Source organism: Paracoccus sp. 22332 (assembly GCF_052045125.1).
GTDB classification, from domain to species: Bacteria; Pseudomonadota; Alphaproteobacteria; order Rhodobacterales; family Rhodobacteraceae; genus Paracoccus; species Paracoccus haematequi_A.
Map to the genome: position 1 here is coordinate 218,699 of NZ_JBQEOI010000005.1, position 54,337 is coordinate 273,035.

58 protein-coding genes (1 of these 58 only partly in view) are annotated in these 54,337 nt (G+C 66.5%); 27 read left to right on the plus strand and 31 right to left on the minus strand.

Features of this window, described 5'->3' with window-relative positions; all coding sequences use genetic code 11:
• Positions 1-109: 109 nt before the first annotated feature.
• Entirely contained in the window at positions 110-655 is a 546-nt protein-coding gene (locus ACTJI6_RS08305) for a L,D-transpeptidase family protein (protein ID WP_440799562.1), read from the minus strand.
• Positions 652-1,836: a MalY/PatB family protein gene (locus tag ACTJI6_RS08310; RefSeq protein ID WP_440799565.1), complete on the minus strand. Its 1,185-nt coding sequence runs from the start codon at positions 1,834-1,836 to the stop codon at positions 652-654. The genes ACTJI6_RS08305 and ACTJI6_RS08310 overlap by 4 nt, the downstream gene beginning before the upstream one ends.
• Positions 1,837-1,912: 76 nt before the next feature.
• On the opposite strand from ACTJI6_RS08310, the gene def (ACTJI6_RS08315) reads away from it, so the two are divergent.
• The 4 genes from def (ACTJI6_RS08315) to fmt all read left to right on the plus strand — a co-directional run bounded on the left by def (ACTJI6_RS08315) (position 1,913) and on the right by fmt (position 4,410).
• On the plus strand, positions 1,913-2,437 hold the full coding sequence (def, locus tag ACTJI6_RS08315; RefSeq protein ID WP_440799568.1) for a peptide deformylase: 525 nt from the start codon (positions 1,913-1,915) through the stop codon (positions 2,435-2,437).
• On the plus strand, positions 2,430-2,954 hold the full coding sequence (locus ACTJI6_RS08320) for a peptide deformylase (RefSeq protein ID WP_440799571.1): 525 nt from the start codon (positions 2,430-2,432) through the stop codon (positions 2,952-2,954). Before def (ACTJI6_RS08315) ends, ACTJI6_RS08320 begins: the two co-directional genes overlap by 8 nt.
• Positions 2,951-3,451: a peptide deformylase gene (def, locus tag ACTJI6_RS08325; RefSeq protein ID WP_440799574.1), complete on the plus strand. Its 501-nt coding sequence runs from the start codon at positions 2,951-2,953 to the stop codon at positions 3,449-3,451. The genes ACTJI6_RS08320 and def (ACTJI6_RS08325) overlap by 4 nt, the downstream gene beginning before the upstream one ends.
• Positions 3,452-3,516: 65 nt before the next feature.
• Positions 3,517-4,410 carry a methionyl-tRNA formyltransferase gene (fmt, locus tag ACTJI6_RS08330; RefSeq protein WP_440799577.1) on the plus strand — a complete coding sequence of 298 codons (894 nt, stop codon included), beginning with the start codon at positions 3,517-3,519 and terminating at the stop codon, positions 4,408-4,410.
• Between the two features lie 15 nt (positions 4,411-4,425).
• Here fmt and secA read toward each other — a convergent pair whose 3' ends face one another.
• A complete protein-coding gene (gene secA, locus ACTJI6_RS08335) occupies positions 4,426-7,143 on the minus strand; it encodes a preprotein translocase subunit SecA (RefSeq protein WP_126152857.1) in 2,718 nt (905 codons plus the stop codon).
• A gap of 198 nt (positions 7,144-7,341) precedes the next feature.
• Between secA and ACTJI6_RS08340 the strand changes: the two genes are divergently transcribed.
• The 4 genes from ACTJI6_RS08340 to ACTJI6_RS08355 all read left to right on the plus strand — a co-directional run bounded on the left by ACTJI6_RS08340 (position 7,342) and on the right by ACTJI6_RS08355 (position 10,105).
• Entirely contained in the window at positions 7,342-8,181 is an 840-nt protein-coding gene (locus ACTJI6_RS08340) for a peptidylprolyl isomerase (protein WP_440799581.1), read from the plus strand.
• A complete protein-coding gene (gene argJ / locus ACTJI6_RS08345) occupies positions 8,181-9,434 on the plus strand; it encodes a bifunctional glutamate N-acetyltransferase/amino-acid acetyltransferase ArgJ (RefSeq protein ID WP_440799801.1) in 1,254 nt (417 codons plus the stop codon). Before ACTJI6_RS08340 ends, argJ begins: the two co-directional genes overlap by 1 nt.
• A gap of 22 nt (positions 9,435-9,456) precedes the next feature.
• The gene (locus tag ACTJI6_RS08350) at positions 9,457-9,855 is read left to right on the plus strand and encodes a (deoxy)nucleoside triphosphate pyrophosphohydrolase (protein WP_440799584.1); all 399 of its coding nucleotides are present in this window, start codon (positions 9,457-9,459) and stop codon (positions 9,853-9,855) included.
• A 121-nt stretch (positions 9,856-9,976) separates the two neighbouring features.
• Positions 9,977-10,105: a hypothetical protein gene (locus ACTJI6_RS08355; RefSeq protein ID WP_277600623.1), complete on the plus strand. Its 129-nt coding sequence runs from the start codon at positions 9,977-9,979 to the stop codon at positions 10,103-10,105.
• An 82-nt stretch (positions 10,106-10,187) separates the two neighbouring features.
• Here ACTJI6_RS08355 and infB read toward each other — a convergent pair whose 3' ends face one another.
• From infB to pip, 6 genes are all read right to left on the minus strand, one after another.
• On the minus strand, positions 10,188-12,764 hold the full coding sequence (gene infB, locus ACTJI6_RS08360) for a translation initiation factor IF-2 (protein ID WP_126152860.1): 2,577 nt from the start codon (positions 12,762-12,764) through the stop codon (positions 10,188-10,190).
• 8 nt (positions 12,765-12,772) lie between these two features.
• Positions 12,773-13,393 (minus strand): RNA-binding protein, encoded by a 621-nt coding sequence (locus ACTJI6_RS08365; protein ID WP_126152861.1) that lies wholly within the window; start codon positions 13,391-13,393, stop codon positions 12,773-12,775.
• An 18-nt stretch (positions 13,394-13,411) separates the two neighbouring features.
• The gene (nusA, locus tag ACTJI6_RS08370) at positions 13,412-15,028 is read right to left on the minus strand and encodes a transcription termination factor NusA (RefSeq protein WP_440799589.1); all 1,617 of its coding nucleotides are present in this window, start codon (positions 15,026-15,028) and stop codon (positions 13,412-13,414) included.
• Between the two features lie 3 nt (positions 15,029-15,031).
• Positions 15,032-15,658 carry a ribosome maturation factor RimP gene (rimP, locus tag ACTJI6_RS08375; protein ID WP_440799592.1) on the minus strand — a complete coding sequence of 209 codons (627 nt, stop codon included), beginning with the start codon at positions 15,656-15,658 and terminating at the stop codon, positions 15,032-15,034.
• 129 nt (positions 15,659-15,787) lie between these two features.
• On the minus strand, positions 15,788-16,870 hold the full coding sequence (locus tag ACTJI6_RS08380; protein WP_440799595.1) for a glycosyltransferase 61 family protein: 1,083 nt from the start codon (positions 16,868-16,870) through the stop codon (positions 15,788-15,790).
• A 38-nt stretch (positions 16,871-16,908) separates the two neighbouring features.
• A complete protein-coding gene (pip, locus tag ACTJI6_RS08385; RefSeq protein WP_440799598.1) occupies positions 16,909-17,913 on the minus strand; it encodes a prolyl aminopeptidase in 1,005 nt (334 codons plus the stop codon).
• A gap of 48 nt (positions 17,914-17,961) precedes the next feature.
• On the opposite strand from pip, the gene ubiG reads away from it, so the two are divergent.
• On the plus strand, positions 17,962-18,708 hold the full coding sequence (gene ubiG / locus ACTJI6_RS08390) for a bifunctional 2-polyprenyl-6-hydroxyphenol methylase/3-demethylubiquinol 3-O-methyltransferase UbiG (protein WP_440799601.1): 747 nt from the start codon (positions 17,962-17,964) through the stop codon (positions 18,706-18,708).
• Here ubiG and ACTJI6_RS08395 read toward each other — a convergent pair.
• The 3 genes from ACTJI6_RS08395 to ACTJI6_RS08405 form a co-directional block, all read right to left on the minus strand.
• Positions 18,705-19,196 (minus strand): MarR family winged helix-turn-helix transcriptional regulator, encoded by a 492-nt coding sequence (locus tag ACTJI6_RS08395; RefSeq protein ID WP_440799603.1) that lies wholly within the window; start codon positions 19,194-19,196, stop codon positions 18,705-18,707. The genes ubiG and ACTJI6_RS08395 overlap by 4 nt on opposite strands.
• Positions 19,197-19,314: 118 nt before the next feature.
• Positions 19,315-19,587 carry a glutaredoxin 3 gene (gene grxC, locus ACTJI6_RS08400; protein WP_126153129.1) on the minus strand — a complete coding sequence of 91 codons (273 nt, stop codon included), beginning with the start codon at positions 19,585-19,587 and terminating at the stop codon, positions 19,315-19,317.
• A 30-nt stretch (positions 19,588-19,617) separates the two neighbouring features.
• Positions 19,618-20,355 (minus strand): double zinc ribbon domain-containing protein, encoded by a 738-nt coding sequence (locus tag ACTJI6_RS08405; RefSeq protein WP_440799607.1) that lies wholly within the window; start codon positions 20,353-20,355, stop codon positions 19,618-19,620.
• A gap of 31 nt (positions 20,356-20,386) precedes the next feature.
• Between ACTJI6_RS08405 and ACTJI6_RS08410 the strand changes: the two genes are divergently transcribed.
• Together ACTJI6_RS08410 and hemH are read left to right on the plus strand one after the other, a co-directional pair.
• A complete protein-coding gene (locus ACTJI6_RS08410; protein WP_440799610.1) occupies positions 20,387-21,223 on the plus strand; it encodes an SAM-dependent methyltransferase in 837 nt (278 codons plus the stop codon).
• Complete coding sequence (hemH, locus tag ACTJI6_RS08415; RefSeq protein WP_440799613.1) at positions 21,220-22,248, plus strand: ferrochelatase; 1,029 nt, start codon at positions 21,220-21,222, stop codon at positions 22,246-22,248. The genes ACTJI6_RS08410 and hemH overlap by 4 nt, the downstream gene beginning before the upstream one ends.
• Positions 22,249-22,285: 37 nt before the next feature.
• Here hemH and ACTJI6_RS08420 read toward each other — a convergent pair whose 3' ends face one another.
• Positions 22,286-22,939 carry a L,D-transpeptidase gene (locus ACTJI6_RS08420; protein WP_440799616.1) on the minus strand — a complete coding sequence of 218 codons (654 nt, stop codon included), beginning with the start codon at positions 22,937-22,939 and terminating at the stop codon, positions 22,286-22,288.
• A gap of 220 nt (positions 22,940-23,159) precedes the next feature.
• Here ACTJI6_RS08420 and ACTJI6_RS08425 point away from each other — a divergent pair, with 220 nt between their 5' ends.
• A complete protein-coding gene (locus ACTJI6_RS08425; protein ID WP_440799619.1) occupies positions 23,160-23,672 on the plus strand; it encodes a CAP domain-containing protein in 513 nt (170 codons plus the stop codon).
• A gap of 61 nt (positions 23,673-23,733) precedes the next feature.
• Here ACTJI6_RS08425 and ACTJI6_RS08430 read toward each other — a convergent pair whose 3' ends face one another.
• The 6 genes from ACTJI6_RS08430 to hslO all read right to left on the minus strand — a co-directional run bounded on the left by ACTJI6_RS08430 (position 23,734) and on the right by hslO (position 30,126).
• A complete protein-coding gene (locus ACTJI6_RS08430; RefSeq protein WP_126153134.1) occupies positions 23,734-24,249 on the minus strand; it encodes a L,D-transpeptidase family protein in 516 nt (171 codons plus the stop codon).
• A 61-nt stretch (positions 24,250-24,310) separates the two neighbouring features.
• Positions 24,311-25,549: a class I SAM-dependent RNA methyltransferase gene (locus tag ACTJI6_RS08435; RefSeq protein ID WP_440799622.1), complete on the minus strand. Its 1,239-nt coding sequence runs from the start codon at positions 25,547-25,549 to the stop codon at positions 24,311-24,313.
• Positions 25,546-27,390 (minus strand): ABC transporter ATP-binding protein, encoded by a 1,845-nt coding sequence (locus tag ACTJI6_RS08440; RefSeq protein WP_440799625.1) that lies wholly within the window; start codon positions 27,388-27,390, stop codon positions 25,546-25,548. Before ACTJI6_RS08440 ends, ACTJI6_RS08435 begins: the two co-directional genes overlap by 4 nt.
• A complete protein-coding gene (locus ACTJI6_RS08445; RefSeq protein WP_440799628.1) occupies positions 27,387-28,526 on the minus strand; it encodes a CCA tRNA nucleotidyltransferase in 1,140 nt (379 codons plus the stop codon). The genes ACTJI6_RS08440 and ACTJI6_RS08445 overlap by 4 nt, the downstream gene beginning before the upstream one ends.
• The gene (locus ACTJI6_RS08450; protein ID WP_440799804.1) at positions 28,523-29,065 is read right to left on the minus strand and encodes a CoA pyrophosphatase; all 543 of its coding nucleotides are present in this window, start codon (positions 29,063-29,065) and stop codon (positions 28,523-28,525) included. Before ACTJI6_RS08450 ends, ACTJI6_RS08445 begins: the two co-directional genes overlap by 4 nt.
• 47 nt (positions 29,066-29,112) lie before the next feature.
• On the minus strand, positions 29,113-30,126 hold the full coding sequence (gene hslO, locus ACTJI6_RS08455; RefSeq protein ID WP_440799631.1) for an Hsp33 family molecular chaperone HslO: 1,014 nt from the start codon (positions 30,124-30,126) through the stop codon (positions 29,113-29,115).
• Between the two features lie 143 nt (positions 30,127-30,269).
• Between hslO and ACTJI6_RS08460 the strand changes: the two genes are divergently transcribed.
• Positions 30,270-30,713 (plus strand): NUDIX domain-containing protein, encoded by a 444-nt coding sequence (locus ACTJI6_RS08460; protein WP_440799634.1) that lies wholly within the window; start codon positions 30,270-30,272, stop codon positions 30,711-30,713.
• Between the two features lie 169 nt (positions 30,714-30,882).
• On the opposite strand, the gene ACTJI6_RS08465 is transcribed toward ACTJI6_RS08460, so the two are convergent.
• Entirely contained in the window at positions 30,883-31,017 is a 135-nt protein-coding gene (locus ACTJI6_RS08465) for a hypothetical protein (RefSeq protein WP_440799636.1), read from the minus strand.
• A 297-nt stretch (positions 31,018-31,314) separates the two neighbouring features.
• On the opposite strand from ACTJI6_RS08465, the gene ACTJI6_RS08470 reads away from it, so the two are divergent.
• The 3 genes from ACTJI6_RS08470 (at position 31,315) to ACTJI6_RS08480 (ending at position 34,073) form a co-directional block, all read left to right on the plus strand.
• Positions 31,315-32,421 carry a DcaP family trimeric outer membrane transporter gene (locus ACTJI6_RS08470; RefSeq protein ID WP_440799639.1) on the plus strand — a complete coding sequence of 369 codons (1,107 nt, stop codon included), beginning with the start codon at positions 31,315-31,317 and terminating at the stop codon, positions 32,419-32,421.
• Between the two features lie 140 nt (positions 32,422-32,561).
• Complete coding sequence (locus tag ACTJI6_RS08475) at positions 32,562-33,314, plus strand: SDR family NAD(P)-dependent oxidoreductase (protein WP_440799642.1); 753 nt, start codon at positions 32,562-32,564, stop codon at positions 33,312-33,314.
• Between the two features lie 3 nt (positions 33,315-33,317).
• Complete coding sequence (locus ACTJI6_RS08480) at positions 33,318-34,073, plus strand: SDR family NAD(P)-dependent oxidoreductase (protein WP_440799645.1); 756 nt, start codon at positions 33,318-33,320, stop codon at positions 34,071-34,073.
• Positions 34,074-34,076: 3 nt separating this feature from the next.
• On the opposite strand, the gene ACTJI6_RS08485 is transcribed toward ACTJI6_RS08480, so the two are convergent.
• The 5 genes from ACTJI6_RS08485 to ACTJI6_RS08505 all read right to left on the minus strand — a co-directional run bounded on the left by ACTJI6_RS08485 (position 34,077) and on the right by ACTJI6_RS08505 (position 38,546).
• The gene (locus ACTJI6_RS08485; protein ID WP_440799648.1) at positions 34,077-35,138 is read right to left on the minus strand and encodes an alkene reductase; all 1,062 of its coding nucleotides are present in this window, start codon (positions 35,136-35,138) and stop codon (positions 34,077-34,079) included.
• Positions 35,139-35,146: 8 nt separating this feature from the next.
• Complete coding sequence (locus ACTJI6_RS08490; protein WP_440799651.1) at positions 35,147-35,611, minus strand: nuclear transport factor 2 family protein; 465 nt, start codon at positions 35,609-35,611, stop codon at positions 35,147-35,149.
• Positions 35,612-35,618: 7 nt separating this feature from the next.
• Positions 35,619-36,806, minus strand: a complete 1,188-nt coding sequence (locus tag ACTJI6_RS08495; protein ID WP_440799654.1) for a helix-turn-helix transcriptional regulator — start codon at positions 36,804-36,806, stop codon at positions 35,619-35,621.
• A 100-nt stretch (positions 36,807-36,906) separates the two neighbouring features.
• The gene (locus ACTJI6_RS08500; RefSeq protein ID WP_440799657.1) at positions 36,907-37,344 is read right to left on the minus strand and encodes a nuclear transport factor 2 family protein; all 438 of its coding nucleotides are present in this window, start codon (positions 37,342-37,344) and stop codon (positions 36,907-36,909) included.
• Complete coding sequence (locus tag ACTJI6_RS08505) at positions 37,341-38,546, minus strand: ABC transporter substrate-binding protein (protein ID WP_440799660.1); 1,206 nt, start codon at positions 38,544-38,546, stop codon at positions 37,341-37,343. The genes ACTJI6_RS08500 and ACTJI6_RS08505 overlap by 4 nt, the downstream gene beginning before the upstream one ends.
• A gap of 189 nt (positions 38,547-38,735) precedes the next feature.
• Here ACTJI6_RS08505 and ACTJI6_RS08510 point away from each other — a divergent pair, with 189 nt between their 5' ends.
• The gene (locus tag ACTJI6_RS08510) at positions 38,736-39,800 is read left to right on the plus strand and encodes an NAD(P)H-dependent flavin oxidoreductase (protein WP_440799663.1); all 1,065 of its coding nucleotides are present in this window, start codon (positions 38,736-38,738) and stop codon (positions 39,798-39,800) included.
• 42 nt (positions 39,801-39,842) lie between these two features.
• Here the strand turns inward: ACTJI6_RS08510 and ACTJI6_RS08515 are convergent, their stop codons facing one another.
• Positions 39,843-40,631, minus strand: a complete 789-nt coding sequence (locus tag ACTJI6_RS08515) for an SDR family oxidoreductase (RefSeq protein ID WP_440799666.1) — start codon at positions 40,629-40,631, stop codon at positions 39,843-39,845.
• A 156-nt stretch (positions 40,632-40,787) separates the two neighbouring features.
• On the opposite strand from ACTJI6_RS08515, the gene ACTJI6_RS08520 reads away from it, so the two are divergent.
• The 5 genes from ACTJI6_RS08520 to ACTJI6_RS08540 all read left to right on the plus strand — a co-directional run bounded on the left by ACTJI6_RS08520 (position 40,788) and on the right by ACTJI6_RS08540 (position 45,161).
• Positions 40,788-41,270, plus strand: coding sequence for a MaoC family dehydratase (locus ACTJI6_RS08520; protein WP_440799669.1), 483 nt, complete (start codon positions 40,788-40,790; stop codon positions 41,268-41,270).
• A 153-nt stretch (positions 41,271-41,423) separates the two neighbouring features.
• Positions 41,424-42,302 (plus strand): CoA transferase subunit A, encoded by an 879-nt coding sequence (locus tag ACTJI6_RS08525; RefSeq protein WP_440799672.1) that lies wholly within the window; start codon positions 41,424-41,426, stop codon positions 42,300-42,302.
• Between the two features lie 10 nt (positions 42,303-42,312).
• Complete coding sequence (locus ACTJI6_RS08530; protein ID WP_440799675.1) at positions 42,313-43,116, plus strand: CoA-transferase subunit beta; 804 nt, start codon at positions 42,313-42,315, stop codon at positions 43,114-43,116.
• Positions 43,113-43,868 carry an SDR family NAD(P)-dependent oxidoreductase gene (locus tag ACTJI6_RS08535; RefSeq protein WP_440799678.1) on the plus strand — a complete coding sequence of 252 codons (756 nt, stop codon included), beginning with the start codon at positions 43,113-43,115 and terminating at the stop codon, positions 43,866-43,868. Before ACTJI6_RS08530 ends, ACTJI6_RS08535 begins: the two co-directional genes overlap by 4 nt.
• Positions 43,869-43,958: 90 nt before the next feature.
• Complete coding sequence (locus tag ACTJI6_RS08540) at positions 43,959-45,161, plus strand: acetyl-CoA C-acyltransferase (RefSeq protein WP_440799681.1); 1,203 nt, start codon at positions 43,959-43,961, stop codon at positions 45,159-45,161.
• Positions 45,162-45,231: 70 nt separating this feature from the next.
• Here the strand turns inward: ACTJI6_RS08540 and ACTJI6_RS08545 are convergent, their stop codons facing one another.
• Genes ACTJI6_RS08545 through ACTJI6_RS08565 form a run of 5 tightly spaced genes read right to left on the minus strand, consistent with a single transcriptional unit; the run spans position 45,232 to position 49,297 of the window.
• Entirely contained in the window at positions 45,232-45,690 is a 459-nt protein-coding gene (locus tag ACTJI6_RS08545; protein WP_440799684.1) for a MaoC family dehydratase, read from the minus strand.
• Position 45,691: 1 nt separating this feature from the next.
• A complete protein-coding gene (locus ACTJI6_RS08550) occupies positions 45,692-46,459 on the minus strand; it encodes an enoyl-CoA hydratase family protein (protein WP_440799687.1) in 768 nt (255 codons plus the stop codon).
• 17 nt (positions 46,460-46,476) lie between these two features.
• Complete coding sequence (locus tag ACTJI6_RS08555; protein WP_440799690.1) at positions 46,477-47,004, minus strand: nuclear transport factor 2 family protein; 528 nt, start codon at positions 47,002-47,004, stop codon at positions 46,477-46,479.
• On the minus strand, positions 47,001-48,182 hold the full coding sequence (locus tag ACTJI6_RS08560; RefSeq protein WP_440799693.1) for an acyl-CoA dehydrogenase family protein: 1,182 nt from the start codon (positions 48,180-48,182) through the stop codon (positions 47,001-47,003). Before ACTJI6_RS08560 ends, ACTJI6_RS08555 begins: the two co-directional genes overlap by 4 nt.
• Positions 48,183-48,184: 2 nt before the next feature.
• Entirely contained in the window at positions 48,185-49,297 is a 1,113-nt protein-coding gene (locus ACTJI6_RS08565; protein ID WP_440799696.1) for an acyl-CoA dehydrogenase family protein, read from the minus strand.
• Positions 49,298-49,551: 254 nt separating this feature from the next.
• Between ACTJI6_RS08565 and ACTJI6_RS08570 the strand changes: the two genes are divergently transcribed.
• The 5 genes from ACTJI6_RS08570 to ACTJI6_RS08590 all read left to right on the plus strand — a co-directional run.
• On the plus strand, positions 49,552-50,271 hold the full coding sequence (locus ACTJI6_RS08570) for a TetR/AcrR family transcriptional regulator (protein WP_440799699.1): 720 nt from the start codon (positions 49,552-49,554) through the stop codon (positions 50,269-50,271).
• 99 nt (positions 50,272-50,370) lie between these two features.
• Entirely contained in the window at positions 50,371-50,877 is a 507-nt protein-coding gene (locus ACTJI6_RS08575) for a thioesterase family protein (RefSeq protein WP_440799702.1), read from the plus strand.
• A complete protein-coding gene (locus ACTJI6_RS08580) occupies positions 50,874-52,478 on the plus strand; it encodes a GMC family oxidoreductase (RefSeq protein ID WP_440799705.1) in 1,605 nt (534 codons plus the stop codon). The genes ACTJI6_RS08575 and ACTJI6_RS08580 overlap by 4 nt, the downstream gene beginning before the upstream one ends.
• Before the next feature lie 18 nt (positions 52,479-52,496).
• Positions 52,497-53,441, plus strand: coding sequence for an aldo/keto reductase (locus ACTJI6_RS08585; protein WP_440799708.1), 945 nt, complete (start codon positions 52,497-52,499; stop codon positions 53,439-53,441).
• Between the two features lie 93 nt (positions 53,442-53,534).
• Positions 53,535-54,337, plus strand: the 5' portion of a protein-coding gene (locus tag ACTJI6_RS08590; protein WP_440799711.1) for an enoyl-CoA hydratase. 94 nt of this gene lie beyond the right edge of the window; 803 of the gene's 897 nt are visible here — the first part of the coding sequence; the start codon lies at positions 53,535-53,537; its stop codon lies beyond the right edge, outside the window.

Sequence of the window (54,337 nt, forward strand, 5' to 3'; positions counted from 1 at the left end):
GTTCGGGTTTGCGGCCCCTATATGATCGCGTGGACGCAGGATTGCAACGCGGTGCCGGGGGTTTCACACCCCCGGACCCCCGTGGGATATTTGGGCAAAGGTGAACAGGCTAGGGCAGGATTTCCACCGTCGTGCCGATCCGGGCCGCGGCATAGAGTTCGCGGATCTCGGCATCGGATACCGCGATGCAGCCCACCGTCCAGTCGCCGGGCAGGGTTTCGCCGTCGGTGCGTTCGTTGGGTTGGCCGTGGATGAAGATGTCGCCGCCGGGATCGACCCCGGCTGCCATCGCCCGCGCACGATCCTGCGGGCGCGGGTAATCCAGGCCCAGCGACAGGTGATAGGCGCTGCCGGGGTTCACTCGATTGATGGTGAAGCGGCCTTCGGGCGTGCGGCCATCGCCCTGCCGCACCTTGTCGCCATTGGGCGCAAAGCCAAGCGCGATGCGATAGGTCTTCAGCGGCTGGCCGTCGCGGAAGGCCGTCATGTGGCGGGCGGATTTCCGGATCTCGATGTGATCGACCGGGCCGATCAGCGGCCCCGCCAGCGGCGGAACGGGCGGGACAGGTGCGGGGCGGGGCGCCAGCATCAGCCAGGCCGCCGCCAGCAGAATGAGCAGCGTCAGGGCCGAGAACAGGCGCGCGAGCAGTCTCATTGCAGGTCGGCGAAGGCCTGTTGCAGGCGTTCGATCGCCTGGGCCACCCGAGCGCGGGGGGTGGCGATGTTGAAACGCAGGAAGGATTCGCCGCCGGTGCCGAAGGTCGCGCCGTGGTTGGCGGCGATTCGGGCGGTCTTTTCCACGCGGGCGGTGAATTCGGCAGGCTCCATCCCGGTGTCCGCGAAATCGACCCAGGACAGATAGGTTGCCTGCAAGGGCATCGACCGCAGGCCGGGGATCGCGGCGATGCCATCGTCGAACAGCCGCCGGTTGCCGTCGAGGTAATCGACAAGCGCATCGACCCAGGCCGCGCCTTCGGGCGAATAGGCGGCGGCCACCATGTCCATGCCGAACAGGCCGGGCGAGATGCCGCGCGCCATCAGCGCCCCCCTGAAGCGGTCGCGCAGCGCCGGGTCGGCAATGATGGCGTTGCCGATATGGGCGCCCGCGATGTTGAAGGTCTTGGTGGCGGCGGTCAGCGTCACCAGCCGGTCGGCGATGTCGGGGCAGGCGGTCGCGGTGACGGTGTGGCGGTGGCCGGGCATCACCAGGTCGCAATGGATTTCGTCGGAAACCAGGATCAGGTCGTGGCGGATGCAGAAATCCCCGGCCTCGCGCAGTTCCTGCGCCGTCCAGACACGCCCGCCGGGATTGTGGGGCGAACACAGGATCACCATCCTTTCCCGGCCGGTCAAGCCGGCTTCCCACGCGGGCCAGTCCATGCGGTAGAGCCCGTCCTGCCGGGCCAGCGGCAGTTCGACCAGCTGCCGCCCCGATGCCCGGATCACGCGAGCGAAGGCGTGATAGACCGGCGACATCACGATCACCCCGTCGCCCGGCCGGGTATAGGCGTCCAGCGCCATCGCCACCCCGTTGACCAGCCCCGCGCAGGTCAGGATCCAGTCGGTGTCGACCCGCCAGCCGTGGCGCTGTTCCATCCACCAGCGGATCGCCTCCAGATAGGCGGGATTGGCGCCGGGATAGCCGTAGATCCCATGGGCGGCCACCTGTTCCACCGCACGCTGGACGGCGGCGGGCGGGCGGAAATCCATGTCCGCCACCCACATCGCCAAGCCACCATCGTCCGGCGACACGCCATAGGACGCCTGCATGTCGTCCCATTTGGAACATCCGGTGCCCACGCGGTCGATGATTTCGTCGAAGTCGGGATTGCTCATGCTTCTGCCTGCCGCTGTTTTCCCCTGCATACGCCGCTTGTTGCTTATGGTGAAGCCTTGCCCTAAATCGCAGGGCATGAGCAGCCTGCGCCCCATCCTGATCCATCCCGATCCGCGTCTGAAAAAGGTCTGCGAACCCGTGGCCCGCATCACGCCCGAGATCGAGACGCTGGCCGCCGACATGCTGGCGACGATGTATGACGCACCGGGCGTGGGGCTGGCCGCGCCGCAGGTGGGGGTGCTGTCGCGCGTTTTCGTGATGGACGCGACCCGCGACCCCGAGGCCGAGCGCCGCCCGATGGTGCTGGTCAATCCCGAGATCACCTGGACCTCGGAAGAGCCGAACACTTATGAGGAAGGCTGCCTGTCCATTCCCAACCAATATGCCGACGTGACCCGCCCCAGGCAGGTCGGGCTGCGGTGGCTGGGGCTGGACGGCAAGACCCATGAGCAGGAATTCGACGGGCTGTGGGCGACCTGCGCCCAGCACGAACTGGACCACCTGGACGGCATCCTGTTCATCGACCACCTCTCGGCCATCAAGCGGCAGATGATCACCCGCAGGATGGTCAAGCTGAAGCGGGAAAAGGGCCGTGCCTGACACCGGGCCATCGATCCCCGGACCATTCCTGCCCGTCGCCGAGGGCGATACCGGGGGCGGGCGCGTCCTGCCCATCGTCCTGTATCCCGATCCGGTCCTGCTGAAGCGTTGCGCACCCGCCGGGGATCTGACCCATGCCGAGGCGCGGCAGCTGGTCCGCGACCTGCTGGCGACGATGTATGCCGCTGGCGGGCGGGGGCTGGCCGCGCCGCAACTGGGCGTCCTGCGCCGGATCTTTGTCATGGATGCCGGATGGAAGGACGGCGCGCCGGTCCCCCTGGCGTTGCTGGACCCCGAGATCGTGGCCCGCTCGGACGCGAGGGAGGAGGCGGTGGAACGCTGCCTGTCGATCCCCGACCGGCCGGTGCCCGTCAGCCGCCCCGTCGCGGTCGAGGTCGGCTGGTACGATCTGGACGGCGCGCATCATCGCCGGTTGCTGACCGGGGCCGAGGCGCGCATCGCCCAGCACGAGGCCGACCATCTGGATGGCCGCCTGATCCTGGATGTCCTGGAATGACCGTTCGCGCCTTCCTGCCCTATCACGACCGCCGCCTGCATGTCCCGGCCGAGCGGGTCGAGGCCGTGACCGAGACCGTCCGCATGATCTGGGACGACATGGTGGACACGATGGAGGCGATGCCGGGCGTGGGTCTGGCCGCGCCGCAGATCGGCATCATGCTGCGCCTGGCGGTGGTGGACGCATCCGACAAACGCGGTCAGGCGGTGCGGATGGCGAACCCCGAGATCCTGCATGCCAGCGTCCAGTTCCGCAGCCATGACGAGGCCAGCCCGAACCTGCCCGGCGTCTCGGCCCCTGTCAGCCGCCCGCGCGCGGTGACGGTGCGGTTCCTGAACGACGCCGGAGAGGTCGAAGACCGCGATTTCGTGGGCCTGTGGGCGACCAGCGTTCAGCATCAGATCGATCATCTGGACGGGCGGATGTATGTCGATCACCTGTCGCCCTTGCGCCGCAAGATGCTGGTTGCGAAATCGGGCAAGCTGGCGCGGCGGTGACAAGGCCGGGGGCGCTTCGCCCCCGGACCCCCCGAGGATATTTGGACACAGAAGATGAGGGCAGGATGCGCGTGATCTTCATGGGGACGCCGGATTTTTCGCTGCCGGCATTGCGGGCGATCGCCGCGCGCCATGAACTGGCGGCGGTCTATTCCCAGCCGCCGCGCGCGGCGGGGCGGGGGCAGAGGCCACGCCCTTCGGCGGTTCAGGCGGCGGCGGAAGAATTGGGGATCAAGGTGCGGACGCCGTTGCGGCTGCGGGATGCGGACGAACAGGCGGCCTTTTCGGCCTTGGGCGCGGATGTGGCGGTGGTGGCGGCCTATGGGCTGATCCTGCCGCAGCCGGTGCTGGAGGCGCCCCGGTTCGGCTGCCTGAACATCCACGCCTCGCTGCTGCCGCGATGGCGGGGGGCGGCGCCGATCCACCGGGCGGTGATGGCGGGCGACGCGGAAACCGGCGTCGCCATCATGCAGATGGAGGCCGGGCTGGATACCGGCCCGGTGCTGGCCGAGGCGCGCACGGCGATCGGGGCCGAGGAGACCACCGCCGATCTGCACGACCGGCTGGCGGCGATGGGGGCGGGCCTGATCGTCGATGTGCTGGACCGGCTGCCCCTGCCCGCCGTGCCTCAGCCCGAAAAGGGCGTGACCTATGCCGCCAAGATCGACAAGGCCGAGGCGCGGGTCGACTGGACGCGTCCCGCCGCCGAGGTGGACCGCCTGATCCGGGGATTGTCGCCCTTTCCCGGCGCCTGGTGCGAGATCGGCGGCGAGCGGGTGAAGCTGTTGCGCAGCCGCATGGCTGCGGGGCAGGGGAGGCCGGGGCAGGTGCTGGACGGATTCACCGTCGCCTGCGGCAGCGGCGCGGTCGAGGTGCTGGAAGCGCAACGGTCGGGGAAGAAGCCGATGGCGGCAGGGGAGTTGCTGCACGGCTGGGGGCTTCCCGCGCAGCTTGATTAGGGCCGTCGCGGCGCGTCAGATCGCGCCGTGGCAGTGCTTGAACTTCTTGCCGGAACCGCAGGGGCAAGGGTCGTTGCGCGACGGGTTGCCCCAAGTGGCGGGGTTCTGTTCGTCGAAGCCCTGGACCAGCGGGGCGGGTTTGTCCGCGTCGTCCTGGGACTGCCGCTCGGCACCGTGTTCCATCGTCAGGTGTTCCTGCGCGGCCTGCTGCTGCTGGGCCATCTGGCGCAGCATCTCCTCGCGCTCGGCATCGGTCAGGGGACGGATCTGCGCCAAGCGCTGCGTCACGTCGAAGCGCAGGCTGTCCAGCATCGTCTCGAACAGCTGGAAGGCCTCGGTCTTGTATTCGGACAGGGGATCGCGCTGCGCATAGCCGCGGAAGCCCACGACCGACCGCAGATGTTCCAGCGTCAGCAGGTGGTCGCGCCATTTCTGGTCGATCATCTGCAACAGAACCTGCTTTTCGATGTTGCGCATGTTTTCGGCGCCGAAGGCCGCCGCCTTGTCGGCCTGATAGGTGTCGGTCGCCTGTTCGATGCGTTCGCGGATGGCGTCCTGGTCCACGCCTTCCTCGGCCGCCCAGTCGGCGACGGGCAGATTCATGTTCAGGCGTTCGCGGATCGCGGTCTTCAGCCCGTCCAGATCCCATTGTTCGGGATAGGATTTCGGCGGCATGAATTCGTCCACCAGATCGTCGATCACCTGATGGCGCATGTCGGCGGCGATCTCTCCGACCTCGGTGCTGTCCATGATCTCTCGCCGCTGGCTGAAGATCGCCTTGCGCTGATCGTTCATCACGTCGTCGAATTTCAGCAATTGCTTGCGGATGTCGAAGTTGCGGCCTTCCACCTTGGCCTGGGCGCGTTCCAGCGACTTGTTGACCCAGGGGTGGATGATCGCCTCGCCTTCCTTCATGCCCAGCGTGGACAGCACCTTGTCCAGCCGTTCGGACCCGAAGATCCGCATCAGGTCGTCGTCCAGCGACAGGAAGAACAGCGACCGGCCCGGATCGCCCTGGCGGCCGGACCGGCCGCGCAACTGGTTGTCGATCCGGCGGGATTCGTGGCGTTCGGTGCCCAGCACGAACAGCCCGCCCGAGGCCAGCACCTTTTCCTTGTCGGCGGCGTGTTCGGCCTCGATCCGGGCGCGCAGGTCGTCGGGGTTCGCCTCGGGGTCCGCCTTCAGCGCTTCCATCACCTTCATTTCGACATTGCCGCCCAACTGGATGTCGGTGCCGCGCCCGGCCATGTTGGTGGCGATGGTCACGGCGCCGGGCTTGCCCGCGTCGGCGACGATCTGGGCCTCGGCCTCGTGCTGGCGGGCGTTCAGGACGTTGTGGGGGATGCCCGCCTTCTTCAGCATCTCGGACAGCATTTCCGATTTCTCAATGCTGGTGGTGCCGACCAGGGTCGGCTGTCCCTTGGCATGGGCTTCCTTGATGGCCTCGATCACGGCGGCGTATTTCTCGGCCGCGGTGCGGTAGACGCGGTCATGTTCGTCGACCCGCGCGATGCCGCGATTGGTCGGAACCTCGACCACGCCCAGCTTGTAGATTTCGGCGAATTCCTCGGCTTCGGTGGCGGCCGTGCCGGTCATGCCCGCCAGCTTGCCGTAGAGCCGGAAATAGTTCTGGAAGGTGACGCTGGCCAGGGTCACGTTCTCGGGCTGGATTTCGACGCCTTCCTTGGCCTCGATGGCCTGGTGCAGCCCGTCGGACAGGCGGCGGCCCTTCATCATCCGGCCGGTGAATTCGTCGATCAGCATCACCTCGCCGTCGCGGACCATGTAGTGCTGGTCCTTGTTGAACAGCTTCCAGGCGCGCAGGGCCTGGTTCGCGTGGTGGACGATGGTGGTCGATTCCGGGTCATAGAGCGTCTGCCCCTCGGGCAGGATGCCGTCGGCTTGCAGCCGGCGCTCCAGGAATTCGTTGCCTTCCTCGGTAAAGGTGGCGTTGCGGGTCTTTTCGTCCAGCTTGTAATGTTCTTCCGTCAGCAGCGGGATATACTGGTTCAGCGTCACATACAGTTCGCTGCGGTCCTGGCTGGGGCCGGAAATGATCAGCGGCGTGCGCGCCTCGTCGATCAGGATGCTGTCCACCTCGTCCACGATGGCGAAGTTGTGGCCGCGCTGGACCATTTCCTCGACACTGCCCTTCATGTTGTCGCGCAGATAGTCGAAGCCCAGCTCGTTGTTGGTGGCATAGGTCACGTCGGCGGCATAGGCGGCGCGCTTTTCGGGTTCCGCCTGGAACGGATAGACCACGCCGGTGGTCATGCCCAACTGCCGGAACACCTTGCCCATCCAGTCGGCGTCGCGTTTCGCCAGATAGTCGTTGACCGTGACGATATGGACGCCCTTGCCGGTCAGCGCGTTCAGATAGGCCGGGAAGGTGGCGACCAGGGTCTTGCCCTCGCCGGTCTTCATCTCGGCAATATTGCCTTGGTGCAGGAAGATGCCGCCCATCAGCTGCGTGTCGAAGGCCCGCAGGCCCAGGGCGCGGCGCGCGCCCTCGCGGCAGTTGGCGAAGGCTTCGGGCAGGATGTCGTCCAGGCTTTCGCCCGATGCCACGCGGCCCTGGAACTCGCGGGTCTTGTCGATCAGCTGTTCGTCGCTCAGCGACCGGAACTGATCCTCCAGCGCATTGATCCGGGCCACCAGCCCGCGCGTTCCCTTGACCTTGCGGTCGTTGGGGCTTCCAAAGACCTTCTTCGCCAGATTTCCGATGCCGAGCATGTTACCTTCGCAATCACGTTGTTGGGAAAGGCGCTCGCGGCCGGGCCTACTTGCCGCGACCTGCCGCATTGCCGTATCAGGGGCCTGAACGAAAGCGGCGGCGGCGCCTTCCACGGAGTTGGACCGGGATCTATGCCTCGCCTGCCCCACTGTCAACGCTGGCCCGGATCTGCGGGCGGAACAAGCGAAGGGATCCCCATGCTGAAGACCTCGATTCTGGCCGCGCTTCTGGCCACGGCGCTGCCGATTGCGGCCATGGCGCAGGACAAGGGCGCAGATACGGTCGTGGCCACCGTCGACGGCACGCCCATCACCCTGGGCGAGATGATCGTGATGAAAGAGGCCGCCAGCCAGGATCCGCAGATGGCCGAACTGGGCGACGGCGCGCTGTACGAGATGATGCTGGACCAGCTGATCCAGCAGACCGCCGTGGCCGCCGCGGGCAAGGAAAGCGCGGGCGTTCGCGCCCAGCTGGAAATCCAGCGGCGCAACACCCTGGCCGCCTCTGCCATTGCCGAGGTGGCGAAGGCCCAGCCCACTGATCAGGAAATCCAGGCCGCCTATGACGGGCTGTTCGCCCAGGCCGAGCCGGTGACCGAATATTCCGCCGCCCATATCCTGGTCGATTCCGAGGAAAAGGCGCGCGAGATCAAGGCGGAACTGGATGGCGGCGCCGATTTCGGGACGCTGGCCGAACAACGCTCGACCGGGCCCAGCGGACCGAACAAGGGCGACCTGGGCTGGTTTGCCGCCGACCAGATGGTCAAGCCCTTTGCCGATGCGGTGGCCGGAATGGACAAGGGCCAGATCTCGGATCCCGTGCAGACCGAATTCGGCTGGCATGTCATCAAGCTGAACGACACGCGCCTGCGCGATGTCCCGCCGCTGGACCAGGTGCGCGACCAGATCAGCCAGATGGTGCTGCGCGACAAGGTGCAGGCGGAAATCCAGCGCCTGACCGCCGCCGCCACCGTCGAGAAGACCGAGGGCATCGACCCCGCCTGGCTGTCCAAGACCGACCTGCTGGAGGCCGAGTGATGGGCAAGGCCGGGCTTCCCGTATCGCCGCTGGCGCCCGCGCGCTTTCCCGACCTGCCGGTGATCGCGGGCGTCGAATTCGCCAGCGGTGCGGCGGGCGTGAAATACCAGGGCCGCACCGACGTGACGCTGATCCGCATCGCGCCGGGTTCGACGGTCGCGGGGGCGTTCACCAAGTCGTCAACCCGCGCGGCCTGCGTGCTGGACAACCAGGCCAAGCTGGCGCAGGGCGGCGATGCGCCCGAAGGTGCGGCGATCATCGTCAATTCCGGCAATGCCAACGCCTTTACCGGCGTGCGCGGCCAGGAATCGGTCGATGCGGTGACCGGCGCCGTCGCCCAGGCCACCGGCGTCCCGGCGGCACGGGTGTTTTCCTCCTCGACCGGAGTGATCGGGGAACCGCTGCCCCATGGCCGGATCATCGCCATCATCGGCGATCTGGCGGCTTCGCTGGATGCAGGCGGCATCGCAGATGCGGCGCGCGCGATCATGACCACCGACACCTTCCCCAAGGGCGCCTCGGCGGTAATCGAAGGCGAGGGCGGTCCGATCCGCATCGCCGGGATCGCCAAGGGGTCGGGGATGATCGCGCCGGACATGGCGACGATGCTGGTCTATGTCTTCACCGACGCCGCCATCGCCGCGCCGCAGTTGCAGCAGGCGCTGTCCTCGGGGCTGGACACGACCTTCAACGCGATCACGGTGGACAGCGACACCTCGACATCCGATGCGCTGATCCTGGCCGCGACCGGACGCAGCGACGCGACTCCGATCACCACGCTGGACAGCGGCGTCGGCGCGGCTTTCGTCACGGCCCTGCACGGCGTGATGCGAGAGCTGGCGCAGCTTGTCGTCCGCGACGGCGAGGGCGCGACCAAATTCGTCGAGATCCGGGTGACGGGCGCGGCTTCGGATGCGGACGCCCACAAGGTCGCCATGGCCATCGCCAATTCGCCGCTGGTCAAGACCGCCATCGCCGGCGAGGACGCGAACTGGGGCCGGATCGTCGCCGCCGTCGGCAAGTCCGGGGCGCAGGCCGACCGCGACCGGCTGACCATCCGCTTCGGCGACATGATCCTGGCCCAGGACGGCTGGCGTTCGCCCGACTATGACGAAGCCGCGGCCAGCGCCTATATGAAGAACCAGGATCTGGTGATCGCGGTGGATCTGGGGCTGGGGCAGGGGGCGCGGACCGTCTGGACCTGCGACCTGACCCATGGCTACATCGACATCAACGCCGATTATCGGTCGTGAAAGCCGTGTCGGAGATGCGCAGGTGAAAACCGTCCTTGTCGCCGCCGTCGCGCTGATCGACACCGACGGGCGTGTGCTTCTGGCGCAGCGCCCGGAAGGCAAGTCCATGGCGGGCCTTTGGGAATTCCCCGGCGGCAAGGTCGAGCCGGGCGAAACGCCCGAGGCGGCGCTGATCCGGGAACTGCACGAGGAACTGGGCATCGACACCTGGACCTCTTGCCTGGCGCCGCTGACCTTTGCCAGCCACGGCTATGACGATTTCCACCTGCTGATGCCGGTCTTCGCCTGCCGCCGCTGGTCGGGGATCGTCCGGCCGCAGGAGGGGCAGCAGCTGGCCTGGGTGCGGGCCGGGGATTTGCGCAATTATCCCATGCCGCCCGCCGACATCCCGCTGATCCCGATGTTACAAATGTGGCTTTAAGGCCGCAGTTTCCGCCTCATTTCCATAATCTGCCCCCAAAATGTCGTAGATTGCCGCATCGTTAATTCCTTCTGAACAATTTCGTGACAGCCTGAACTCAGAGGGAACAAGAGGGCTTGACATGATTCGCACGATCTCGATCGGCAGCCATATTCTCGTCCAGGGGCTTTTCGAAGGTCTTGCCCCGAACGGGAACATGGTCGTCCGCATTGGCGCGCGCACCTTCGAGGGAAAACCGGTGACGCGCTGAGACCCGACGCACCACGACGGGCAAAGTGAAAGGGGCGGCCGCGACGGCCGCCCCTTTTTCCATGGGACAAGGCAAGCGCCGCTTACAGCGTGCGCTCGACCTCCTCGCGTTCGAAGATCTCGATGATGTCGCCTTGGCGGATATCGTCGTAATTCTCGAAGGCCATGCCGCATTCCTGGCCCGAGATGACTTCCTTCACCTCGTCCTTGAAGCGCTTCAGCGTCTTCAGCGTGCCTTCGTGGATCACCACGTTGTCGCGCAGCAGGCGCACGCCCGCCGACCGGCGCGCCACGCCCTCGGTCACCAGGCAGCCCGCGACCTTGCCGACGCCGGTGACCTTGAAGACCTCGCGGATCTCGGCATAGCCGATAAAGTTCTCGCGCACCTCGTTCGACAGCAGGCCCGAGGCCGCCGCCTTGATGTCGTCCACCAGGTCGTAGATGATCGAGTAATAGCGGATCTCGACCCCCTTCTGGTTGGCCGAATTGCGGGCCGGGGCGTTGGCGCGGACGTTGAAGCCGATCACCGGGGCCTTGCTGGCCTCGGCCAGGCCGACATCGGATTCGGTGATCGCGCCGACGCCGTAATGCAGCACGCGGACGCGCACCTCGTCGTTGCCGATCTTTTCCAGCGCCTGGACGATGGCCTCCGCCGAGCCCTGCACGTCGGCCTTCACGACCACCGGCAGTTCGGACACGCTTTCATCCGCCTTGGCCTTGGCCATCAGCTGTTCCAGCGTGGTCGCGGCACCAGCGGCGGCGCGTTTGTCCTTGGTCTGCTGGATGCGGTAATCCGCGATCTCGCGCGCCTGGGCCTCGGTCTCGACCACGTTCAGCACGTCGCCGGCGGCAGGGGTGCCGTCCAGGCCCAGAACCTCGACCGGGACCGAGGGGCCGGCGGAATCGACGCGCTCGCCCTTGTCGTTGATAAGCGCCCGGACCTTGCCCCACTGTTCGCCCACGACGAAGATGTCGCCGCGCTTCAGCGTGCCGTTCTGGACCAAGACGGTGGCGACCGGGCCGCGGCCCACGTCAAGCTGCGCCTCGATCACGGCGCCTTGGGCGGCGCGGTCGGGATTGGCGCGCAGTTCCAGGATTTCCGCCTGCAACGCGATGGCTTCCAGCAGTTCGTCCAGGCCCTGGCCGGTCTTGGCCGAGACCTCGACATCCTGCACGTCGCCGGACATCTTCTCGACCACGACCTCTTGGTGCAGCAGCGAGGTGCGCACCCGGTCGGGGTCGGCCGAGGGCTTGTCGATCTTGTTGATCGCCACGATCATCGGCACCTTGGCGGCCTTGGCGTGGTTGATCGCCTCGATGGTCTGCGGCATCACCGCGTCATCGGCGGCAACCACCAGCACCACGATATCGGTGACCTGCGCGCCCCGCGCCCGCATCGAGGTGAAGGCGGCGTGGCCCGGTGTGTCCAGGAAGGTCAGCACCGCCCCGGATTCGGTCGTCACCTGATAGGCGCCGATATGCTGGGTGATCCCGCCCGCCTCGCCCGAGACGACGTTGGCCTTGCGGATCGCGTCCAGAAGCGAGGTCTTGCCGTGGTCGACATGGCCCATGATCGTGACGATCGGCGGGCGCGGCCGCAGATCTTCCTCGCGGTCCTGCACCGTGTCGATCACCTGTTCCACATCGGCATCCGACACGCGGACGGCCTTGTGGCCGAATTCCTCGATCACCAGTTCGGCAGTGTCGGCGTCGATGGCCTGGTTGATGGACACCATCATGCCCATCTTCATCAGCGACTTCACCACGTCCGCGGCGCGTTCCGCCATGCGGTTCGCCAGTTCCGACACCACGATGGTCTCGGGCAACTGCACGTCGCGCACCTGTTTTTCGGTGCGGACATTGCCCATCGCCTTCTGGCGGGCGCGGTCCTGCTTGCGCTTCATCGCGGCCAGCGACCGTTGGCGGCCGCCTTCGCCGTCAAGCGCCTGGTTCAGCGACAGGCGGCCGGTGCGGCGGCTGTCCTCGGCCTTGGCCTTGGCCTTGGCGTCGCTGTCGCCGCCGGTGTCGCGGCGGTCGCGGTCGGTGCGGCGCGGACCCGTGGCCACGCCGGGCTTCTCGGCACGAGAGGCCGCGGCCTCGATCGCGGCGCGATCCGGGGCGGCCGGGCGCGCGCCCGCGGGACGGGCGGCGGCCGAGGCCGCACGGGCCGGGCGTTCGGCGGGTTTCGGTTCGTCCTTGCGCTTGGCCAGCTCCTCGGCCTCGCGGGCCAGGCGTTCTTCTTCCTCCGCCTTGGCCTTGCGGGCCTCCTCGCGTTCGCGTTCCTCGCGCTCTTTCGCCTCGATCTCGGCGCGGCGGCGTTCGCGCTCTTCCTCGCGGGCCTTTTCCTCGGCGGCGCGGGCCAGGGCGTCTTCAGCCTCGCGGGCCTTGGCGGCGGCAAGCGCCTTCAGCCGGCGCTCCATCTCGGCGTCGGAAATGCCTGCGGGGCGTTTCGAGGGATCGCTGGCGACCTTGGCGGTCAGCGGGTTCTTGACCTTGTCGGTCACGGCGGGAGCCGCGCCGGGCTTGGGCACCACGACGCGCTTGCGTTTGGTTTCCACGACGACGCTCTTGGTGCGGCCATGGCTGAAGCTTTGCTTGACCTGGCCCGAACGGCCGCTGCCGCCGAACCCCAGGGTCGATTTTCCGTCTTTGTCGCTCATCTGCGTCTTCATTCCTTCCCGGCCGCCGTATTGCTGCCGTCATGCCCGCGCAGACCCGTCAGTCTGCCGGCTTCCAAGATCACCTTGTCCGTCAGTCCACCCGCCGCAAGCGCGCCGTGTATGACATGATCGCGCCCGAAGGACAAACCCAATTCTGATGCGGTGAGGCAGCCGAACCAGCGTCCGCCCGTGGGCGTCCACAGCTTGCCCTTGCCCCGATCCGACCCGTCGCTGGCTTGCAGCAGCACCTTCGCGCGCCCCTCGGCCAGCCAGCCCTTGACCTTTTCGAACCCCGCCACCGCCCGGCCCGACTTGCGCGTCAGCGAGACCAGTTCGACCAGCCGCCGCGCAACCCCGGCCTCGACCAGATCGGCCAGGTTGTCGGGGGCCTTGACCGGCGCCTTGGCGGCGCGAGAGAACAGGCCCTTGGCCGCCGCCTTGTCGATGGCCGCGCGATCCGCGCTGACCCAAATTCCCCGGCCCGGCAGCTTTTCCGCCAGATCCGGGACGACCGTGCCATCCGGCCCGGCTACGAAACGGATCAGTCCAGCCTTGGGCTGGACCTCCCCGGTGACGATGCAGCGCCTTTCGGGCTGATCATGATCCTTGATGCGACCACCGCGACTCAAGCGGGCAAATCCGGGGCATCACGCCCCGGCCTCCTCGTCGGTGTCGTCGCCGTCGTCCTCGGCTTCGCCGTCCAGTTCCTCGGGATCGACCCAGCCCAGCATGACGCGGGCCGTCATCACCATGGTCTGCGCTTCCTCCAGCGACACGTCGAAGGGTTCCAGCAGGCCCTCGTCCTTGACCCGCTGACCGTTCACCGTGGTCCAGCCGCCGGCCAGTTCCCAGTCGGCGCAGGTGGCGAAATCCTCCAGCGTCTTCACACCGTCCTTGGCCAGCGCCTCCACCATCTGGGGGGTCAGCCCCTCGAATTCAATAAGGCTGTCCTCGGCGCCCAGGGCGCGGGCGTTTTCAAGCGCGGCCTTGTTCTTGGCTTCCAGGACGTCGCGGGCGCGGGCCTGCAATTCCGAGGCGGTGCTGTCGTCCACCCCTTCGATGGACAGCAGCTCGTCCAGATCGACATAGGCCACTTCCTCCAGGTCGGTGAAGCCCTCGGCCACCAGAAGCTGCGCGAAGAATTCGTCCAGATCCAGCGCGTCCATGAACAGCTGGGTGCGGGCGTTGAATTCGGCCTGGCGGCGCTTGGATTCCTCTTCCTCGGTCAGGATGTCGATGTCCAGGCCGGTCAGCTGGCTGGCCAGGCGCACGTTCTGGCCGCGACGGCCAATGGCCAGAGACAACTGTTCGTCGGGCACCACCACCTCGATCTTGCCGGCTTCCTCGTCGAAGACGACCTTGCTGACCTCGGCCGGTTGCAGGGCGTTGACCAGGAAGGTCGCCTGGTCGTCGTTCCAGGGGATGATGTCGATCTTTTCGCCCTGCAATTCGCCCACGACCGCTTGCACGCGGCTGCCGCGCATCCCGACGCAGGCGCCGACCGGGTCGATCGAGTTGTCATAGCTGATCACGGCGATCTTGGCGCGACTGCCCGGATCGCGGGCCACGGCCTTGATCTCGATGATGCCGTCATAGATTTCCGGCACTTCCATCTTGAACAGTTCGGCCATGAACTGCGGGTCGGTGCGCGACAGGAAGATCTGCGGCCCGCGCGATTCGCGGCGCACGTCCTTGACATAGGCGCGGATGCGGTCGTTCGGGCGATAGCTTTCGCGGCCGATCTTTTCGTTGCGCCGCAGGATCGCCTCGCCCCGGCCCACGTCGACGATGATGTTGCCGTATTCCTCGCGCTTGACGATGCCGTTGATGATCGTCCCGGCGCGATCCTTGAATTCCTCGTATTGCCGGTCGCGCTCGGCCTCGCGGACGCGTTGCAGGATCACCTGTTTCGCGGATTGCGCGGCGATGCGGCCCAGTTCAACGGGGGGCACCTGGTCCACGATCTCGTCGCCGACCTTGGGATCGGCCAGATAGGGGCGGGCCTGTTCGACGGTCAGCTGCGCCTGATAGTTTTCGACCGCGTCGTCCTCGACCACGGTGCGGATGCGGGTGAAGGTGGCGTTGCCGGTCTTGCGGTCGATCTTGACGCGGATGTCCATTTCCGCCCCGTACCGGGACTTGGCGGCCCGGGCGAGGCTGTCCTCCATCGCCTCGATGACCAGCTCCGGCTCGATCATCTTCTCGCGCGCGACGGCTTCGGCGGTTTGCAGCAGTTCAAGCTGGTTGGCAGAGGTGATTGCCATCACTCACTCCTTGGCATCGGCGTTCTCGCCGTCGTTGTCTTCGGTTTCGATCTCGTCAAAGGCGCTTTCGTCCAGGTTGTCGATCTGGATGCCCGCTTCCTTCTTCTGGCGCAGCATTTCGCGGATCAACTCGTCGGTCAGGACCAGCTTGGCGTCCGACAGCCAGTCGAATTGCAGCCCGATGGTCTGGATTTCGCCCGCTTCCTCGATGTTCAGCAGAACCTCGTCGCCGCCCTCACCCCTCTCGACGCCCGCCAGAACGCCCTTGAAGCGCTTGCGCCCGTCGATGGGCTGGTTGGTTTCCAGCCGGGCCTCGTATCCCTCGAAGGTCTCGAAATCCTTCATCCGGGTCAACGGGCGGTCGATGCCGGGGCTGCTGACCTCCAGGTGATAGGCGTCCTCCAGCGGATCCTCGACATCCAGGGTGGCGCTGACGGCCACAGAAATGTCGCCGCAATCGTCCACGTTGATGCCGCCTTCGGGGCGGTCGGCCATGATCTGCAAGGTCGCCGTCTTGCCGCCTTGCAGGCGGATGCGCACCAGTTCGAATCCCAGATCCTCGATCACCGGAGCGATGATCTCGGCCAGGCGGCGGTCGATGGCCGTCTTGGCGATCAGATCGTTCGACATGAGATCCCTTCGGATATGAAAAAAGGCCCGACAACGGGCCATACGGAAAGGTCCGGTGGGCAGGGGGTGGAAGCCTGCGCCGCTGTTGAGGGGATATTTAGCCTAGAGCATGGCGATGCGCAAGGCGTTTCAGCCGGCTTTGCGGTTTTCCGTCAAGTGCAACAGCCTGTCTACCATCTGAAGAACCTCGTCCGGGTCAATTGTGAAACCGCCTTCCGCGGGTGTTCCAATCACGGCGCCGCTGTGCATGTCCAGATTGCGTGCCCATTCGTGGGTCGCGACATAGAATCGATCCGGGGGAAGCAAGGTCAGCATCCCGCCCCCGTCGCGCAAGGAATAGATGCAATGGCGGTCCTGGCTGCCTTCGATGGTAATGATCACCGATGCGTCCAGAAGCGACCCGACAAGCTTCTTGCCGTCCCCTTCCGCCGTAACGACCAAGACGCCTGCGTCGGACAGTCGCTGCAGAAGTTGCGGCAGATTGACGATCTCGCGTGGTTTGCCCGAGGGGCCGCGTTGCAGGAACACGACCTTGCCCTTGTTGTCCTGGGGCATGAACCCGCGCCGCAGGCGATCTCGCAAGACGCGATACCGCGCGGCCTTTCGCCGACTGAATCCCAGATCCCGCACCAACGTCAAGGACCGTGTGCGGATGATCTTCCTTTGGATCCATTCCTGCCCGAACAACTGGCTGTAGGGGCTGACATCGGTCCAGGCGGGCAAGGGCAACGAAACCAGGCCAGGATGGTCCCTGAAAGCCTCGAAGGCGGATACGTCATCGCTCAGCCAATGGCCGAAATACATCAATCCTTGGGTCGAGTTGGCCAGAACCGTTTCATTTTCCATCTCTGCCGAGGCCAGGATATCCTGCCAGCCGGTCTTGACGCGGTCTGATAGGAAAAACGACTGACCTTTGCCAAAGATCATGCCACCCAGAACTGTCGCTTCGCCCATGTGATAGGTGGAAAGCGGACCTTCGGTATAGCTGCGCTCGGACAGAACCTGAACCAGTTCCGCAACGGTCCGGCCGAAGGCGCAATGTGTGACGCGCGACAGGTGGTCGGGGTTGAAAAGGGCAGGGCGGCAAGGAATGACCTGCGGTTCGTTTTCCAGAACCTGCTGCGGGTATTCACGAAACCGAACAGGCTTTCCGACAAACCTGCCGAGACGACGCATCTGGAAGGACGACCATACGGATGCGGGGTGAAGCATGGCGGGGGCGGCTCTCTGTTGGCTGTTCGGACAGGACGCTAGCCATTGGCTGATGGAATGTCCATTCGGCCCCGCCCCCTGTCCCTGATCGCGTCCATCACCTGCACCAGTTCCGTCGTGATACGCGGTTCGGACAGGGCATGGCCCGATGCGGGAATCAGGCGCAATTCGCAGTCTTGCCAGCCTTGTGCCAGCCGCCAGGCCGATAGCGGCGGACAGACCATATCATAGCGGCCCTGCACGATCACGGCGGGCAGGTGTTCGATCCGGTGGCGGTCGCGCAGCAGCTGGCCCTCGTCCAAGAAGCAGCGATGGGTGAAATAGTGATTCTCCAGCCGGGCGAAGGCGCGGGCGTAATCGGGGGGCGCGTGGCTGACGGCCGAGGATTGCAGCCCGGCCAGGGCGTTTTCCCACATCAGCCAAGGCTGGGCATAGCGGCCCTGCCGCCCGGCATCGTCGGAAAACAGCCGCTTGTGATAGGCCGCGATCAGGTCGCCGCGCTCGCTTTCGGGGATCGGGTCGCAGAACTGCGCCCACAGGTCCGGGAAGAACCGCCCCGCGCCGCCGCCGTAGAACCAGTCAAGCTCGGCCTGGGTGCCCAGGAACACGCCGCGCAGCACCAGTCCCGTGACCCGGCCGGGATGCGCCTGGGCATAGGCCAGGGCCAGCGTCGCCCCCCAGCTTCCCCCGAACAGCAGCATCGATTCGAGGCCCAGCGTCTGGCGGATCGTCTCGATATCCGCGATCAGGTGCGGGGTGGTGTTGGCATGGACCGAGGCCTGGGGCCGGGACCGCCCGCAGCCACGCTGGTCGAACAGGATCGCGCGGTAATGGGCGGGGTCGAAGAAGCGCCGCATGAAGGGGCTGCATCCCCCGCCGGGCCCGCCATGCAGCACGATAACCGGGCGCCCCTCGGGATTCCCGCTTTCCTCGACATAGGTCTGATGGCCGTCGCCCACATCCAGCATGTGCCGGGCGAAGGGTTCGACGCCCTGGTGAAGGCGGCCGTGCGATGCGGCGATTTGTCCTGCCAATCGGTCCATCGCCTTAATATAAGCGCAGACGAACCCGCCCGCCAGAAGGACCAGACCATGACCAGCCCCGCCACCAGCGTCGACCCCGCCGAGATCGCCAAGTTCGAGGCGATGGCCGCCGAGTGGTGGGATCCCAGGGGCAAGTTCCGGCCGCTGCACCTGATGAACCCGGTGCGGCTGGATTACATCGCCACGCAGATCGCCGCCGAATTCGGCCGCGACCGGCGCGGCCTGCGCCCGTTCGACGGGCTGCGGGTGCTGGATATCGGCTGCGGCGGCGGCCTGGTGGCCGAGCCGATGGCGCGCCTTGGTGCGGACGTGACCGGCGCCGACGCGGCCGAGGGCAACATCGCCGTGGCGCGGACCCATGCCGAAGGGCAGGGGCTTGCCATCGATTATCGCGCCGCCACGGCCGAGTCCCTGGCGGCCGAGGGCCAGCGCTACGATGTCGTCCTGGCGCTGGAGATCGTCGAACATGTGGCCGATCCCGCAGCCTTCGTCGCCACCTGCCGCGATCTGCTGCGGCCGGGCGGCATCGCGATCCTGTCGACCCTGAACCGGACCGTGAAAAGCTTCGGCGCGGCGATCCTGGGGGCGGAGTGGATCCTGCGCTGGCTGCCGCGCGGCACCCATGACTGGAACCGCTTCATCACGCCCGACGAACTGGCGGGCATGGCCGCAGGCGCCGGGCTGACGGTGGCGGATCGGCGGGGGATGGTCTTCAACCCGGTCAGCTTCGCCTGGCGCCTGTCCGACCGCGACCTGTCGGTGAACTATATCCTGACGGCGCGACGCGAAGGCTAGTCGCCGCTGCCCTCCAGCCGGATCCGCAATTCGCGCAGGACCGGCAGGGCGATGCGTACGCGGTCGACGCCGATGTCGCGCACGACCTCGCCGATCAGGGGCATGAAGGCGGCGATGGCCGCGTCGCGCGCTGCCCGGCCCGCCGGGCTGATCGACACGAACTTGCGCCGCGCATCGTCCCAGTCCGGGCGGATATGGACATGGCCCGCCCATTCCAGCCGCGACAGGGTGTTGGTCATCGCCCCCCGCGTCACATGGAAGGCCTGCGCCAGTTGCGCGGGGGTGCGTTCCTCGTTCACATGGGCCAGCAGGTTCAGCACCGAGAAATGCGAGATCTGCATTCCGCGCGGCAGGGCCTTGCTGATCAGGTTGCGCGACAACTGGTCGGCGATCAGCACCTCGGCGAAAAGGCTGGCCGCAAGCCGGTCATGGGTCTGGGGCTTGTCAGAGGCTTGGGGCCTGTCGGGTTCGGACACAAGGGGGCGCATGGTTCCCTGAGGAGCGGGCTGGGTTTTACCGGAAAGGGCGAAACCGTGACCCTGCCTTGCGGCCTGCCCCTTGGTCAAGCCCGACATTGGCCGCACCTTGCGTCACGTCCGCCCATGCCTATGCGCCCGTACCCGCCAGCAGGCCGTCCAGCTTGCCCTGACGCTCAAGATCGAACAGGTCGTCGCAGCCGCCGACATGCCGGTCGCCGATGAAGATCTGCGGCACCGTCCGGCGGCCCCCGGCGCGCTGTGTCATCTGCGCGCGGACCTGCGGATCGGCGCCCACGTCGATCTCGTCGTATTGGGCGTTCTTGTCGCGCAGCAACCCCTTGGCGCGGTGGCAGAAGGGGCAGGTGCGGGTGGTATAGATGGTGATCGGGGCTTGGCTCATGATGCGGTCCTTTTCCTGTCGTCCCCATATCTAGTCATCCTTGACCGCCCTTGCCAGAACCGCGACCGACACCGGCCCCGATCCCGCCGCCAGCAGCGCCTCGGTGGCCGCGGCCATGGTCGCGCCCGAGGCCATCACGTCGTCGATCAGCAGCACCGGCCGCCCCGCCAGGGCCGCCGCATGGCGCGGATTGACCGCAAGCGCGCCGGCGATATTGGCGAAGCGGTCGCCGACGCCCCGATGATCCTGTCCCGGCGTATGCCGCCGCCGGACCAGCAGGCCGGGCAGATGTGCCGCTCCGTGCGTCCGAGCCACCCGGCCCGAGATCAGCGCCGCCTGGTTGTATCGCCGCTTCAGCAGCCGCCGCAGATGCAACGGCACCGGCGCCACGATCGTGCCGGGCCGCACCAGCGGTGCCGCCGCGCGCGCCAGCCAGGCTGCAAGCGCGGGCGCCAGGTCGGGCCGGTCGCCATGCTTCAGCGCCAGCACCAGCTTGCGCCCGGTACCCGAATAGACCATCGCCGCCCGCCCAGCCTGCCAGGGCCGCGCCATCGTCAGGCAGTCGTCGCAGGTCAGCGTCGGGTCGTCCGCGCCCGTCCCGTCATCGGGCAGCGGCACCCCGCAGCGGCCGCAGGCCGCGCCGGTGATGAAGCGCGTGTCGGGAAAGCAATCCGGGCACAGCTGGCCGGGATCGTCACCCCCGCCCGCCACCGGCGCGCCGCAGGACACGCATTGCGGCGGGTAAAGCAGGCGCAACGCGCCTTTCATCGCCCCCTGAAGCACCCTATGTTCCATCCCCATGACCAAGCCCGCGCCAGATCGCCCCGCCCTGACCGACCGTCCCGCGCTGCTGCGCCAGCGCGCCCGCGCGATTCGTCAGGGCTTCGCCGACGTGCTGCACCGGCTTGCCGCCGACGAGATCCAGGATAGGCTCTCCGAGATTAACAGAAGGTTTACGGCTCCGGCCGTGGTGACGGGTTTTCCGCACCTGTGGTCCGAAACCTTCCCCGATGCCCGCATCGTCCCCGACGATCCGGTGCTGGATCTGGAACCCGGCGCGCATGACCTGGTGATCCACGCCCTGTCGCTGCACTGGGCCGAGGATCCGGTGGGCCAGATCGTGCAATCCGCCCGCGCGCTGCGCGAGGACGGGCTGTTCGTCGCCGCCTGCTTTGGCGGCCAGACCCTGCACGAATTGCGTGGCGCCCTGGCCCAGGCCGAGGTCGAACTGACCGGCGGCCTGTCCCCTCGCGTGCTGCCGATGGGGGAAATCCGCGACCTGGGCCAGCTTCTGAACCGCGCCGGGCTGGCCCTGCCGGTGGCCGATGTGGTGACGCAGAAGGCCAGCTATCGCGACCTGATCCACCTGGCCCGCGACCTGCGCGCCATGGGCGAGGGCAATGCGATGGCCGCCCGCCTGCGCCGCCCGACCGGGCGCGCGGTGCTGGCGAGGGCTGCCCAGATCCTGGCCGAACACCATCCCGACCGCGACGATCCGTCCCGGATCACGGCGACCTTCGATCTGGTCTTCCTGACCGGATGGTCGCCGTCCGACAACCAGCAGAAGCCGCTGCGGCCGGGATCGGCCAAGACCCGCCTTGAAGACGCGCTGAACCAAATCAGGACCAAGACATGACGCCAGCCCATGCGCCCGCAAACCATCCCGCGATCCCGCCGAAGAAGACCGGGATCCTGATCGCCAACCTGGGGACGCCGGACGGCTATGACTATTGGTCGATGCGACGTTACCTGAATGAATTCCTGTCGGACAAGCGGGTGATCGACTATCCGGCCTGGAAATGGCAGCCGCTGTTGCAGGGCATCATCCTGACCAAGCGGCCCTTTACGTCCGGCAAGAACTACAAGCTGATCTGGAACGAGGAGCGGAACGAAAGCCCGCTGATGACCATCACCCGGTCGCAGACCGAGGCCCTGCGCGCCCGCGCCGCCGCCGAATGGGGCGATCAGGTGATGGTCGAATTCTGCATGCGCTATGGCAACCCCTCCACCCAGGACGTGCTGGACCGGATGGTCAAGGCGGGCTGCCAGCGGATCGTGTTCCTGCCGCTTTATCCGCAATATGCAGGCGCGACCTCGGCCACGGCGAACGACCAGCTGTTCCGGGCGCTGATGACGCAGAAATGGCAGCCTGCCGTGCGCACCTGCGAACCCTATTTCGACCGCCCCGACTATATCGCGGCCCTGGCCGCATCGGTCCGCCGTGCCCTGGGCGACACCGTGCCCGCCAAGCTGGTCGCCAGCTATCACGGAATGCCGCGCCGTTACCTGCTGGAGGGGGATCCCTATCATTGTCAGTGCCAGAAGACATCCCGCCTACTGCAACAGGCGCTTGGCTGGCCCGACGGGGTGATCGACACCACCTTCCAGTCGGTCTTCGGGACCGAGGAATGGCTGCGCCCCTATACGGTCGAACATGTGGCCGAGCTGGCGAAACGCGGCATCGCCGACATCGCCGTGATCTCGCCCGCCTTCGCCGCCGACTGCATCGAGACCCTGGAGGAGATCAACGGAGAGATCCGCGAAAGCTTCGAACATGCGGGCGGCAAGGGCTTCACCTATATCCCCTGCCTGAACGACGACCCGGCACATATCGAGGTGATGCTGAACGTCATCCGCGACAATATCGGCGGCTGGGTCTGATCCCGAAAGCGAAAGGGGGCTGCCCGGCCCCCCGTCCTCAGATCACCAGAACCTGCGTGCCGACCTTGGTCAGGTCGAACAGTTCCTTGATATGTTCGTTATACAACCCGATGCAGCCGTTCGACGATTTGCGCCCGATCTTGCGCGTGTCATGCGTGCCGTGGATGCGATAATACTGCCAGCTTAGCCACAGCGCATGGGTTCCCAAGGGGTTGTCGGGTCCGGGGGGCACGAAATCGGGCCATTCCGGGTTGCGGGCCTTCATTTCCGGGGTTGGCGCCCAGCTTGGGCCCACGACCTTCTTGATGATCTCGGTCCGGCCGGTGCGGGTCAGGTCCTGGCTGACCGGGATGGACGAGGGATAGACCCGATAGGTGGCCCCGTCCTCGGACCAGAAATGCACCGCGCGCGAGGTCAGGTCGCACAGGATCGCGCCGTTGGTCAGGTTCTGGAAATGCGGCTGCCAGCTTTGGCCAGCGAAGCTGGAGATGTTGTGGCGCTGATCTGCGGTCGGATCATATTGCACCGCGCCCGCGTCGGGCGTGGCGCCGGGGACCAGCGCGCCCTGGATGGGCTGGCCGGTATAGGGGTCGTACTGCTGGGCAAGCGCCGGCATCGCCAGGCCTGCGGCGCCCAGGGCTGCGGCCGAACCCAGGAAGGCCCGGCGGCTGATTGCGGATGATTTGCTCATCGTCACATGTCCTTCGAAGGATGGCCGTTCTTGCTGGACGGCCTTGACCACTCTGCCTTTGGGGGCAGGACGTGCTATACGACCGGGCGGCGATTCCGGCAATTCAAACTGCCGTGCGGGCCAAGATGCCACAGCGCGCCGCTTCACGAATTCGTGGGTTTGATCGGCTGATCGTCCTTCGATAGATCTGCGCGCAAGAAACACGAGGGATGGCGAAAACATGCCGAATTACAAGGTGATCGCGACGCTGTCGCTGATGGCGCTGGCGGCCTGCCAGCCGCGCAGCCTGCCGCCGGTCGCGCCCGACGGGCAGTCGCTGCCCACCGGCCGCCAGATCAGCGCCGCCGAAGAGCAGCAGATTCCGATCCGTGTGTTGCAGCAAATCAACACGCTGCGCGGGAACATCGCCGCGCCCCCGCTGACGCTGAACCCGCAACTGTCGGCGGCCGCCCTGGCCCATTCGCGCGACATGTCGGCGCAGAACCGGGCCTGGCACTGGGGATCGGACGGATCCTCGCCGCTGGATCGGGCGCGCCGGGCCGGATATTTCGGCACCGTCATCGGCGAGAACATCTCGGAATCCTATGAAAACGACATGCAGACGCTGTCCGCCTGGATGGGCACGCGCGACACACGCGACGTGATCATGGATCCCGCCGCCACCAACCTGGGCTTCGCCTGGTATCAGGAACCCTCGGGCAAGCTGTGGTGGACGCTGCTGACCGGAAATTGAGCCGCAAGCAAAAGGGGCCCCGGTTGTCCGGGGCCCTGGTCACAACGGGTGCTGATCAGCGTCAGGGATTGATGACGATGGGAACGCCGGGGCGCAGCATCGCATAGACCTCTTCGATCTCTTCGTCCTTGATGGCGATGCAGCCCGCGGTCCAGTCGCGGTTCTTGGGCGCGAAGCGGTTCCCCTCGGGGCCGCGGCCGTGGATGAAGATGTCGCCGCCCGCGTGACGGCCCAAGGCGGCAGCCAGCGCGGCATCGCGTTCGTTCGGATAGGACACGCCCACCGACAGGTGATAGCGGCTGCGCGGGTTGAAGCGGTCGATGAAATAGACGCCCTCGGGCGTCTTGCCGTCGCCCTCGAATTGTTTGTGGCCGACCGGCACGTTGCCCAAGCCCACGTCATAGGATTTCAGCACGGTCGTGCCGTGCAGAAGATACATCTTGCGCGCGCCCTTGTTCACGACGACCTGGGTCACGGCCGGGCCGTTATAGCCCTTGAACTTGCTTTCCGGTTTGCCGCAGGCCGCCACGAAGGCAAGCAGGGAAAAGGCGACGGCGCGGCGCGTTGGCTTGAACATCACTGCCTCTGACGTTTTTGATTTTTGTGGGTGATTCATATCACAAGCGACTGTGATCTGACTAGGTTCTGACGAATTCCGCGACCGTTTCGACATGTGGCGACCACCGGAACTGATCGACCACGATCAGCCGGGTCAACCTGAAGCCGCCATCGGCAAGAAGCTGCGCATCCCTTGAGAAATTGACCGGATCGCAGGCCACGAAGGCCAGCCGCCCGACCCTGGATCTGGCGATTTCGCGCGCCTGCGCCTCGGCCCCGGCGCGGGGCGGGTCGATCACGATTGCGTCAAAGCGCTCCAGCTCGTCGGCCATCAGCGGGCGACGGGCCAGGTCGCGAATCTCGGTCGTGACGCGGCCCAGGCCGGGGGCGGCGCGCCAGCCCGCGTCCAAGGCGGCCAGGGGGGCCGCCAGCCCCTCGACCGCGTGGACGGTCGCGGCTTCCGCCAGGGGCAGCGCGAATGTCCCGCAGCCCGCGAACAGATCGACGATGCGCGTGGCGCCCGCCGTCATGCCGCGCACCGCCGCCAGCAGCGCGCCCTCTCCGTCCGGGGTCGCTTGCAGGAACGCCCCCGGCGGCGGCACGACCCGCGCGCGGCCCATCGGCAGGGCCGGGGGGCGGCGGGTGATCGACTGGCTGTCCCCGGCCTGATCCTGCCAGGTCAGCCGCGCCAGATCGCCCTGGTCCGCCAAAGCGGCCAGCGTCTGGAACAGCGCCGGATCCAACGGCTTGCCGCCGGTGATGGTCAGGTCCAGCCCGGCGGGGCCGTGGATCACCGTCATCGACAGTTCTGCGCTGCGCGAGGCGCCCGCCACGGTGATCTGCCGCAGCAGGGGCAGGGCTGCGGTGATCTGGGGGCGCATGACGTGGCATTCGGCCAGATCCACGATCACGTCCGAGGCCCGCGCGTGGAACCCCACTAAGGCGCCCTTCTTGGTGCGTTTCCCCGACAGCACCGCGCGGCGTCGCGACAAGGGGGGCGAGACATGCACCGCCTCGATGGGCGCGGGCAGACCGCGCGCGGCCAGTGCGGCCTCGACCACCTGCCGTTTCCAGGCGGTGGTGAAACCGTCAGACGCATGCATCAGTGAACAGCCTCCGCAGGCGCGGTAATGGGCGCAGATGGGCCGCACCCGGTCGGCCGAGGGCGTGACGATGCGCGGCGCGGCGATGCGGCCGTCCTGCGCCTCGCCCTCGATCCGTTCGCCGGGAAGGGTCAGGGGGGCCAAGGCGCGACCTGCGTCGCCGGCCGCCACCCCGTCGCCGCGACGGCCCAGGCGCTCGACCTGCCACAGGCTCATTCGGCCGCTTCCTCGGTGCCCAGGAACCCGCCCGACTGCCGGTTCCAATACCGCGCATACAGCCCGCCGCGCGCCAGCAGTTGATCGTGGCTGCCCTGTTCGACGATCCGGCCCGCATCCATGACGATGATCCGGTCCAGCTCGGCGATGGTGGACAGCCGGTGGGCGATGGCCAGCACCGTCTTGCCCTTCATGGCGCGGACCAGGGCATCCTGAACCTGGGCCTCGACCTCGCTGTCCAGGGCACTGGTGGCTTCGTCCAGAACCAGGATCGGCGCGTCCTTGAGGAACGCGCGGGCCAGCGCGATCCGCTGGCGCTGCCCCCCCGACAGCTTGACCCCGCGCTCGCCCAGATGCGCGTCATAGCCCTTGCGCCCGGCATGATCCTGCAGCGTCAGGATGAAGTCATGCGCCTCGGCGGCCCGCGCCGCCGCCTCAACCTCGGCCTGGCTGGCGCCGGGGCGGCCATACAGGATGTTGTCGCGGGCCGATCGGTTGAACATCGCCGTTTCCTGCGTGACCATGCCGATCTGGCGGCGCAGGCTTTCCTGGGTGACGTGGCGGATGTCCTGCCCGTCGATTCGGATGGCGCCCTTTTCCACGTCGTACAGCCGCAGCAGCAGCGCGACCATGGTGGACTTGCCCGCCCCCGACGCGCCGACGATGCCCACCTTCTCGCCCGGTCGGATATGCAGGTCGATGTCGCGCAAGCCGCCTTCGTCGCGGCCATAGGCGAAACCCACATGGTCGAAATCGATCCGGCCCGCGACGCCCTCCATCGCAATGGCATCGGGGGCGTCGGTCAGGCCATGGGCAGGGGACAGGGTCTTCATGCCGTCCTCGACCTCGCCCACGCTGCCCCAGATGCCCATCAGCGCCATGCTGACCCAGCCGGTCATCTGCGACAGGCGCATGGCGATGGCCCCCGCCGCCGCCACGTCGCCCGGCGTGGCCTGGCCCTGCCGCCACAGCATGATGGACCCGCCCACCAGGATCACCGGCAGCACCCCCGCAATCACCATCAGCGACATGCGGAAGCTGCTGCTGACCACGCCGAAATCCAGCGCCCGTTCGCGGAACCCCGCCATGGCACCCAAGGCGGCGCGATCCTCGTGTTCGGCATGGGCGAACAGCTTGACGGTCTTGATGTTGGTGATCGTGTCGACCACCTGCCCGGTGATCATCGCGCGGGCCGAGGCGCGGGCGCCCGATTTCGCGCGGATGCGCGGCAGGAAGAACTTGATCAGCACCAGATAGGACGCCAGCCACAGGATCAGCGCCACCGCGCCCCAGGCATCGACCGACACCAGGAAGGCCGCCGACCCCAGGATCGAGGCCAGCGCGAAAGCCACCACGTTCACCATTTCCGTGGCGACATCGGTGACGGCGCGGGCGGTCTGCATCTGCTTCTGCGCGAGCCGGCCGGCGAAATCGTTGTCGAAGAAGGCGACCGAATGGCCCATGGTCCAGCGGTGGATCCGCGACAGGACCAGCGGCAGCACGTTCGGCCCGATGATGACGCTGCTGGTCGCGGTGGACAGGCCGAAGATCAGCGGCCGCAGCAGCAGGAAGAAGCCCACGAAGGCCGCGACCAGCAGCCCGTTTTGGCCCCAGAAGGCGCCGGGATCGCCGCTGGCGATGGCGTCCACGACCCAGCCCAGCAGCACGGCCGCGACCACGTCGGCCACACCGCCCAGTGCGGATGCGACGGCGGCCAGCCCAAGCCCGCCCCAGGCGCCCGACAGGCACCAGCGGAAGAAGGCCAGCAGCGTGGCGGGGGGCGGACCCTCGGCGGGGCGGAAGGCGTCGATCAGGCGGCCAAGGCGGTGGTGCAGGGTCATGGCGTCTTTCCGGCCAGCAGGGCGATGTCGATCAGGGCGGAGGGCGGCAGGGCAAAGCCCGATTCGATCCAGGCATCCTCGGCCGCTTTCAGCCCCCGGCCAAGCGCCGGGCCTTGCAGGCGAGGTTGCAGATCGGCGGCGGCGATGGGCAGCGGGCGGGCGGCGGCCTGCGCCTCGGCCCAGCCGGGGCAGGGGCCTGACCGCCCGGTCTGGACCAGCAGCGCGGCGGCCTGGGCAAGGTCGCCCGACAGGCGATAAGCGATGCGGTGGAAGGACCAGTCCTCGGCCAGGGCGGTGGCAAGGATGCGATGGTCGCGGGCCTCGGACCGGGACAGGCGCAGAACCTCGGTCAGGTCGGCCTGGGACAGCGCGACCAGCCGCGCCAGCCAGGGCGCGGGGGATTGCAGGGCGGAAAGCCGGTCCGGCGCGGCATCCGGCAGAACCTTCTTCAGGACGCCGGTATCCGCCATCAGCCGGATTGCGGGCAGCGGATCGGGGGCCATCAGCAGCTTGCGGAATTCCTGGCCGATGCGTTCGCGGGAAATGCCGTCCAACCCGTCGCGCCCGTCCCGGCAGGCGGCGATCGCCGCCGGATCGGCATCGCGGCCATACCAGGCCAGGAAGCGGAAGAAGCGCAGGATCCGCAGGTAATCCTCGGCGATGCGTTGCGCGGGATCGCCGACGAAACGCAGGCGCCGGGCGCGCAGGTCGTCCAAGCCCCCGACAAGGTCGATGACCGTGCCGCCGCGGTCGGCATAAAGCGCGTTCATCGTGAAATCGCGCCGCCGGGCGTCCTGCGCCAGATCGTCGGAAAAGGCCACCACCGCGCGGCGACCGTCGGTTTCCACGTCGCGGCGCAGGGTCGTCACCTCGAAGCCGCGCCCGTCCGCCACCACCGTCACCGTGCCATGGTCGATGCCCGTGGGCACCGGCTTCAGCCCGGCGGCCTGGGTCAGCCGCGTGACCGTTTCCGGCGGCGCGTCGGTCGCCAGATCCAGATCGCCCACCGGCTCGCCCAGCAGGGCGTTCCTGACCGCGCCGCCGACCAGCCAGGCGCGGTGGCCGCCCGCCTGGAGGGCGTCGAAAACCGATTGCAGGGCGCGATCCTGCAAGGCCGCCGGGGGAAGCTGCGTCACGCCTGCATCCTTCTGGCCAGGCCCAGCAGAATCCGCGCCGTCGCACCCCACAGGTAATAGGGGCCGAAGGGCGCGGCGTGATAGCTGCGCCAGCCCTCGCGCCAGCGCCGCCTTTCGATCCGATAGCGCGAGGGATCGGCGACATGGGTAAAGGGCAGCGCGAAGGCCTCCTCGACCTCGCCGGGTTCGGGGCGCGGGGCGAAGGGGCCGCGGATGATGCCGATGACCGGGGTCACGGCGAAGCCGGTGACGGTGCGGTGCGGCGGCAGCGTGCCCAGCAGATCGACCTGCGCGGGATCCAGGCCGATCTCCTCCTGCGCCTCGCGCAGGGCGGCGGCCACATCGTCGGCATCCCCTGGATCGACCTTGCCGCCGGGCAGGGCGATCTGGCCCGGATGGTGGCGGAGGCCCGAGGCGCGCTTGGTCAGGAGCAGGCGGCCGTCGTCCTGATGGAACGCGGCCAGAACCCCTGCCGGGCGCAGGCTGCCCGCAGGCGGAGTCACGTCCGGGTTGAGGTCGTAATCAGAGGTCGGCCCCATGGCCACGGCCAGCGCGTGGCGCAGGCGATCCTCGGACCAGTCGGGAATCACTCGGCCGCCCTGTCGGACAGGGGCTGGCCGTCGGCGTCCACGGTGGCCTCGAAGCCCAGGCTGTGCGGGTCGAATTCGTAATGCGCCCCGCAAAACTGGCAGTCGGCGGTGACGATGCCCGCGTCGGTCGTCATATGCGCGATGTCCTTGGCGGAATAGATCGACAGCGTGTTGCGCACCCGGTCCGCCGTGCAGGAGCAGCCGAATTCGACCCGCTGCGTATCGAAGACGCGCGGTTCCTCCTCGTGGAACAGGCGCAGCAGCAGGTCGGTCGGCCCGACCGAGGGGCCGATCAGCTCCAGAACCTCGACCGTGTCCAGCAGCAGGTTGGCGCGGTTCCAATCCTCGGATTCGGCGCCTTGCAGGATGTCGGCGGCCTCGATCAGCCCGCCCTCGCCGCTGCCGCCGTCGCCCTGCATGGGTTTGGCGGGCAGGGTTTGCAGCATCACGCCGCCCGCCCGCCAATGGCTGTCCTGCCCCGACAGGCGCGACGCCCCGCTGGCAAGCTGGAACCGGGTCGGCAACTGTTCGGATTGCGCGAAATAGGTCTGCGCGCAGGCCGACAGCGACCCGCCCGCCAAGGGCGTGATCCCCTGATAGGGCAGCGTGCCTTCGCCCTGGTCGATCAGCACGGCGAAATAGCCTTCGCCGATCTGCTGGAAGGGGGGGCGGTCGTCCAGCCGGGCGTCGTCAAAGCTGGCCCAGGCGCGGATCCGGGCCGGGGCGCCGTCCCGTTCGGGGGCGTAATAGTCGGCGGCCAGCGTGCGGATGGCGCCGTTGCCCCGCACCTGAAGGCTGAGCTTCCAGCGCAGCTTGACGGTCGGGCCGACCAGGGCCGCCAGCAGCGCCAGTTCGGCCACCAGGGCGCCGACCGGGGTCGGATAGTCGTGGCGCGACAGGATGTGGTCCAGCACCCCGTCCAGGCGGGCGACGCGGCCGCGAATGTCCGAACGATCCAGTTGGAACGGCAGAATCGTGTCGTCCCACGCGATCTGGTTGATCTTGCTCATGCGGTGATTCCTGAAATCCTGGGCAGGCCCGCGCAAGGCGGGCCGGGTCGCGCCCAATATAGGATGTTTGCGGGCAATCCCAAGGGGGCGGCTTTTGCGTCGCGCGGGGTTGCGCTAGACGGGCGCGAGCAACCGGAGTTCCCATGATCCCCCGTTACGGCCATATTCCTTGCCCCGGACGGCGGCACCGTCTGCGCCCCGGCGCCTATGCCCTGCTGATCCGCGACGGGCTGCTGTTGCTGACGCATCAGTCCGGACCGGAACCGGAATACCAGCTGCCGGGCGGCGGCATCGATCCCGGTGAAACCGGCCTGCGCGCGCTGCACCGCGAGGTGTTCGAGGAAACCGGCTGGACCATCGGCAATGCCCGCAGGTTGGGCGCCTATCGCCGCTTCGCCTTCATGCCGGACTATGGCTGGTGGGCCGAAAAGCTGTGCCATGTCTGGGTGGCGCGCCCGATCCTGCGCCTGTCAGCCCCGACCGAGCCGCATCACAGCGCGCATTGGGCCACCCCCCGCGCCGCGATGGGCCTGCTGGCTGATCCGGGCGCGCGGGCGTTCCTGGCGCGGTTCCGGCACCTGATCTAGCCCGGACTTCTCACGAGTCGATGGCAGGGGGCGTGTTCGGGTCGGACTGGGTGTAGTGGACAGGGCTGTGCCGGTTTGGACACGCGGGTCTGCGGCGCCAGGAACGCGCGCGAGAGCGGTGGGGTTTGGAAGGTTGCGGGAAGGGGTCAGGCGGGGCGGCGATGGTACGTCAGGCACATAATCGGCGGTGGGCGCTGACGGTGACCAGCGCGCCGATCTTGATGAGCTTGACGCGAATGCTGCCGCAGGTGGCGCGGGCGAGCACGGCCTGGCCGAGGGCGCGTCGGCGCTGCAGCCACGCCATTTGCGCGTCCGTCAGCCAGAAACGATTACTCGTCGATCAGTCTCCTTGCAGAGGCTGAATCACGCCGCAAGCGGATGATCAATAGGTTCTTACCCTAATCCAAACGGGTTAGTCCTTCGCAGTCATTCGCAGTTCTGCTATCTCGGTTCACTCTCCCGTGATGTGGTGGATGGGTCCGGGATCTTCTAAATACGATTGGTTTCCCGGACTTCCTTCTACCTCCGACGCACAACGAGGGAGGAATCTGTGCGAATGAAAAACGGGGGGGTGCTGAGTTGCTGTGTGGTTGTCGGTCTGATGACCGCATCGTCCGGCGCATCGGCGCAAAGTCTGGCTGAACTTGAGGCGCGGGTCGCTCAGCTTGAGGCCGAAAAGGAAAACAAGGGGCTGGTCGTCTCGGGCAGCGGGATGGAGTTGACCTTTTACGGCTATGTCAGGGCGGATATCTACGCCGACAGCAAGTATAACATGGGTCCGAACAACCTGGGCTTTGCCAATATCACCTCGGAATCGCCCGAGGACGACAAGTTCGGCGCTCATGCGTACCAGACCCGGATCGGGGTCCGGGGATCGACCGGCGATTTCAGATTCAATTTCGAGGGGGATTTCTACGGAAGTGGCGGTGGTTCGTTCCGCATCCGCCATGCCTATGGCGAATATGCCGGCTGGATTCTGGGCCAGACATGGTCGAACTGGAACGCGGACGGAAACCCGGCGGCGATGGTCGATTTCAACGGCGTGCCCGGCGGTGCGGGCTATCGGGCGATGCAGATCCGCTATACCCACGCGGTGTCCGATGCGTTGACGCTGTCCGCCTCGCTTGAGGATGATTTTGCCTCCTACAAGTCGCGGCCTCTGGTGACAGGTGCAGTGCGCTTTACCCAAGGCGATAACATGTACAAACTCGCGGTTGCCTCGCGCGGGCTGGATGACCTGTCAGGAGACAGCGTGTCGGGTTGGGGTGCAAGCATCTCGGCCGTTGCGAAACCGTGGGAGGGCGGCACCCTGCGCGGCGTTTACGTCATCGGCGAGGGTGTATCCAGCCTGCTGAACTATGGCAACGGCATCGGCCAGCAGGCAGGGCAAGCCACGTTCAAGTCCGGCTACGACATCGACGCCAATGGCGACCCCGTCAGGATCAGCGGATATGGCTTCGACATTGCCCATGCCATCACGCCCAAGCTGGAACTGAGCGTTTCGTATGGCCATTACGACTACGACGACTTTGCCGGGATGGAAGCGCTTTCAGTCAAGGACATCTCCACCGGGTTCCTGACCGCACGCTACAAGCCGGCCGACAACATCCTGCTGGCCATCGAATACCAGCGTTTGCAGCGCAAGGAATTCGGCGGGGGCAAGGTCGACAACGACCGGATCAATGCCATGGCGCAGTTCAGCTTCTGAGCTTTTGCAGAACAGCCTGAGGGGCGGGGCGCATGATGTGTCCCGCCCTTTCTTCCGCGCTCTCACCTGATCGAACGATGCGGGATGCGGGGCCGGCGGGCAGTTTGGGACCACGAGATAGACAGGGGCAGGACATGGGAATGCTGGAGGGAAAAGTCGCGCTGATCACCGGCGGGGCACGCGGACAAGGGGCCGAAGAGGCGCGGCTGTTCGCTGAAGAGGGTGCGCGGATCATCGTCTGTGATATCATCGAGGACGAGGGGCGGGCGCTGTGTGACGAGATCGGCCCTGCCGCGCTGTTTCAGCGCCTGGACGTCTCGCGGTCCGAGGATTGGCAAGAGGCGATGCGGGTGGTCGCGGATCGTTTTGGCCGCCTGAATGTCCTGGTCAACAACGCGGCGATCTGCAAGCCGACGCCTTTCAGCGCCGAGGGGCTGGACGCGTTCGAGGCGCAATATCGTGTCAACCAGCTGGGGCCCTGGCTTGGCATTTGCGCGGGGGTGCCGCTGATGCAGGGGCAGGGCGGGTCGATCATCAACATCGTCTCGGCCTCGGGGATCAAGGCGTATAACGGTCATTCGGGCTATTCCGCGACCAAATATGCCGTTCGCGGCCTGACCAAGGTGGCGGCGCTGGATCTTGCGCCGCATGGCATCCGGGTGAACGCCGTGCTGCCCGGCTTTGTCGAGACACCGATGATTGCCGAGATCCTGTCACGCAATTCAGCGCAGCAGCAGATCGCGAGACTGCCTGCACGACGCGCGGGGGCACCGCGCGACATCGCCAATCTGGTCTGCTTTCTGGCGTCCGACCTGTCGTCCTATTGCACGGGCGCGGACTTCGTCTGCGATGGCGGGCTGTTGACCGGCCAGATCGCCGCGCAGGAGGGGTGAGGAATGGAGCGAGTTGCACTGATCACCGGGGGCGCGAATGGGATCGGTCTGGCCTGCGCTCTGGCCTTTGGTCGTGCGGGCGCAAGGGTCGCCATTGCGGATCGTGAAGAGGACGCCCTGGCGTGTGCCGCGAAGGAACTGGCGTCCGAGAATATCGTCAACCTGACCATCCCCTGCGATGTCAGTCAGGAGGCGGATTGCCGCGCCATGGTCAGCGCGGTCGAAGGGCGCTTTGGCCGGCTGGACCATGCCGTCAATGCCGCCGGCATTGCGGGCGGCGGTCCCGACCGGGCGCGCACGGCGGATTACGCGACCGAGACATGGAACCGGGTGATCGGGATCAATCTGACCGGAGTCTTCCTGAGCGCGAAGTTCCAGATCCCGCTGATCCTGCGCTCGGGCGGCGGGGCGATCGTGAACATCAGTTCGATCATGGGATTTCGCGGCGGGCCAGAGATCCCGGCCTATACGGCGGCCAAGCATGGGGTGCTGGGCCTGACCAGGACCATCGCCGACGAATATGGCGGCCAGGGGCTGCGCTGCAATGCCGTCGCGCCGGGGATGGTGCAGACGCGGCTGACCGCGCGCTATGATCAGGATCCGGCGCTGATGGAACAGGCGGTCCGCGCCATCCCGCAGGGCCGTTTCGCCAGCCCCGACGAAATCGCCGCTGCGGTGATCTGGCTCTGCGGGGACGGCGCATCCTTTGTGAACGGCACCTGCCTGACGGTGGATGGAGGGCAGCTGATTCGCGTCTGACCTTCAGGTCGCGGCCGGATAGTCGATATAGCCCTGCGGACCGGGGGTATAGACGCGCTCCTGATCGTAGCCGGACAGCGGCACGCCCTGGCGCAGACGTTCGACCAGATCGGGGTTGCCGATGAAAGGCCGGCCAAAGGACACGGCATCGGCCAGTCCGTCGCGCAGCGCCTGTGCGGCGCTGGCCCCGTCCAATTCGTTGTTCAGGATCAGCGGCCCCCGCCAATGCGCCCTGGTCAGGGCGAAGTTGTCCACTTTGGGAAAGCTGCGCCGCACCAGATGCAGATAGGCGAGCCCAAGCGCCGATGCGCGGTCGAACAGCAGGCCATAGGTTTCTGCCGGATCGGCATCGTCGATGTCATTATAGCCAAAGCCGGGGCAGACGCGCAGGCCGACACGGTCAAAGCCGATGGCCTCGCCCATGGCGGTCAGGCATTCCATCACGAAGCGGATGCGGTTCTCGACGCTGCCGCCGTAACGGTCGTCGCGCAGGTTCGTGTTCGAGGACAGGAACTGCATCGGCAGATAGCCCGAGGAGCAATGCAACTCGACCCCGTCCATGCCGGCTGCCCGCGCGTTCAACGCCGCCTGACGATAGTCCTGCACGACCTGCCCGACCTCATCGGTGGACAGGGCGCGGGGCGGGTCCAACGGCACCAGCCCGTGACCTTCGGCAAAGATTTCCGCCTTTGCGGTGACGGCAGAGGGCGCCACGATGTCCGATCCGTCCGGTTTGTTCAGCCGCGAGGCGACCCGCCCGCAATGCATCAGTTGCATCACGACCAGGCCGCTCTCGGCATGGACCGCCTCGGCCACGCGGCGCCAGCCCTCGATCTGCGCGGGCGAATAGATGCCCGGCGTGCGGCAATAGCCCTTGCCGTCGGGCGAGGGCTGCACGCCCTCGGTCACGATCAGCCCGGCGCCCGCGCGCTGGCGGTAATATTCGACATGCAGTTCGGTCGGTTCGTCCCGCGCGCCCGCGCGCGAGCGCGTCATCGGCGACATCGCAATTGCATTGCGCAGATTCAGCGCGCCAAGGCGGACGGGGGTAAAAAGCGGGGACATATCGTTCCTCATGCGCTGCGCGTCCGGGTGTTCAGATCACCGAAGGTCGCGCCCGGCGATGTCTCGACCCGCAGCCGCGTCAGCCGGCGATAGCAGAACTTCCACCCCTCGGGCGTCTTGCGATATTTCTCGTGGTAATGGCCATAGCCATGCAGCCAATGGTCCTGATCCGCCTGTTTCCAGAACAGCATGTCCTCCATCGCCCAGACGCCTTCGGCCGTATCGGGTCCGGTGATGGTGATCTCGGGCGTATGGGCATGATGAACGGAAACCACATCGGCCAGCACCTGCGACAGCCGCTGGGCATTGGCGCGGGCGCCGATGGCAGGCTCGCCGGCATAGGTGTCCGAGACGTGATCCTCGACATGCATGGCCTCGTAATCGGACCACCTCTTTTCGTCCATCGCGCGGATGCGGCGGGCCTTCAGGTTGCGGATATCCTCGATGGCCAGAAGCCGCTCCAGATCAGTCATCGCGTCCTCATGCATGGTGATGGTGGGGCCAACTGTCGCGCCACTGCGCCGGGGTCATCGCGGGGGGTGCCGCGTGGTCGGCAGGGCGCGGCAGCAATTCATCGACCGAGCGCAGCACCAGCCGCACAAGGCTGCTTTGCCGCGTGACCCGTGTCTTGGCAAAGATCATGCGCAGATGGGCCTTGGCCGTGTTCTTGGCAATGCCCAGGCGCTCGCTTGCGGTATCGAGGTCCAGCCCCTGGCCCAGCAAGGCCGCCAGGCGCGATTCGCAGGGCGTCAGCCCGTAAAGCATCGCCAGCGTCCGTGGCGAGGGCGCGTCCGTGCTGCCGGCGTCCGAGATGGTGATCAGGGCCGCACCCTCAAGCGGGTGGTCCAGCCGGGCGTTGATTTCGGCATTGCGCACGATCAGGTTCAGCATCTCGCCCGTTTCGGTCTGCACCAGGATCGGCCAGGCCGGGTCACCGGCATGATCCGGCGTGGCATGGCGGCGGATCGCCTCGGCAAGGCCGCCGCGCTGGCGGCCCGCCATGGCCAGCCGCCACCCTCCATCAACCGCGATCAGCATGTCGTGCTGGCGCAGGATCTGTTGTGCCTTTTCAGTGATGCGCAGAACGGTGCCCTGACGGTCCACCACCACCGCGCCGAAGGCTAGCCGGTTCAACGCGGTGGCATACAGGTTCTGCTCGGCCTCGACCGAATCCAGATGCAGAAACAGACCAGCCGCTTCGGCCAGATGCGGGGCCAGAGCATCGAACAGCGATTTTTCATCGGGGCCGAAATCGGGGTCGCCCAGCCTGCGCGAGGCGCGCAGCCTGATCCGGTGCCCGCCCGGCTCGCAAACGTCGATCCCCAGCACGTTCTGCAAACCCTGATCGCGCATGAACTGCGCCATGAAGGACGAGCAGGCAAATCGCTCGGCCCCCAGATGTTCCCGCATCGTGACCGCACGGTTCAGCGCCAGGTCGGCAAAGGGATCCTCGCCGAAGACGCTGCTATAGGCGATGCGGCGACTGTCGGGGGCGTGTCCGGAAAAGACAGCGCCGGGCCGGTCGCGCAGCCTGCGCTCGATCACGATGGCGCATGCGTCCGATGCAGCCGCATGGGCAAGCTGCATCAGGATGGTCTTGAAGGGCGGATTGGTCCGGATGCCCGCATAGAGGCCCCGGACCAATTCGGCCGGAACTGGTGTCGTCATGTCTCCTCCCCACTGGTCGGCTGACGGCGCGCGACCATCCGTCGAACGTGAGGAAGCGGGCGCAGCCCGGCATCGTCCGAAAGGACGATCCGGCGCCGCGTCAGTAATCGAAGGATTCGCTTCTGGCACTTTGGAACGGTTTTTCAATCCGGTGGGCCATCAGCCACCGCCCGTCCACGCGGTGATAGGTGACCTCGTAATGGCCGGTCGCGAGGCGCTTCACCGTATGCGTCGGCGAATGGCGCGCGATGGCCACGAAGTGAAAGTTCAGATGGCCGAAGGCGCGGTCGTTTTCAAAGCGCAGCCACGGAATGGACGGCAAATGGACGCCCTGATGAACGGCGTTGAAGTCGGCGCAGAACCGCGCCAGCGCGGCCCTGCCTTGCAGCCGCAGGGGTGCGCGGTCCCCGGCGGGGGCGATCTCGAAGATGCCGTCCTCGGCAAAGACGCCCGCCCAGCCTTCGGCATCGTTCTGATCCCAACAGCGGGCATAGAGCCCTTCGAGGTTCAGGATCTCGGTGTAATCGGCGGGGCTCATCCGGCCTCCGGACAATCGGCGCGCAGGTAGGTGCCGTCTTCGCGCACAAGATGCGGTTCCTTGACCATCGCCATGGCGGGCAGGCCGGGCAGGAAATGGCTGTCCGGATCGCCCCCCAGCGGGCCAAGAATGGTGACGATCTTATCCTGCGCCGTGATCCAGTCTGCCATCGCCTGACCGTCGGTGCTGCCGGCACCTTCGGCTGCGGCTGCGGCGATGATCGGCGCCAGATAGAATTGCGCCACCGAGGCGGGGCCGCCGACCCGGTCGATGTCGGGATAGGCCGCGCGGGCATGGGCTACGTACTGCGCATAGGCCGAGCTGCCTTCGGCGTCGCCCGGACAATAGGTGGTGCCGACGAACATGGTCCCATAGACGCCCTGCATGGCGTCGGCACCGATATTGGCTGCGATGGTGCGGGCGTTGCTGACCGTTGTCAGGTTTCCCAGCACCGGCACTTCCCAGCCGATCTCCTCTCGGTTTTGCAGCAGCCGCGCGGAATCGTCATAAAGCGAGTTGATCAGCAGCACCGCCTCGGCCCCCGCACGTCGCATCGAGAAAAGCTGCGGCGTCAGATCCTCGGTCTTGAAGGCGAATTCCTGCACCGCGACCGGCTGGACGCCTTTCTGATCCAGATAGGCCAGCAGATCGGCCACGCCCGATTTCGACATGCCGCCATTGTCCGAAATGATGGCCAGCTTTGTCACCCCCAGCACGTTCAAAGCATAATCCACATTGGGGATCATCTGATCGACCCCCAGCGGCGACAGCGAGAAGTGCAGCGGTCCGCGATCGGGCGTCAGGTCGGTCGAGGCCGCCGTGGTGATCTGCAAAATGTTCATGTCCTTCGCCAGATCAGAAACCGGGATCGCTTCTTGACTGGTGGCCGGGCCCATCAGCGCCTCGATCCCTTGGGAATCGACAAGGCGACGCAGTTCCGACACGGCATGGGTGGGGTTCGTCTGGGTATCGGCCTCGATCAGTTCGACCCGGCGGCCCAGGACGCCGCCCTTCTGGTTCAGTTCATCAACCGCCAGCCGGTAGCCGACCATCGCCATGGCGCCGATCCCCGCCCCGCCGCCGGAAACGGAACTCATGCCGCCGAAGCGGATCGGCGTGTGATCCTGCGCCAGGCCCGTGGTTGCGGACAGCGCAAGCGCCGTGGCTGCGGTCAGGATCAATCCTAGGGGTGATTTCGCCATGCTCTCCTCCTGAAACGGCTGCGGGCTGCTGCTCCTCCGCAGGGGCCCGATGAAACAGGCTGACAAGGCGGCCGGGTTCGCGCATCGTTCGAACGGGTGACCGGGGTCTAATCGGTTCGGACGATGCCGGGCGGACCTGAAGGGGCGCATGGCTTGGGCCGAAACTGACCGAATTGCGGAGCGATGCCGATGACGACCACCCTTCACACCGTGCTTTGCGACCGGTTGGGTTGCCGCTATCCGGTGGTGCAGACGGCCATGGGCTGGGTTTCGGACGAAAAGCTGACCGCCGCGACCTGCAATGCGGGCGGCTTTGGCTTTCTGGCCGGCGCGACCATCGCCCCGGGTCAGGTTGAGGGCGTTATCCAGCGTCTGAAGGCGCTGACCGACCGGCCCTTCGGCGTGAATTTCCACATGTTCCAGCCCAATGCCGATGAGGTGATCGAGGCCGTCATCCGCTATCGTGTCGCCGCCGTCAGCTATGGGCGCGGGCCGGATGCGGCGACCATCGGGCGGTTGAAGGATGCCGGCGTGATCTGCATGCCGACTGTCGGCGCGGTCAAGCATGCGGTCAAGGCTGTCGAACTGGGCGCCGATATCGTCACGATCCAGGGCGGCGAGGGCGGTGGCCATACCGGCGCGGTGCCGACCTCGATCCTGCTGCCGCAGGTGCTGGATGCGGTGCAGGTGCCGGTGGTCGCGGCGGGCGGCATGTTCGACGGCCGGGGACTGGCGGCGGCGCTGGCATACGGTGCGGTGGGGATCGCCATGGGCACACGCTTTCTGATGACCAGCGATTCCCCCGTCCACCCGGATGCGCTGGCGCGCTATCTGGCGCAGAAGGATCCGGTGCGGATCAAGGTGACCACCGCCGTCGACGGCTTGCCGCAGCGCTTCATCGAAAATGAGGAACTGAAACGCATCGAATCCTTAAGAGCTGCGGCCAAGCTGTCGCTGGCACTGAAACATGCCCGCAGCTATGCGCGCGACAACGGGCAGGGCACGCTGGGCATGATGCGAATGGCATGGCGCAGCTTTGCCGCCGATCCGGGCAATTTCGGCGCCACCGTGCTGGCCCCGAACCTGCTGGCCATGGTCGAGCGCGGGATCGGCAAGGGCGATCCTGTCCATGGGCTGCTGCCGTCGGGGCAGGCGGCGGCGATGATCGACCGGCTGGAAAGCTGCGACGAGCTGATCTCGCGCATCATCGCCGAGGCCGAGGAGCGGCTGAGGGCGGTGTCGGCGCTGCTCTGATCCCTGCGACGGGGGCGGCCCTGATGCCGCCCCTTTTTTCGTTCAGGCGTGGCGGCAGGACACCGATACGGCCTCTCCGGTCATGTAGCTGGAATAGTCCGAGGCCAGGAACACCGCGACATTGCCGATCTCCCACGGCTCGGCCGCGCGGTCGAAGGCCTCATGGGTGTTGATCAGCTGTTCCAGGAATTCCGGCGTCGTCACCTTGGCAAGGTTCGGATGCATGGCGATTGAGGGCACGACCGCGTTGATGCGGATGCCGTGGCGGGCGACCTCCATCGCGGTTGCGCGGGTAAAGGCCAGAATCCCGGCCTTGGATGTGGCATAAGCGCTTTGACCCGGCGATGGCCGCCATGCCACGACCGAGGACAGGTTGATGATATTGCCCGACCCGCGCGCGATCATTCCCGGCAGCGCCGCACGGACCATGCGCATGGTGCCGGTCAGGTTCACCTCGAGGATCTTGTTCCACAGCGCGTCCTCCATCTCCAGCAGGTCGACGGTGCCGCCCAGCCCGGCATTGTTCACCAGCACGTCAAGCCGACCCATGTCGTCCTCGGCGGCGGCGATCAGGGCGCGAACGTCGTCCTCGCTTGTGACATCGGCCAGCTTGCGATGGACCTTGCGGCCGATCTCGGCCTCCAGCCGGTCGGCATAGTCCGCCAGCCGCTTTTCATGCATGTCCGACAGCATGACGGTCGCGCCTTCCTCGGCGAATCGCTTGGCCGTGGCGAAGCCCAGCCCCGTTCCTGCCGAGGCGGTGACGAGAACGGTCTTGCCTGCAGCCAGACCGTGCGATGCGGGATAGGGCGGGGGCGGCGTGAACGGCATGGCGGGTATCCTTCGGCAGTTGTGTCGGTTGCCGCCAGCCTTGGCCGGATGGCGATGCCTCGGCATCGTCAAAACAGACGACATCTTCGGCCGTTCGGACGATGCGGCGCGATGCTGCCGCCGTCAAACCTGCTGCCTTCAGGAACGGAGAAGATCATGACGTTTGCGCCGTCCTCTGCCGCCGAGGCCCTGTCGGGGCGCGGCCGTGATCTGGGCTGCAGCCGCTGGCTGACCATCGATCAGAAGCGGATCGACCTGTTCGCCGAGGCGACGGGCGATCACCAGTGGCTGCATGTCGATCCCGAGCGCGCGGCGCGCGGGCCCTTTGGCCGGACGGTGGCGCATGGCTTTCTGACGCTGTCCCTGCTGAACATGGTGCTGCCCGAACTGCTGATGCCGCGCAACGTGGACTGGGGGGTGAATTACGGCGTGGACCGGGTCCGCTTTCCGGCGCCCATGCCGGTCGGTGCGACCCTGCGCGCCAATGGCATCCTGTCGGATGTGCGGGAAACGCAGCCCGGCGTCATCCAGACCCGCGTCACGATGACGGTCGAGATCAGGGGGCAGGACAGACCCGGCTGTGTTGCGGAAACCCTGCAATATTATGCCTTTCTGCCATCAGGCGGTGCGAGTTCGTGAATTTTCGGGTGGTTAGTCCGATTGAACCATGCTGCGCTGCCGGGAAAGGCCGATGACAGGGCGTCGCCGCCCTGCCGCCGCAGGACGGGGACACCGATGCGGTCCCGGAGGCGTCCTGTTCGGACGGGCCGGTAGAAACGGACGGAAAGACGAATGAACAAGGAAATGAGCCTTGCCTCGGTGGTTGCCGGGCTGAAAGACGGAATGACCATCGGATTCGGCGGCTGGGGACCGCGCCGCAAGCCGATGGCGCTGGTGCGCGAGATCCTGCGTTCGCCGCTGAAGGATCTGACGCTGGTCGGCTATGGCGGGGCCGAGATGGGCATGCTCTGCGCGGCGGGCAAGGTCCGCCGGCTGATCTATGGCTTCGTGTCGCTGGACGTGATCCCGATCGAGCCCTGGTTCCGCAAGGTCCGCGAGGCCGGCCAGATCGAGGTGACGGAACTGGACGAAGGGCTTCTGCTGCTTGGCTTGCAGGCGGCGGGTCACAATGTCCCCTTCCTGCCGACCCCGGTCGGGATCGGGTCCTCGGTTCTGAAGCACAACCCCGATTTCAAGCTGGTCAAGTCCCCCTATGCCGACGGGCAGACACTGCTGGCCATGCCGGCGATCCGGCTGGACGTGGCGCTGCTGCATTGCAACCGCGCCGACCGCCTGGGCAATACGCTGACCTTCGGCCCCGATCCCTATTTCGATCCGCTGATGGCGCGCGCGGCCCGCAAGGTCTATGTCACGACCGAGGAACTGGTCGACAGCGTCGCGTCCGAGGATGGCGAACTGATGAAGGCCAATCTTTACGAACGTTACCTGGTGTCGGGCGTGGTTCATGCGCCGCTGGGCGCGCATCCGACCGCGTCGCATTACGCCTATGGCTGGGATCTGCCGCATCTTCGCGAATACGCGGCATCGGCCACCGAAGGTGGCGGCTGGCAGGCCTATTTCGACAAGTATGTCGCGCCGGGCGAGGCTGCCTATACCGACGTCGTCGGCGGCGAAGCCGCGATCCGCGCTCTTCCTCTTCCCGTTCTTTGAAGGTGCCCCGATGACACAGGCAAAAGACTTCACCCTTGCCGAATTGCTGATCGTCGCCTGCGCCGAGGCGTTCCGCGGCGATGGCGAACGACTGGTGACCGGCATCGGTCCCATTCCCCGCATTGCCGCAGGCCTGGCCAAGCTGACCTTCGAGCCGGGCATCTGCATGACCGATGGCGAGGCCTTTCTGGTCGAGGAGCCGGTGCCGATCGGCCCGCGTGGCGACTACAAGCCGAAGTTTTCGGGCTGGATGCCCTATCACCGCGTCTTCGACAGCGTTTGGTCCGGGCGGCGGCACGCGATGGTGACGCCGGTGCAGGTGGACCGCTGGGCGCAGGCCAATATTTCGGCCTTGGGGCCCGATTTCGGCAAACCCAAGGTGCAGATGCTGGGTGTGCGCGGTTTTCCCGGAAACTCGATCTCGCACAGGAACTCGATGTTCCTGCCCAAGCATTCGACCCGCGCCTTTGTCGAGGGCGAGGTCGATGTGGTGGCCTCGGTCGGCTACAAGCCCGAGAACTGGCCCGAGGGCACCAGCCCCGACGTGGTGGACATCGGCCGGATCGTCACCGATCTGTGCGTCTTGGACTTTGGCGGCCCGGATCATGCGGCGCGGCTGCTGAGCCTGCATCCCGGCGTCAGTTTCGACGAAGTGCAGGCCAACACGGGCTTCCCGCTGCTGCAAGCCGATGGCCTGGGTGAAACCCCGGCCCCGACTGACGAGCAGTTGGAGATCATCCGCAGGCTTGATCCGCACGACATCCGCGCCACGGTCATCAAGGGCAACCCCGCCGGCCGGCGCGAGGCCGCGTGACTGTGCCTATACCCCTGTCGCTGGTGGTCGGCGGCAGCGGTGGGGTGGGGGCCGCGATCTGCGCGGCCCTTGCCAGCGCCGGCAACGATGTCGCGCTGACCTATCACGGCAACCGCGACCGCGCTGAAGGGGTCGCCGCCAGCGTGCGGCAGGCGGGCCGGCAGGCCAGTGTTCATCAACTGAACGCGGGCGACGACAAGGCGGTGCGCGAGCTTCTGGACCAGATTGCAACGCGCGGACTGGATACGCTGGTCTATGCCGCAGGCCCCCTGGTTCCCCAGATTCACCTGTCGCGCACAACGCCCGATCAGATGCGGGCGCATCTGTTGCAGGACGCGCTTGGGTTCTTCAACCTGTGTCATTTCGCCATTCCGCATCTGCGCGCGACGCGCGGATCGGTGGTCGCGGTGCAAAGCGCGGCGCAGTTCCGCTGGGCGCCCGCTGACGGGCTGTCGGTGGTGCCCAAGGCCGCCGTTCATGCCGTGATGAAGGGCATCGCCAAAGAGGAAGGCCGCTATGGCATCCGCGCCAATGGTGTGGCCTTGGGCATCATCGAGGCCGGTTCGCATACCGCGCTGACCGAACGCGGCGATATCGATGCGGACTATATGCGGGCCGCTGTGAAGAATATTCCGCTTCGGACAATGGGGCAGGCTTGCGACGTGGCCGAGGCGGTCGTCTGGCTGGCCTCGGAGCGGGCGCGCTATGTCACCGGGCAGGTGATCCATGTCGATGGGGGCTATCACCTCTAGGCCGATCAGACGATGCCGCGTCTGCGGGGCAAATCTAGGTTCCAGGTCAGGATCCGGGCCCGCCCGGACGCAGGAACAAGGAGAAGCCCTTTGCGTGAAGCCGTCATCGTATCCGTCGCCCGAACTCCGATCGGCAAGGCCTTCCGGGGTGCCTTTAATGACACCGAGGCGCCCGCGCTGTCCGGCCATGCCGCAGCCCAGGCGGTGGCACGCGCCGGTCTGGACCCGGCCCGGATCGACGATGTCATCATGGGCTGTTCCGCCCAGCAGGGCACGCAAGGCTATAACATCGGCCGGCTGACGGCGATTGCCGCCGGGCTGTCCGACAGCGTCCCGGGCATGACGGTGGACCGGATGTGTTCCTCGGGGATGATGGCCATCGCCATCGCGTCGCGCCAGATCATGTTCGACGGGATGCAGGCCGTGGTCGCGGGCGGGGTGGAATCGATCAGCCTGACGCAGAACAAGCACAAGAACAGCTATCGCAACCGCTCGGAAACCGTGCTGGCGAAGTCGCCGCATATGTATATGGCGATGATCGAGACGGCCGAGATCGTGGCCCGCAAATATGGCGTCAGCCGCGAGGCGCAGGACGCTTTCGCCCTGCAAAGCCAGCTGCGCACCGCGGCCGCGCACGAGGCTGGCCGCTTCGACGCCGAAATCGTGCCGCTGCCCACCCGTAAGCTGGTCACCGACCGCGCCACCGGCGAGACATCTTACGTCGATACCCTGCTGGATCGTGACGAGGGTTTTCGCGCCGATACGACGGCCGAAGGGCTGGCCGCGCTGAAGCCTGTCTTTGCCGATGGCGAGACGATTGCACAGGGCGAATTCGTGACGGCGGGCAATTCCTCGCAACTGTCCGACGGGGCGGCGGCTGTGGTGGTGATGGAGGCCAGTCAGGCCACCGCAGAGGGGCTGACACCGCTGGGCGCGTTCCGGGGCATGGCGGTCGCTGGCTGCGCGCCCGAGGAAATGGGCATCGGGCCGGTCTTTGCGGTGCCGAAGCTGCTGGTCCAGCACGGGCTGACCGCCGACGACATCGACCTGTGGGAACTGAACGAGGCCTTCGCCAGCCAGGCGCTGTATTGCCGCGACAAGCTGGGCCTTGATCCGGATCGGGTCAATGTCGACGGCGGCGCCATCGCCGTGGGCCATCCGTTCGGGATGACCGGCGCGCGCGCGGCAGGGCATCTGCTGATCGAAGGAAAGCGACGCGGGGCGAAATACGGCGTCGTGACCATGTGCATCGGTGGCGGCATGGGCGCGGCTGGCCTGTTCGAGATTTTCTGAACCACTCCCTCTTGGCTCAGAAAAAAGGGGCGGCCGATGCGGCTGCCCCTTCCTCGTGGCGATCAGTCGCTCAGAAATAATAGCGCGCCAGAATGTCCACGGCGCAGGCGGGCTTTTCGGATCCCTCCAGTTCAGCCACGACATGGACGGTGATCTGCACGGCGGTCTCGCCCACCGGATCGGCCGCCTTCAAGGTGGCGCGAAACCGGATGCGCGATCCTTCGGGCACCGCGGCCGGAAAGCGCAGCCGTTCGGCGCCATAGTTCAGGCCCATCGTCGCGCCTTCGGCCCGGATCAGGTCCGGCAGCATCATGTTGATCAGCGAGAAGGTCAGATAGCCATGCGCCACGGTGCGCCCGAACGGCCCCTGTGCGGCGCGTTCGGGATCGACATGGATCCACTGGAAATCGCCGGTCGCACGGGCAAATTCGTCGATGCGGGCCTGGTCGATGCGGATCCAGTCGCTGGCCCCAAGATCCTGACCGACCGCTGCGATGGCCTCGGCCGCCGAGGTAAAGACCAGACCCATCTCAGGCCTCGCCCTGCGAGAAATCGGCGGCGCGTTTCTGGACAAAGGCGTCGCGGGTTTCCTGGCTTTCGGCGGTCATATAGGCCTGAGCGGTAAATCCCTGTTCCCAACGGTATTTCTGTTCAAGATCGCCATCCTCGATCCCGTTCAGGGACTCCTTGGCCAGCCGGATCATCGTGCTGCTTTTCGCCGCGATCTTGGCGGCAATCGCCATCGCCTCGTCGCGCAGCGCGGCTGCGGGCACCACCTTTTCGATAGCGCCCAGGCGCCAGGCTTCGGCGGCGTCGATCGGTTCGCCGGTGAAATACATGTGCCGCACCTTTTGCAGCGGGAACATGCGTTGCAGATGCGCGCCGGCGCCCAGGGCGCCACGGTCCACCTCGGGGACGCCGAAGGTCGCATCCTCGCTGCACAGCACGATGTCCGACGATCCGCAGATGCCGATGCCGCCGCCCAGCACATAGCCGTGGGCGGCGGCGATGACCGGCTTCAGCCCGCGATGGATGGCGCGGAAAGTGTCCCAGTTGCCGGCATTCACTTCGGTGATGCGTTCGGGATGGCGCTGCAATTCCTTGATGTCCACCCCGGCACAAAAGCCCCGGCCCTCGGCCCGGATCACGATGACGCGCAGTTCGGGATCGGCCTGCAAGGTGTCGATACAGCGCGCCAGATCGCGCCAGCCAACACTGTCGAGCGCGTTCACGGGCGGGCTTTCGATCACCAGTTCGGCGATGCGGTCCTGGGTTCTGGTCCAGAATTGTTGCGACATGAGGTCTCCTTGCTGGGTCAGCCGCGCCAGATTGCGCCAAACGGCGGCAACAGGGGCAGGGTATAGGTCGGATCGTCGGCGCCGGCGCTGCCGCCGGGGCTGTCGGCGGCAGGGTCTTGTGTTTCGGTCAGGGGCTGTTGGCGCGACCAGTCCAGCACCACACGGCGCGACAGGAACCGCCAGATCCCGTCCCGCCGGATATAGCGGTCCAGACTGCGGCTGCCCGTGACGACCTCTTGTCCGTCATGGGTGATGTGGTGGTTGATCTTGTGAACCTCGCCCTCGGCGCGGTCCACGTCCACGGCAAACAGCGCGTTGACGACGTAATGCGTCGTCAGGCGGTAATGCGACAAAGCCTGCCGCACGAAATCGACATAGGCATCCGCGCCGCCGCTGAAGGCATGACCGTGGATATCCTGGCCTGCATCGTCATAGAGACTGCGCAACAGCGTGAAATCGCGCCGGTCGATTGCCCGCGAATAGGTGATGACCAATCGGCGCAGCGCTGATTCCGCCAGCAGCAGATCGACCGGTGCGCCGGTCATGCAAGCGGCCCGCGCGGCTCTCGCGGCATGCCCAGACCGGTTTCAGCCAGGATGTTCAGCTGGATTTCATTGGTGCCGCCATAGATCGTGTCGGCGGGGGTGAACAGGAACATCTGCCGCAGCCTCTCGTGCCGCTCATCGGTGGACAACAGGTTGCCGGACAGACCCATCACCTCCATCGCCAGCGCGCCCAGATCGCGATGCCAGTTCGACCAGTGGTATTTATAGGACAGCCTTTCGCGCAGCGCCTCGGCGCCCTCGGTTTCTTCCAGCACGCGCATCGCCAGATAGCGCATGGCGCGCAGGCCGGCCCAGGCGCGGGCAATGCGGTGGCGGATGCCGGGCAGGCGGGCGGCGCCGTTTGCCCGTGCGATCTGGCAGATCAGGTCCAGTTCCTGCGCGAACCCCATCTGCTGGCCAAGCGTCGAGATCCCGCGTTCGAAGGACAGAAGCGCCATGGCGATCTTCCAGCCGTCGCCCACGCCGCCCAGAACATCCGACGCGCTTGCCCGCGCATTGTCGAAGAAGACCGAGTTGAACTCGGCCCCGCCGCCGATCTGGCGGATGGGCTGGATGGTCACGCCCGGCTGGTCCAGCGGCATCAGCAGAAAGACCAGCCCCTTGCGCCCGACAGTTCCCTCCTCGGCGCGGGCAAGCACGAAGATCCAGTCCGAGACATGTGCCATCGAGGTCCAGATCTTCTGCCCCGACACCAGCCAGTCGCCGGTCGCGGGATCCTGTCTCGCGCGGGTGCGGATATTGCCCAGATCGGACCCGGCGGACGGTTCGGAATAGCCCTGCGCCCAGAAAATGCGCCCCTCGCGGATGCCGGGCAGAAAGCGTTTCTGCTGGTCGGGGGTGCCATAGGCGATGATCGTCGGCCCGATCAGCCCTTCGCCGATATGCCCAAGGCGACCGGGGCCGCCCACGCGGGAATATTCCTCCTGGAACACAACCTGTTCCGCGACCGACATGCCGCGCCCGCCGTGTTCGACCGGCCAGCCCGGACAGGTCCAGCCGCCGGCGGCAAGCTCCTGTTCCCATTCCTTTCGCAGTTCGGGCATCACGTCGCCTTCGCCGGCGCCGGCGCGGAACTTCAGCGGTGCGAAGCGCCCGGTCAGGTGCGCGGCCATCCAGCAGCGAATATCTTGGCGCAGCGCATCCAGATCCCGTGTCATGGTCATGCCTCCTTGCCCAGCAGGCCATCTGCGATCCGGTCCAGATGCTGGTCGGCGTGACCCAGCAAGGCGGATGTCGCCTGAGCGCGCTTGAAATAGAAATGCGGATCATATTCCCAGGTCATGGCGACGCCGCCATGCATCTGGATCGCCTCGCGCGCCGCCAGCCGCGCCAGATCGTCGGCCAGAACCTTCAGCGCCGCGATCTCCATGCCGCGTTCGCGGGCGGGCAGGCTGGCAAAGCCCGTTGCCGCGCCCCAGGCCAGCGACCGGGCCTCGGCCAGTTGCACCTGCAACAGCGCGCAGCGATGCTTGATCGCCTGAAACGAGGCGATGGTGCGGCCGAACTGAACCCGCTCGGCGATATAGGCGAGCGTCAGGTCCATGACCGCCGCGGCGGCGCCGATCTGTTCGGCCGCCAGCCCCAGTCGGGCCTGATCCAACGCCAGCGCCAGCGCATCGGGTGGCAGCCCACCGCGGTCCAGCCGCGCCTCCGGCGGCAGACTGACACCGTCCAGCACCACACGCGCCATGGGTCGGGTGGCGTCCATGACCCCAAGCGGCTCGACCACCTGCCCACGATCTGCCGGTAGCGAGAAGAGACCGATCTGCCCGTCGGTCCGCGCGGGGATCAGGATGAGGTCGGCAACCTCGGCGTTGATGACGCAGGGGATGGTCCCGGTCAGCCGATAGCTGTCGGGTCCGCTTTCGGCAACCACCTGCGGCGCGCCGCCATCCACGGCGCCCGGATCGGGCAGGGCGACTGCTGCCGCCACCTCTCCGGCAGCGATGCGCGGCAATATCGTTTCGTCACCAAGCGCGCCCAGCAGCGGCGCGGCAAGGCAGACGGTGGACCACAGCGGCACCTGGGTCAGCGCGCCTCCGGTCAGTTCCATGACGATGGACAGCTCGACCATGCCAAGACCCAAGCCGCCGCTGTCTTCGGGGATGGCCAGTGCGCACCAGCCAAGTTCCTGCGCAATCGTCCGCCACAGCGCGGCGTCGCTGCGCGTACCGCTGTCGATCAGGCTGCGCAGATGGTCGCGCGATGCCCGTTCCGAAAGGAAGCGGGCCGCCTCGTCGCGGATCATGCGTTGGTCGGTGGTCAGGGTCATCTGTTTACGGCCGTCCTGAATCGATGCAGTCCCATGGATCGCCCTTGTTTTGGCGGATTGCGGCCTGTCGGCATCGTCCGAACGTAGGATGCCCGCAAGGCCTTGCGTCGCCCAGCGTTGCGGGTGATGGGTAGTTAAGGGCGTCCGCGGGACGAAATCCATGCGCTTTGTGGTCATTTGGATTATGCTGAAATCCGTATGGCCTGGCTGGAACGATATGTTGATGATGAAGGCTGGCAGAGAAGAGGTTTCGCATGGATGACGAAAGTCCTGCCCGGCGAGGTTCGGGCCTGCGGACAGCATCGAACCCGCGCAAGGAACTGGTGCGCGAGCAATTGATCGACAGTGCCGCCGCCCTGTTCGAAAGCAAGGGTTTCGATCAGACCAGCATGAACGACATCGCGCGAGAGCTTGGGCTGGTGCGCTCGGCGGTGTATCATTATTTTCGCAGCAAAGAGGAAATCCTTGCTGCGTTGGTCGAATCCGAAAGCGTCACCCCCTCGAACGAGCTTGAGGCGATCAGGGCGGCCACCGATCTTACGGCGACGGAGAAGCTGCGCCGCGCCATCGTGTCGGGTGTGACGCGTCGGCTGTCGGGGCAGTCACGCTTCAACATGCTGTCCCGGCTGGAGCCGCAGATCCCCGAACCCCTGCGTCCGCAATACAACAAGAGCCGCCGCCACATTCTGGACCTGTATGTGCAGCTGATCGAGGAAGGCATCGCCAGCGGCGAGTTCCGAGAGGTCGACCCCAAGATCGCCGCTTTTTCGGTGATCGGCATGGCGAACTGGACCTCGCGCTGGTATTCGCCTTCCGGCAGCATGACGCCCGGCGACATCGGTCTGCAAATCGCCGATTTTGCCATTCACGCGCTGACTGCCAAGGCGGTGGTCGGGCTGGATGCAGGTGCCGTGCGCCAGGTCGCCGAGGCGCTGCGCGGTCAGGTGGATGCTCTCGACCGGCTGCTGGGATAGCGCGATAGTCCGTTCGGGGGATGCCGCAACGCCCTGTTCGTCGCAAGTCAGGGCACGGTGCGGGCGCTGCCCGCTGTGTCATCAGGACGAAGGGCGGCGATGCACGAAGCGGATCACTCGGACCCGGCCGGGCCTGTCATCACATTGCGCGGCCAGATCGGCGGCGAGGTCATCGACGCCAACCGCCATATGAATGTCTCGGGCTTCGACCGGCTGTTTGATCAGGCCGAGACGGCGATGTTTCTGCGCTTCGGAATCGGGGACGATTACATCCTGTCGCGGCAGCGCAGCCTGTTCCGGCTGGAAAAATTCGTCCGCTATGAACGCGAATTGCTGGTGGGGCAGGCTTACGAGGTCCGCAGCTGGATCATCGGCACCGATGGCCGCCGCATCCACCATTTCCATGAACTGTGGGACTGTGACAATGACCGCCGCAGCGCCTTTTACGACTGTCTGGCGATCCATGTGAACCTTGAGCGGCGCAAATCGGCGGTGATCGAGGATACCACCATTCTGAAGGCGCTGCGCGGCTTTGCGCAGCATCTGCAGGAATATGGCCTGCCGGCTGGCCCATTGCCGCGCGGCATTGCCGAGAGCACGGCATGAGCGATACGACCTTCGATTACCTGGTGGTCGGCGGCGGCACGGCCGGTTGTGTCATCGCCGCGCGATTGGCCGAGAACCCGCACAACCGCGTGGCCCTGTTCGAGGCCGGCGGTCCCGACAGCGACCCGTTGATCCCCATTCCGGGCGCCAATGTCGTGACCGGCGCCGCGCCCCGGCTGAACTGGTCCTATCAGACCGAGCCGGTGCCGGCGCTGAACGACCGCCCGCTTTACTGGGCGCAGGGCCGCGTTCTGGGCGGGTCGGGCACGATCAACGGGATGATGTATCTGCGCGGCCTGCCGCAGGATTACGACGGCTGGCGGGGTGCCGGATGTCCCGGCTGGGGGTGGAGGGACGTGTTGCCCTGGTTCAGGCGCACCGAACGCAACATCCGTGGCGAAAGCGAGCTGCACGGCGGCGACGGTCCGTTGGCGGTCGCCAGAGGTTTCGCGACCGCGCCGGTTTGCGATCTGTTCTTGCAGGCCGCGCAGGCCTCGGGGCTGGGGTTGGTCGATGACCTGAACGATGGCTCGGTTCATGCGGTGGGCTATGCCGACATGTCCATCGGCGCGGGGCGGCGCTCCAGCACGGCGCGCGGCTGGCTGCGCCCGGCCTTGCGGCGGGGCAACCTGACTGTCTTGACCGGAGCGCTGGTCGAACGTGTCACGATCGAAAATGGCCGGGCCACCGGCATTCGGTGGCGCGACCGCAAGGGCGAGCATCACAGCCAGGCCCGGCGCGAGGTGATCCTGAGCGCGGGGGCGGTGAACTCTCCTCAGTTGCTGATGCTGTCGGGCATCGGACCTGCACAGGAGCTTGCGGCGCAGGGGATCGAGGTCGTGCAGGACCTGCCCGGCGTCGGCGCGAACCTGCAAAACCACCCGACGGTCAAGCTGATGTATCGCACCACGGCCCCGGTTTCCGCCTACAGCCATCTGCGGATGGCCGCGATGGCGCGCGGCGGGGTGGACTATCTGATCCGCAGGCGTGGGGTGCTGTCCAGCGGGCTGTTCCCGGTCGCCGGGCTGTTCCGGGCCCCGGGCCGCGATCCCGATGCGCTGATGCAGGTGCTGATGGCGCCCGCGCTGATCATCCGCCGCAAGCCGGGGGTTCTGGGCATCCTGCCGCGCGAACACGGCTTCAGCCTGCTGATCTCTCAGGGCGTGCCGCGCAGCCGCGGGCGGGTGCGGCTGCGCTCGGCTGATCCGACGGATCGCGCAATGATCGAGCCGGGTTATTTCTCGGCCCCCGGCGACATGGAGGACATGATCGCGGGCATGGCCTTCATCCGCGATCTGGTGCGCCGGTCGCCGCTGGGCGATGTGCTGGGGCCAGAGCTTGACCCGAACGGTCAGCCCTTCACGCCGCGCGACCCCGAGGCCGAGATCCGCGCCTTTTGCACCACCAGTTTCCATGCTGTCGGAACCTGCCGGATGGGGCAGGATGCGGATGCGGTCGTCGGCCCCGATCTGCGGGTCAGGGGGATCGAGGGGCTGCGGGTCGCGGATGCCTCGGTCATGCCGCGCATGATCCATGGCAGCCCCTATGCGCCGGTCGTCATGATCGCCGAGAAAGCCGCCGACATGATCGGCAACGCCTGAAACAGAAGGAGATTCGACATGGAAAAACGAACACTGGGCCATTCCGGGCTTGAGGTCTCGGTTGTCGGGCTGGGGTGCAATAATTTCGGCGGCATGATCCCCGGCCTTGGCATCGAAGAGGCGCGGGCCATCGTCGATGCGGCCATCGATGCGGGCGTGACCCTGTTCGACACCGCCGATTCCTATGGCGCCGATGGCGGGTCGGAAAAGGTGCTGGGCGAGGTTCTGGGCGCGCGGCGCCAGGATATCGTGCTGGCGACCAAATTCGCCTCGCCGATGAACCGGACTGTGTCGACGCGCTACAACGGCTCGCGCGGCTATATCATGGCCGCTGTCGAGGACAGCCTGCGCCGTCTGAAGACGGATTACATCGACCTTTACCAGTATCACTTTCCCGACCCGCTGACGCCGATCGAGGAAACGCTGCGGGCGCTGGACGATCTGGTTCGGCAGGGCAAGGTTCGCTATATCGGCTGCTCGAACCTGGCCGCCTGGCAACTGGTCGATGCGAACTGGACGGCGCGCGCCAACGGGCTGGGGCGGTTGCTGTCGACGCAGGCGGAATACAACCTGCTGCACCGCGCCCCGGAAACCGAGTTGTTCGCCGCGATGCAATCGGCGGGGATCACGCTTCTGCCCTATTTCCCGCTGGCTTCGGGCCTGCTGACCGGGAAATACCGCAAGGGCCAGGACCTGCCCGCCGATACCCGCGCCAACCTCGCCTATTTCAAGGACGGCTTTTCCGAAGAACGGCTGGATCAGGTTGAACGTCTGATCACCTTTGCCGAGGCGCGTGGCCATACGATCCTTGAACTGGCGGTGTCCTGGCTGCTGGCACATCCCATCGTCTCCAGCGTGATTGCCGGCGCGACCAAGCCGGGGCAGGTGACGGCCAATGCCAAGGCGGCCGAATGGGTTCTGACCGCCGGAGACATGGCGGAACTCGACGCCATTCTGGCCTGACGGGCGGGCTGCCCGGCCGTTAGTCCCTTTGGACGATTTGGCCGGGCAGGCGCCGGATTAGCAAGACAGGCAAGCAGCAAGGGCAGAGTAGCAATGGACGAGCTTGTCGAACCGCGCCGCGCGGAGATCACCTATGAAACGGACGAGCCGGTCCGGTACGAGGCCGAGGGGCAGGTGGCCTGGATCACCCTGAACCGGCCACGCTTCAACAACGCGCAGAACTCGCAGATGACCTATGCGCTGGACGACGCGTTTCAGCGGGCAGTCAACGACGATGCGATCAAGGTCATCATCCTGCGCGGCGAGGGCAAGCATTTCTCGGCCGGGCACGACATCGGCACGCCGGGCCGCGACGTTCACAAAAGCTTCGAGCGTCGGCTGATGTGGCCCGACCACACCAACAAGCCCGCCGCCGAGATGCTTTATACCCGCGAACACGAGGTCTATCTGGGCATGTGCCGCCGCTGGCGCGAGATCCCCAAGCCGACCATCGCGCTGGTGCAGGGGGCCTGTGTCGCCGGGGGCCTGATGCTGGCCTGGATCTGCGATTTCATCATCGCATCCGAGGACGCCTATTTCCAGGATCCGGTGATCCGCATGGGTATTCCCGGCGTCGAATATTTCGCCCATGCCTTCGAACTGCCGCCGCGCGTCGCCAAGGAATTCCTGATGCTGGGCGAACGCCTGCCCGCCGCGCGGGCCGCGCAGTTCGGCATGGTCAACCGGGTGGTCCCCCGCGACGGGCTGACGGATGCCGGGCGCGAGATGGCCGGGAAACTGGCCGCCATGCCCCGGCTGGGCCTATGGCTGTCGAAACAGGCCGTGAACCATGTCGAGGAATTGCGCGGCAAGCGCACGGCCATGGACGCGCATTACCACATGCACCATTTCGCCCA

Coding starts and splice junctions, on each gene's coding strand:
- ACTJI6_RS08305 (WP_440799562.1), bottom strand. CDS start 655: ATGAGACTGCTCGCGCGCCTGTTCTCGGCCCTGACGCTGCTCATTCTG.
- ACTJI6_RS08310 (WP_440799565.1), bottom strand. CDS start 1,836: ATGAGCAATCCCGACTTCGACGAAATCATCGACCGCGTGGGCACCGGA.
- def (WP_440799568.1), top strand. CDS start 1,913: ATGAGCAGCCTGCGCCCCATCCTGATCCATCCCGATCCGCGTCTGAAA.
- def (WP_440799574.1), top strand. CDS start 2,951: ATGACCGTTCGCGCCTTCCTGCCCTATCACGACCGCCGCCTGCATGTC.
- fmt (WP_440799577.1), top strand. CDS start 3,517: ATGCGCGTGATCTTCATGGGGACGCCGGATTTTTCGCTGCCGGCATTG.
- secA (WP_126152857.1), bottom strand. CDS start 7,143: ATGCTCGGCATCGGAAATCTGGCGAAGAAGGTCTTTGGAAGCCCCAAC.
- ACTJI6_RS08340 (WP_440799581.1), top strand. CDS start 7,342: ATGCTGAAGACCTCGATTCTGGCCGCGCTTCTGGCCACGGCGCTGCCG.
- argJ (WP_440799801.1), top strand. CDS start 8,181: ATGGGCAAGGCCGGGCTTCCCGTATCGCCGCTGGCGCCCGCGCGCTTT.
- ACTJI6_RS08355 (WP_277600623.1), top strand. CDS start 9,977: ATGATTCGCACGATCTCGATCGGCAGCCATATTCTCGTCCAGGGGCTT.
- infB (WP_126152860.1), bottom strand. CDS start 12,764: ATGAGCGACAAAGACGGAAAATCGACCCTGGGGTTCGGCGGCAGCGGC.
- nusA (WP_440799589.1), bottom strand. CDS start 15,028: ATGGCAATCACCTCTGCCAACCAGCTTGAACTGCTGCAAACCGCCGAA.
- rimP (WP_440799592.1), bottom strand. CDS start 15,658: ATGTCGAACGATCTGATCGCCAAGACGGCCATCGACCGCCGCCTGGCC.
- ACTJI6_RS08380 (WP_440799595.1), bottom strand. CDS start 16,870: ATGCTTCACCCCGCATCCGTATGGTCGTCCTTCCAGATGCGTCGTCTC.
- pip (WP_440799598.1), bottom strand. CDS start 17,913: ATGGACCGATTGGCAGGACAAATCGCCGCATCGCACGGCCGCCTTCAC.
- ubiG (WP_440799601.1), top strand. CDS start 17,962: ATGACCAGCCCCGCCACCAGCGTCGACCCCGCCGAGATCGCCAAGTTC.
- ACTJI6_RS08395 (WP_440799603.1), bottom strand. CDS start 19,196: ATGCGCCCCCTTGTGTCCGAACCCGACAGGCCCCAAGCCTCTGACAAG.
- grxC (WP_126153129.1), bottom strand. CDS start 19,587: ATGAGCCAAGCCCCGATCACCATCTATACCACCCGCACCTGCCCCTTC.
- ACTJI6_RS08405 (WP_440799607.1), bottom strand. CDS start 20,355: ATGAAAGGCGCGTTGCGCCTGCTTTACCCGCCGCAATGCGTGTCCTGC.
- ACTJI6_RS08410 (WP_440799610.1), top strand. CDS start 20,387: ATGACCAAGCCCGCGCCAGATCGCCCCGCCCTGACCGACCGTCCCGCG.
- hemH (WP_440799613.1), top strand. CDS start 21,220: ATGACGCCAGCCCATGCGCCCGCAAACCATCCCGCGATCCCGCCGAAG.
- ACTJI6_RS08420 (WP_440799616.1), bottom strand. CDS start 22,939: ATGAGCAAATCATCCGCAATCAGCCGCCGGGCCTTCCTGGGTTCGGCC.
- ACTJI6_RS08425 (WP_440799619.1), top strand. CDS start 23,160: ATGCCGAATTACAAGGTGATCGCGACGCTGTCGCTGATGGCGCTGGCG.
- ACTJI6_RS08430 (WP_126153134.1), bottom strand. CDS start 24,249: ATGTTCAAGCCAACGCGCCGCGCCGTCGCCTTTTCCCTGCTTGCCTTC.
- ACTJI6_RS08435 (WP_440799622.1), bottom strand. CDS start 25,549: ATGAGCCTGTGGCAGGTCGAGCGCCTGGGCCGTCGCGGCGACGGGGTG.
- ACTJI6_RS08440 (WP_440799625.1), bottom strand. CDS start 27,390: ATGACCCTGCACCACCGCCTTGGCCGCCTGATCGACGCCTTCCGCCCC.
- ACTJI6_RS08450 (WP_440799804.1), bottom strand. CDS start 29,065: ATGGGGCCGACCTCTGATTACGACCTCAACCCGGACGTGACTCCGCCT.
- hslO (WP_440799631.1), bottom strand. CDS start 30,126: ATGAGCAAGATCAACCAGATCGCGTGGGACGACACGATTCTGCCGTTC.
- ACTJI6_RS08460 (WP_440799634.1), top strand. CDS start 30,270: ATGATCCCCCGTTACGGCCATATTCCTTGCCCCGGACGGCGGCACCGT.
- ACTJI6_RS08465 (WP_440799636.1), bottom strand. CDS start 31,017: ATGGCGTGGCTGCAGCGCCGACGCGCCCTCGGCCAGGCCGTGCTCGCC.
- ACTJI6_RS08470 (WP_440799639.1), top strand. CDS start 31,315: ATGACCGCATCGTCCGGCGCATCGGCGCAAAGTCTGGCTGAACTTGAG.
- ACTJI6_RS08475 (WP_440799642.1), top strand. CDS start 32,562: ATGCTGGAGGGAAAAGTCGCGCTGATCACCGGCGGGGCACGCGGACAA.
- ACTJI6_RS08480 (WP_440799645.1), top strand. CDS start 33,318: ATGGAGCGAGTTGCACTGATCACCGGGGGCGCGAATGGGATCGGTCTG.
- ACTJI6_RS08485 (WP_440799648.1), bottom strand. CDS start 35,138: ATGTCCCCGCTTTTTACCCCCGTCCGCCTTGGCGCGCTGAATCTGCGC.
- ACTJI6_RS08490 (WP_440799651.1), bottom strand. CDS start 35,611: ATGACTGATCTGGAGCGGCTTCTGGCCATCGAGGATATCCGCAACCTG.
- ACTJI6_RS08495 (WP_440799654.1), bottom strand. CDS start 36,806: ATGACGACACCAGTTCCGGCCGAATTGGTCCGGGGCCTCTATGCGGGC.
- ACTJI6_RS08500 (WP_440799657.1), bottom strand. CDS start 37,344: ATGAGCCCCGCCGATTACACCGAGATCCTGAACCTCGAAGGGCTCTAT.
- ACTJI6_RS08505 (WP_440799660.1), bottom strand. CDS start 38,546: ATGGCGAAATCACCCCTAGGATTGATCCTGACCGCAGCCACGGCGCTT.
- ACTJI6_RS08510 (WP_440799663.1), top strand. CDS start 38,736: ATGACGACCACCCTTCACACCGTGCTTTGCGACCGGTTGGGTTGCCGC.
- ACTJI6_RS08515 (WP_440799666.1), bottom strand. CDS start 40,631: ATGCCGTTCACGCCGCCCCCGCCCTATCCCGCATCGCACGGTCTGGCT.
- ACTJI6_RS08520 (WP_440799669.1), top strand. CDS start 40,788: ATGACGTTTGCGCCGTCCTCTGCCGCCGAGGCCCTGTCGGGGCGCGGC.
- ACTJI6_RS08525 (WP_440799672.1), top strand. CDS start 41,424: ATGAACAAGGAAATGAGCCTTGCCTCGGTGGTTGCCGGGCTGAAAGAC.
- ACTJI6_RS08530 (WP_440799675.1), top strand. CDS start 42,313: ATGACACAGGCAAAAGACTTCACCCTTGCCGAATTGCTGATCGTCGCC.
- ACTJI6_RS08545 (WP_440799684.1), bottom strand. CDS start 45,690: ATGGGTCTGGTCTTTACCTCGGCGGCCGAGGCCATCGCAGCGGTCGGT.
- ACTJI6_RS08550 (WP_440799687.1), bottom strand. CDS start 46,459: ATGTCGCAACAATTCTGGACCAGAACCCAGGACCGCATCGCCGAACTG.
- ACTJI6_RS08555 (WP_440799690.1), bottom strand. CDS start 47,004: ATGACCGGCGCACCGGTCGATCTGCTGCTGGCGGAATCAGCGCTGCGC.
- ACTJI6_RS08560 (WP_440799693.1), bottom strand. CDS start 48,182: ATGACACGGGATCTGGATGCGCTGCGCCAAGATATTCGCTGCTGGATG.
- ACTJI6_RS08565 (WP_440799696.1), bottom strand. CDS start 49,297: ATGACCCTGACCACCGACCAACGCATGATCCGCGACGAGGCGGCCCGC.
- ACTJI6_RS08570 (WP_440799699.1), top strand. CDS start 49,552: ATGGATGACGAAAGTCCTGCCCGGCGAGGTTCGGGCCTGCGGACAGCA.
- ACTJI6_RS08575 (WP_440799702.1), top strand. CDS start 50,371: ATGCACGAAGCGGATCACTCGGACCCGGCCGGGCCTGTCATCACATTG.
- ACTJI6_RS08580 (WP_440799705.1), top strand. CDS start 50,874: ATGAGCGATACGACCTTCGATTACCTGGTGGTCGGCGGCGGCACGGCC.
- ACTJI6_RS08585 (WP_440799708.1), top strand. CDS start 52,497: ATGGAAAAACGAACACTGGGCCATTCCGGGCTTGAGGTCTCGGTTGTC.